Origin of the sequence: Pikeienuella sp. (assembly GCF_046290545.1) — a bacterium.
Classification (GTDB): domain Bacteria; phylum Pseudomonadota; class Alphaproteobacteria; order Rhodobacterales; family Rhodobacteraceae; genus Pikeienuella.
This window is the reverse complement of the sequence record NZ_JBKAGV010000004.1, coordinates 1-55,392: the sequence shown is the minus strand read 5'-3', so window position 1 is coordinate 55,392 and position 55,392 is coordinate 1. Positions and strand designations below refer to the sequence as shown.

The following is a 55,392-nucleotide window of genomic DNA, read 5'->3' as shown; positions in this document are numbered from 1 at the left end:
AGAGACGCACGAAGTCGAGGACGAGGAAATCGCGGAACTCCGGGCGGCCGTCGGCGCCGAAGAGCCGAAGGCCTGAGCCGATGTTCGATATCGGCACGATCTCCCTCGTCGTCCTGATCGGCATGTTCGTGCTGCTTGCCATCGGCATGCCGCTCGGCCTCGCTTCGGGCTTCCTCGCCGTCGTCGTCATGGTGATGAAGTTCCCGCCGGACCTCCTTTTCGGCAATTTCGGCACCGGCCCGCTCAACATCCTCTCGCAGCGGCTCTATTCGATCACGACAAACTACGTCCTGATCTCGATACCGCTCTTCATATTCATGGCCGTCCTTCTGGAGCGAAGCGGCATCGCGCGGGACATGTATTCCTCGCTCTCCATGTGGATGTCCCGCACCCGTGGCGGCGTCGCGATGGTGACGGCGATCATGGCGGTCGTCATGGCGGCGATGTCCGGCATCATCGGCGGGGAGGTCGTGCTTCTCGGTCTCATCGCGCTGCCGCAGATGCTGCGGCTCGGCTACAACCAGAATCTCGCCATCGGCACGATCTGCGCGAGCGGTTCGCTCGGCACGATGATCCCGCCCTCGATCGTGCTCATCTTCTACGGACTCATCACCGAGACCTCGATCTCCGCGCTCTTCACCGCCGCCTTCCTGCCCGGCTTCATGCTGGCGGGGCTCTACATGTTCTACATCTATGTCCGCACCCGGTTGCGGCCGGAGGAGGCGCCGCTGCCGCCGCCCTCCCCGGACGACATGACCGGGGCGGAGAAGGCGCGCTACGGGACGGTGTTGATCTCGATGATGGTCGGCGCGCTCGCCGCCGCCATACTTCTCCGCATGGCGGTCGTCACCGCGACGGGCGCTTTCGACGAGACGACGCGGATGCTCGATCTGCGTACGGGCGTAACATGGGGCGCCATCCTCGCCCTCTGCGTCGGCTACATCTTCTTCTATCAGGGGGCGTCGGTCGCGAAGGGCGCGTGGGACCGGGGCAAGGGTCTCGTGTCGCCGCTCCTGATCGTTTTCGTCGTCCTCGGCTCGATCTATGGCGGCGTGACGGGGATCACCGAGGCGGCGGCGATGGGCTCCGTCGCTGTGCTCGTCCTCATCGTGCTGCGCGGCGAGTTCTCCTTCCGGCTCCTCCGCGAAGCCTCGATGCGGACCTTCAAGTCCACCGGGACGATCATCTGGGTGACCTTCGGAGCCACGGCGCTCGCGGGCGCCTATACCATCGCCGGCGGGCCGACCTATGTCGCGAACCTGATCCTCGGCCTCGAGATGGGGACGCTGGGCGTTCTCCTCTTCATGATGCTGATCTTCCTCTTCCTCGGCGCCTTCATGGACTGGACGGGGATCGTGCTGCTCGTCATGCCGGTCTTCCTCCCCATTGTGCTCAAGTTGCCGAAGGAAGAACTGGGCCTCTTCGGCGGGCTCGATTCGGTGACGATGGTGAAGGTCTGGTTCGGGATCCTCTTCTGCGTGAACATGCAGGTGAGCTTCCTCTCCCCGCCCTTCGGGCCGGCGGCCTTCTACCTCAAGTCGGTCTGCCCGCCGCACATCACGCTGCCGGACATCTTCAGGAGCTTCCTGCCCTTCATCGCGATGCAGCTGATCATCCTCGCGGTGATCCTCTTCTTCCCGCAGATCACCACGGTCTTCCTCTAGGCCATGCGGGCGATCATCAAGCGCATCGATTCAGGTCTCTACGAGATACCCCTCGCGGAGACCCTCACCGACTCGATGCACGGCGAGATGCGAGCCTTCGAGATAGTGACGGCGCGCGTGACGGATTCTGACGGCGCCGAGGGCGTCGGCTACACATTCACCTGCGGGCGGAACGGCGGCGCGATCCATGACATCCTTTCGCGCGAGATCGCCGAGATCGTCGCAGGAGAGGAAGCCGACCGGATGGAACATCTCTGGCGAAAGGTCTGGTGGGCGACGCATTATGGCGGGCGGGGCGGGCCGACAGTGCTCGCCCTTTCAGCCTTTGACATCGCCCTCTGGGATCTTGCGGCGAAGAAGGCCGGCGCGCCGCTCTGGCGGCATCTCGGAGGGCATGACCCGCAGGTGAAGTGCTATGCGGGCGGCATAGACCTCATGCTGAGCGCCGAGCAGCTGATCGCACAGACCGAGCGGAACCTTGCCCGCGGTTTCCGCGCCATCAAGATGAAGGTTGGGCGCGAGCGGCTCTCAGAAGACATCGCGAAGGTTGCCGCGATGAGGGCCTTTCTCGGCCCGGAATTCCCGCTGATGCTGGACGCGAACATGAAATGGACGGCGGACCAGGCGGTGCGCGCCGCCCGGGCCTTCGCGCCGCATGATCCCTTCTGGCTTGAGGAGCCCTGCGAGCCGGAGAACGTCGCGGGCCATGCGCGCGTCGTGCGCGAAGGCGGCGTTCCGGTGGCGACGGGCGAAAACCTCCGCACGCTCGCAGAGTTTCGCGCCTTCATCGCCGAAGGCGCCGTCACCTTTCCCGAGCCGGACGTGACGAATTGCGGCGGCGTGACTGTCTTCATGAAGATCGCAAAGCTGGCCGAGGCGTTCGGCCTGCCGGTCACGAGCCATGGCGCGCATGATTTCACCGTGCATCTTCTCGCCGCCGCTCCAAACGCGTCGTATCTTGAGGCGCACGGATTTGGTCTCGACCGCTTCATCGAGCACCCGATGGAGATCAGGGACGGTTTCGCGACGGCGCCTGAACGCCCCGGCCACGGCGTCATCTTCGATTGGCGGGGCCTCGAACCCTTGAGGAGAGCATGATGGAGGCGCTGAACGCAGAGCAGAAGGCCTTCTACGAGGCGAACGGCTATCTGATGCTCGAAAGCCGCGTGCCCCTGCCGGTCATCGAGGAAATCCGGGCGGAGATCGCCCGGTTCGAGGCCGAGGCCGCGGGGATGACGGGGTCGAACGACCGGCTCGACCTCGAGGACACCCACAAGCCGGACGCGCCGCGAGTCCGCCGCATCAAGCTGCCGCACACGATCTCCGAGCCGGTCGCCCGGCTGATGCGGTCGGACCATATCCTCGCCCCGGCGCGGGACCTGATCGGGCCTGACCTCCGGCTGCATACGACGAAGCTCAACATGAAGTCCGCCGGCTACGGCGCCGCGGTCGAATGGCACCAGGATTTCGCGTTCTACCCGCACACCAACGCGGACGTGCTGGCCATCGGCGTGCTGATCGACGATCTCGCGCCGGAGAACGGGCCGCTCATGGTCTTCCCGGGCTCGCACAAGGGGCCGATCCTCGACCATTTCGAAGACGGGCTCTTCGTCGGCGCGGTGGATCTTGCCAGGGAAGGACTGGACGTGAAGGACGCCGCCGTGCTGACCGGCCCGGCGGGCTCGATCTCCATCCATCACGGCCATGCGCTGCACGGCTCCGCCCTCAACCGTTCCTCCAAGGACCGGCGGATGCTCTTCTACGAGATGATGGCGGCGGACGCCTTCCCGATCATGGGCTCGGGCACGCCCTTCGGCTCGTTCGAGGAGTTCAACGCCCGGATGCTCTGCGGCCGTCCGACGGACCGGCCCCGGCTCGAGCCCGTCTCGGCGCGCATCCCGCTGCCGAAGCCGGCGAAGGCCGGCTCGATCTACGAAATCCAGTCGGGCCTGAAGGCGCGCGCCTTCGAGCGCGCCTGATGCGCGTCGCAATCGTCGGGCGGGGGCTGATGGGCTCCGCCGCCGCGCGGCATCTCGCGAAGGCGGGGCATGAGGTCGTCCTCGTCGGGCCGGACGAGCCGGCGGAAAAGCGCACGCATCGCGGCGTCTTCGCCTCCCATTACGACGAGGGGCGGATCACGCGGAAGAACGCGACGGACCCCTACTGGGCCGAAGTCTCCATCGCCTCGATCGCTCGCTATGCGGAGATCGAGGCGGAGAGCGGAATCGGCTTCTTCGAGGAGCGCGGCGCGATGATCGCCGGCGCGGAAGGCGGCCCGCTCATGCAGGCGGCGCGCGCGACGCAAAGGGCGCTCTCCATCGAATGCGAGGCGCTGGACCGCGCGGCGCTCCGCGCCCGCTTCCCGTTCTTCGCCTTTCCGGACGACTGGGCGGCGCTCTACGAGCCGACGGGCGCCGGCTGCATATCCGCGCGCCGCCTCGTTGCGGCGCAGACGGAGGCGGCGCGGCGGCGCGGGGCGGAGATCGTTGCGGAACCCGCCGTGGGGATCGAGGAGACAAAGGGCGGCGTCGCGGTCCGAACCGCCGCAGGGGTAGTCCACGCGGAGCGAGCCCTCGTCGCCTCCGGCATGATGACGGACCATGTCCTCGGGCGCGCGCCGAAGCTTTCGCTCAACGCCCGGACAGTCGCGCTCTTCGAGGTGACGGAGGCGGAGGCGCGGCGCCTCGCCGCCATGCCCTCCCTCGTCTTCCGCTGGAGCCGAAAGGGCGACCCCTATCTCCTTCCCCCCGTCCGCTATCCTGACGGCGCCTGGCGCGTGAAGCTCGGCGGCGACCCGGAGGATGTGAAGCTCACAAGCCCGGAGATGATCGGGGAGTGGTTCCGCTCCGGCGGGAACCCGGAGGTGCGCGACTTCCTTGAGGAGGCCTATCGCGAGCTCATGCCCGACATTCGCATCGAGCGCGTGACAATGGACGCCTGCGTGACGACCTGGACAGGGGACGGCTACCCCGAAATCGGCCGCCTCTCCCCCCGCATCGCTGTGGCGACGGGCGGCAACGGCGCCGGCGCGAAATGCTCGGACGAGCTGGGTCGGCGCGGTGCGCTGGCGCTTTTAGAAGAACTGGAGGATGCGACATGACCAAACCCGCCATAGGATTCATCGGCCTCGGCCTCATGGGCGGCGCGATGTGCCAGCGGATGCTGGACCTCGGCTATCCGCTCACCGTGCTCGGCAACCGTACCCGGACGGAGCTGGAGAAGGCGACGGCGCGCGGCGCGACGGAGGCGAAGAACGCCCGGGAGGTCGCCGCCGCTTCCGACATCGTCATGCTCTGCATGGACACCTCCGCCAATGTCGAGGCGCGGATGCGTGGCGCAGACGGCGTGATCGCCGGGCTGAAGCCCGGAACCGTGGTGATCGACTTCGGCACCTCGCTCCCCGACAGCACGTCGGCGCTCGGCGAGGAGGTCGCGGCGGCGGGCGGCGTCTATCTCGACGCGCCGATCTCCCGCACCCCGGCGCAGGCGCGGGACGGGATGATCAACCTGATGATCGGCGGCGATCAGGGCGCCTTCGCCAAGGTGCAACCGGTGCTGAAGGACCTCTCCGAGAACGCCTTCCATGTCGGCCCGCTCGGCGCCGGGCACCGGATCAAGCTCATCAACAACTTCTTCGCGATGACGACGGCGATGGCGATGTCCGAGGCCTTCGCTATGGCGGACAAGGTGGGCGTGCCGCGCGACAAGCTCTATCAGATCATGTCCGCCGGCCCGCTCCGCTCCGGCATGATGGACTGGATCAAGGCCGCCGCCATAGACGGCGACCCGACGAAGCTCGCCTTTGCGGTGAAGAACGCGAAGAAGGATGTGGGCTATTACGGCCAGATGGCGGAGGGGGCGGGCGCCGTCTCCCTCATGTCGGGCGCCGCGAAGCAGGTGCTCTCGCTCGGCGTCGCGGAGGGCTACGGCGAGAAGATGGTGCCGGAAATGCTCGGCTTCTTCGAGGCGCTCTACGCGGGGAAGTAGGGCTCTACTCCGCCGCCTTCGGCAGGGCGGCCGGCGGTTCGTCGAACTCGAAGCTTTCGAGCTTCGCGGCGCGGCCGCCGGCCTTCGATGCGCTGATCTTGATCTTCTCGACGTCCTGCCGCGCCTGCTCGAAATGCCGGTCGAGCGCGCCCACGCGGTCAACAAGCCGGTCCACATCCGCGGTCAGGAGCGACAGTTCGCGCCGGATCGCCCCCGCCTGCTCCCTCATCCTTGCATCCTTCAGGATCGCCCTCATGGTGTTGAGCGTCGCCATGCAGGTGGTGGGGGAGACGATCCAGACCCGGCGCGCGAAGCCCTCCCGCACAACATCCCCGAAATTCGCGTGAAGCTCCGCATAGACGGCCTCGGAGGGCAGGAACATCAGCGCGCCGTCCGCCGTCTCCTCCGCGATGATGTAGCGCTCAGCGATGGCTTTCACATGGGCGCTCACCGCCCCGCGGAAGGCGCGCGCCGCCTCCACCTTCTCCCGCTCCGTCGCGGCCGCGCGCAGCGCCTCGTAGGACTCAAGCGGGAACTTCGCGTCGATGGCGATCGGCCCCGGCGGGTTCGGCAGATGGATCAGGCAATCCGCCCGCCTTCCGTTCGAAAGCGTCGCCTGGAAGGCGTAGGCGTCGGGCGGCAGCGCCTTCGAGACGATGTCGGCGAGCTGAATCTCACCGAAAGCGCCGCGCGCCTGCTTGTTTGAAAGGATGTCCTGGAGGGAGAGAACGTCCCCCGAGAGCTTCTCGATATTGGTCTGCGCCTTGTCGATGGCGGCGAGACGCTCCTGCAATTCGGCGAGGCTCCTCGTGGTGCGCTGCGCGGAGCCGTGCAGGCTCTCCCCCATCGCCTTCTGCACCTCTTCGAGCCGCCGCTCCATCGCCTCGGTGATGCGCGCCTGCCCCGCCGCCTGCGCCTCCGCGACCTGGACGAGCCCGCCCGCGAGCCGGTGCTGCCCCTGGTCAAGCGTCCGCACCGCGCCGCCGAGATCGGAAAGAGCCGCGGCCAGCGGCGCGGTCGCCTCCGCGCTCCGCCGCGCGGCGCGGAGCGCGAGGAGGAGGACGAGGAGGATCAGGAAGGTCGCCGCCCCGCCCGCGGCGAGCGCGAGGGTGAACGGGTCGGAAAGGTCGAAGGAAAGCGTCATCGCCGGCCGAAGAGCCGCTCGATCCCCGCAAGGTCGAGGCTGACGGAGGTGGGCCGGCCATGATTGCACTGGCCGGAATTCGGCGTCGCCTCCATCTCGCGGAGAAGGGCGTTCATCTCGTCCACATTGAGCCGCCGCCCGGCGCGCACCGAACCGTGGCAGGCGATGCGGGAGAGGACGGCGTTGAGCCGCGCCTCCAGCGAGCGCGCCGCCCCGCCCTCCGCCAGTTCGTCCGCGAGATCGCGCAGGAGCGCGCCGGCGTCGCAGTTGCCGAGCATGGCGGGCGTCTCCCGGACGCAGAGTGCGCCGGCCCCGAAACCCTCCACCGCGAGGCCGAGCCGCGCGAGATCGGGCGCGATCTCCAGCACCCGCTCGGCGTCCTCGCCCGGCAACTCGACGATCTCGGGGAGAAGCAGCGCCTGCCCCGCCGCTCCGCCCGTGGCGAGCGCGGCCTTGAGCTTTTCGTAGACGATCCGCTCATGCGCCGCATGCGCGTCCACGATCACCATGCCGGTCCCGGTCTGCGCGACGATATAGGTCTCATGGATCTGCGCCCGCGCCGCGCCGAGCGGGCGGGAGAGCGCCTCCGGAGCGGGCGGCTCCGGCTCGGCGCGCGCGGAGGGCGAGGAAAACTCCCCTGCGAGCTCCCCCGGCCCCTGGAAGCGCAGCGCCTCCTCCCGCAGCATCGGCGTGCCGCGATAGTCCTGCTGATAGGTGAAGGCCCCCGCCGGGCGCGGCGGCGGCGGCGCGAAGGCCCCGAAGCCCTCTGTCGGAACGGAAGCGGCGCTCCGATGCCCCGCCCCCGCCAGCGCATGGCGAAGCGCGGAGACGACGAGCCCGCGCGCCAGCGCCGGCTCGCGGAACCTCACTTCGGTCTTGGCGGGGTGGACGTTCACGTCCACCCGCTCCGGGTCGCAGTCGAAGAACAGCGCGGCGGCGGGCCGCCGGTCCCGGCTCATGAGGTCGGAATAGGCGGCGCCGAGCGCGCCGATCAGCAGCCTGTCCGCCACCGGGCGGCCGTTGACGAAGAGAAACTGCTGTCGCGTCGTCCCGCGTGAATAGGTCGGAAGCGCGGCCCATCCGGTCAGCCGCAATCCCTCCCGCTCCGCATCGATCTCGAGCGCGCTCTCGGCGAACTCGCGGCCGAGGAGCCGCCGCAGCCGAGAAAGCGGGCTTTCCGGCTCCGCGCGGAGGAGGAGGCGCGGCTCGCCTTCGGAGAGGTCGGAGAGGGTGAAGCCGACGCCGGGCGCCGCCATCGCGAGCCGTCGCACCGCCTCAGCCGCAGCCTGCAGCTCCGCCCGGTCGGACCGGAGGAACTTCAGCCGCGCGGGGGTGGCGAAGAAGAGATCGCGGAGCGAGACCTCCGTCCCCTCACCCCGCGCCGCCGGCCGCGGCCGCTCCACCGCCCCGGCGCGCGCCTCGATCGCCCATGCCTCCGCCGCCCCCCTGGCCCGGCTCGTCAGCGTCATCCGCCCGACCGCGGCCATCGAAGGCAGCGCCTCGCCGCGGAAGCCGAGCGTGCGGATGTCGAGAAGGTCCTCCCCGTCCGTCTTTGAGGTGGCGTGGCGCTGGAGCGCCAGCGGAAGCTCCTCCCGCGTCATCCCCTCGCCGTCGTCGCTGACGCGGATCAGCGTCTTGCCGCCGTCCGCAAGGGCGACGTCGATGCGCCGCGCCCCCGCGTCGAGCGCGTTCTCCACCAGTTCCTTCACCGCCGCGGCGGGCCGCTCGATCACCTCGCCCGCAGCGATCCGGTTCGCCGCGGCTTCGGTCAGGAGCCGGATGCGCGGCGGCGCATCGGCGCCGATATTGCGGTCGGGGGCGTTCATGGCGCCAGCCATAGCATGCGGCGGGCGGCGCCGCAAAGGCGCGAGCAAGGTCCGCTTGCCCCTTCGCCCCCTCTGTGGCCATCTCCACCGGGAGGAGGTCAGGGCATGGCCGAAATCGAGCTGAAGCTTCTCGTCGACGAGGCGGAGGCCGCTGCGTTCTGGCGCCGCGCCATCGCAGCCGGGCTCGCGGAGGCGGCGCCGAAGCCGCGGCTCCTCCGGTCCGTCTATTTCGACAGCGAGGATCATGCGCTGAAGCGGGCCGGAATCGCGCTCCGCCTGCGGCGGGACGGACGGCGATGGGTGCAGACCGCAAAAGCGAAGGCGGCGCTCAGCGGCGGACTTTCCCGCGTTGAGGAGTTCGAGGCTCCGGCTCCGGGCGGTCGGCTCGACCTTTCGATGATCGACTCGCCCGCGCTCCGGGAGGAGATCGCCGCCGCCGGCCCGCTCGTCCCGGTCTGCGAAACCTCCATCCGCCGCGCCGCGGGCTTGCTGACGCGGGGGGACGGGCTCAAGGCCGAGCTCGCCGTGGACAAGGGCGAGATCATCGCCGGCGACGCGCAGGCGCCCCTCTGCGAGGTCGAGTTGGAGCTTCTGGAGGGGCCTGTCGCCGGGCTCTACGACCTTGCGCTGGAGCTGGCGGGGGACGGCGTTCTGCGCTTCTCCCGCCTCTCGAAAGCGGCGCGGGGTTACCTGCTCGCCGCCGAGGGGCGGATCGAGAGGAAGCCCGCAGTCCGAAACGCCGAGACGCCGCCCCTTCACGGCGGGATGACTGCGGAGGAGGCGGCGCAGGCCGTGCTCCGTGAATGTCTCGCGCAGATCGCGGCCAACATGGAGTTCTCCGCCACGGCGCAGGATCCGGAAGGGCCGCACCAGCTCCGGGTCGGGCTTCGACGCTTACGCAGCACGCTCTCCGTATTCGGCTCGGCGCTGAAGGGGCCGGAGAGCGCCCGGCTCGGCGCTGAGACCCGATGGCTGGCCGGTGAGGCGGGGCGGCTCCGTGACCTCGAAGTCGCCCTCGACGACGTGGTGGGGCGGGAGGCGGCCGCGAATCCGGGCGAGACGGGTTTCGTGCGCCTCGCCGCCGACCTCCTGGCCGCCGTCGAGGCGGAGCGCGGCCGGCTCAGGGAGACGCTGCGGGGCGAGCGGGCGCGGGCCTTCGTCCTCCATCTCGCCCGATTCGCGGAATGCCGCGGCTGGCTCCTGCCCGAGGACATCGGGCAGACGGCGCGGCTGGCGGAACCCGCGCCCGCCCTCGCCTCCGCGGCGCTGGACAAGGCATGGCGGGCTGCGGCGAAGCGGGCGCGGGGGCTTGAGACGCTGGATGTCGAGGCGCGCCACGAGCTTCGAAAGGCGCTGAAGAAGCTCCGCTACGCAATCGAGTTCGCCGCGCCGCTCTACGGCCCGAAGAAGGTTTCGGCGTTCATCAAGCGCTTGAAAGCCTTGCAGGATATCTTCGGGGACCTGAACGACGCCGCGATGGCGGAGGCGCTCTTCTCCGCCCCCGGCGCGCCGGGCGAGGGCGACCCGGCGGCGCAGCGCGCGATCGGCCGCGTGCTCGGCGCCGCGAATGCGCGGGCGGATGAGAAATGGCGCATGGCGACCACGCTCTGGCGCGAACTGGAGGGCGTGAAGACCTTCTGGCGCTGAGCGCCTCGTCCCTCCGCGCCTCGCAGTTTCTGGGGAGACCGAAGCTGCGAATTTCCGAATGCGAATAAATCCGCGAATATGGAGAACGGGTAACCTTTCGTTAACCTTTCTCACCGGAGTATGACCATGCGGGACTGGATGATGACGACTCTGGCTTCCGTTCGGCGCGCCGCCTCCGCGGCCGGCATGACGGACCTCGCGGACGAGATGGACGTCGCGATCCTGGTGGCCGCCAACGAGTTCGCCGAACGCGGCTTACTGGGCGGGAACGAGCCTCATGTCGAAGGCGCTGGACGCGATCGTGGAGAAGTTGTCAGCCATCCCCGACTTGTCGGGGCTTGGGGACGTCATTGAGGCGATCCGCACGACATACGACGTAGACCATGTCTACTACTACGCCGTCTCGCTGGGCCTCGACACGCCGGTTTTCGAGGACACGCGGGGCGGCGGCCTGACGCGGGACCAGGGCATCTGGCGGCGGGACGGCCGCTCGATCGGCGCACTCTCCTATTCGGCGGACTGGATCCACCACTACTTCGAGGCGAAGTTCGACCTGATCGACCCGGTTCTGAACGGCTCGCTCGGCAGCTTCGCGCCGCTGGACTGGGGCCGGCTCGACTGGTCGGATCCCGGACGCCGACGCTTCTTCAACGAGGCGGGGGAGCACGGGATCGGCAATCAGGGCTACACCGTGCCGGTGCGCGGCCCGGGAGGGCAGTTCGCGATCTTCACCGTGAACAAGGCGTGCGCGCCCGCGCTCTGGGCCAAGTTGCTGGACGATTACCGCTCCGATTTCATGCTGCTGGCGCACTACACGCACCAGCAGGCGCTCCGCTTCGCAGGGACCGCGCGGCAGGACCTCGCGCGCCCGCTCTCCCCGCGGGAGCGGGACGCGCTGCGCCTCCTCGCCGAGGGCGTGAGCCGGGCGCGGGCGGCGGACCGGCTCGGAATTTCGGAGAACACGTTCCGCGTTTATGTAGACAGCGCCCGCCACAAGCTCGGCGCACTGAACGTGCCGCACGCCATTGCCCTCGCCGCCTATCGCGGGGTGATGACGCCGCAATAGCAGGCGCTCAGCGAAGCCCTTGTGAACGCGGGATGAATCCGCAACGCGCGAAAGCCGGCGTGAACCCCGCTCGTTTACCACGATCCTCGTCAAGAAAACGAGGAGCGTGCGATGCCCTTCACGATGATCCACGGCGAGGACCTCGCCGCCTTCCCGCAGCTTCGCGACGAGATGTTCCGCGAGCGCGGCTCGATCTTCAAGGACCGGCTCGGCTGGTCGCTCCGCACCGATGCGGCGGGGCGGGAGATGGACGAGTATGACGGGATGAACCCGCTCTACAACATCGTGACGGATGAGGCCGGCCGGCATCTCGGCTCCACCCGGCTCATGCCGACGACGGGCCGCACCATGATCGCGGATCATTTCGCGGAGCTGACGGACGGCGTACCCGTCTCCTCCGCCGCGATCTGGGAGGTGACGCGCTTCTTCGTCTCGCCGAAGGCCGGGCGGCGGGCCGCGCCGGCGCTGATGTGGGCGGGCTGCGACCTCGCGCTCCGCGCCGGCGTCGACTTCTATGTCGGCGTGACGGGTGCGCATATGGTCCGCGTCTTCTCCGCCTGCGGCTGGACGCCTGAAGTGATCGGGCGGGGGACAAGCGCGGAGGGGGAGATCGTCGCCTGCCTCTGGGAAGTCTCGAAGGCGCAGGTCGAGACGCTGCGCATCCGGGCGGCGCTGCCCGCAGATTGCAGCCCGGTCGAGATCTTCCGCCCCGCCGCGGCCTCCGCCGCGCTCGCCGCCTGACGAGACGCGGCGCCCTGCGCCGCAGCGCGAAATGCGACCGGGCCGCGCCGCTTTCCTCTGGCCGCGGCCCGGCCCGGCGCGCTATTCGGGCGCATGGCCTACTCCTTCCTCTCCATCCTCCGCGAAGGTCTCACGGGCAACCGCGGCTGGAAGCCGGTCTGGCGCGAGCCGGAGCCGAAGCCCCATTATGACGTCGTCATCGTCGGCGGCGGCGGGCATGGACTCGCGACCGCGTGGTATCTCGCCCGCAACCACGGAATCACCAACGTCGCGGTGCTGGAGAAAGGCTATCTCGGCTCCGGCAATATCGGCCGGAACACGACGATCATCCGCTCCAACTACCTCCTTCCCGGCAACGAGCCCTTCTACGAGCAGTCGCTGAAGCTCTGGGAGGGGCTGGAGCAGGACATCAACTACAACGCGATGGTGAGCCAGCGCGGCGTGCTCAACCTCTGCCATTCCGACGCGCAGCGGGACGCCTATGCGCGACGCGGCAACGCGATCCTCATGGCCGGCGCGGATGCTGAGCTTCTGGACCGGGAGGGGGTGCGTGCGCTCTGCCCGTTCCTGAATTTCGACGATGAGCGCTTCCCCATCACCGGCGGCCTTCTCCAGCGGCGCGGCGGCACCGTGCGGCATGACGCGGTGGCGTGGGGCTACGCCCGCGCGGCGGACGGGCGGGGCGTCGACCTGATCCAGAACTGCGAGGTCACCGGCTTCCGCATCGAGAACGGGCGCGTGAAGGGCGTGGAGACGACGCGGGGCTTCATCGGCGCCGGCAAGGTCGCCATGGCAGCGGCGGGGCGCGCGGGCCAAGTCGCGGCGATGGCGGGCCTCAGGCTCCCCATCGAAAGCCATGTGCTCCAGGCCTTCGTCTCGGAAGGCCTGAAGCCGGTCATCCCCGGCGTCATCACCTTCGGCGCCGGGCACTTCTATGTCAGCCAGTCGGACAAAGGCGGGCTCGTCTTCGGCGGCGACATCGACATGTACAATTCCTACGCACAGCGCGGGAACCTGCCCGTCGTGCAGGACGTCTGCGAGGGGGCGATGGCGATCCTGCCCATGCTCGGGCGCGCGAAGCTCCTTCGCTCCTGGGGCGGAATCATGGACATGTCGATGGACGGCTCCCCGATCATCGACAGGACGCCGGTGGACGGGCTCCTCATCAATTGCGGCTGGTGCTATGGCGGGTTCAAGGCGACGCCCGCCTCCGGCTGGTGCTTCGCCCATCTGATCGCGACCGGAGAGCCGCACCCCAACGCCGCCGAAATGCGGCTCGACCGGTTCGAACGCGGCTACGCCATCGACGAGCGCGGCGCCGGCCCGCAGCCGAATCTCCACTGAGGCCCCATGCGCATTCCCTGCCCCTTCTGCGGCCCCCGGATGCTGGAAGAATTCGTCTATATTGGCGACGCCGCGCTGCTGCGCCGCCCGGCCGAGGGCGCGACATGCGACTATGTCTTCCTCCGCGACAATCCTGCGGGGCGGCATCGGGAACTCTGGCGGCATGAAGGCGGCTGCGGCGCCTGGCTCGTCGTGGAGCGGGACGTGACGACGCACGAGATTTTCGGCGCTGCGCTGGCGGAGGCCCGCGATGCAGGTTGACCGGCTCTCGGGCGGCGGGCTGATCGACCGCGCGGCGCCGCTCCCCTTCTCCTTCGACGGCGAGGTCTTCGAGGGCTACGAGGGTGACACGCTCGCCTCCGCGCTGCTGGCCAACGGCGTGCGGCTGATGGGCCGGTCCTTCAAGTATCACCGCCCGCGCGGCCCGCTTTCCGCCGGGCCGGAGGAGCCGAACGCGCTCGTCACCGTCGGCGGCGGCGCGAAGGCCGATCCGAACGTTCGTGCGACCATCCAGGAGCTTTACGCCGGGCTCTCGGCGGCGAGCCAGAACCGCGTGGGCTCGCTCCGCTTCGATCTGATGGCGGTCAACGACCTTCTCCACCGCTTCCTTGGCGCCGGCTTCTACTACAAGACCTTCATGTGGCCGGCGGCGTTCTGGGAGAAACTCTACGAACCGCTCATCCGCCGCGCGGCGGGGCTCGGCGCGCTCTCCGGCATGGCTGATCCCGACGACTACGAGGTGGCGCACGCCCATTGCGACCTCCTCGTGATCGGCTCCGGCCCGGCCGGGCTGATGGCGGCGCTGACCGCGGGGCGGGCCGGAAGGCGGGTGATTCTCTCGGAGGAGGATTTCGCCTTCGGCGGGCGGCTCAATGCGGAGAGCTTCGAAGTCGGCGGCAAGCCCGCCGCGCTCTGGGCGGCGGAGGCGGCGGCCGAGCTTGCGGCGCTGCCGAACGTGCGCCTTATGCGGCGCACGGCTGTCTTCGGCGTTTATGACGGCGCGGTCTATGGCGCGCTGGAGCGGAATGCGGGCCATCTCGGCGCCCCTCCTCCCGGCTTGCCGCGGATGACGATGTGGAAGGTCCACGCCCCCCGCGCGATCCTCGCTTCGGGGGCGATCGAGCGGCCCATCGCATTCGGGAACAACGACCGGCCCGGGATCATGCTGGCAGGCGCGGTTCGCGCCTATGTCAACCGCTACGCCGTCCTCCCCGGCCGCCGCGCCGTGGTCTTCACCGCCTGCGACGACGGCTGGCGCACGGCGCGCGACCTTCGCGCCGCCGGGGCGGAGGTGACCGTGGTGGACGCGCGGCCCGGAACGGGCCGGGACGAAGGCTTCCGCACGATCCGCGGCGGCGCCGTGGTCGATACGGTAGGGCGGCTCGGCGTCTCCCATGTCACGCTCCGGCATCCGGGCGGGACGGAGGACGGAGCCTCGGCCGATCTCGTCGCCGTCTCGGGCGGCTGGTCCCCCGCCTTGCACCTGACCTGCCATCTCGGCGGCAAGCCGGTCTGGCGGGACGACATCGCCGCCTTCGTCCCCGGCCCTGCGCTTCCGCCGGGCATGCATGTCGCCGGCGCGGCGCGGGGGGATTTTACAACCCTCGCCTGCCTCCGCGGCGGCGCGGCGGAGGCGGCGGCGGCGCTCGGGCTCTCGCCCGCAGAGGCGCCGGAGGCGGAAGACGGCGCGGCGGGCGTCGCCCCCTTCTGGCATGTGAAGGGCGGAAGCCGAGCCTTCCTCGACCAGCAGAACGACGTGACGGTGAAGGATGTCGAGCTCGCCCATCGCGAGGGCTTCCGCGCCGCCGAGCACATGAAGCGCTACACGACGCTCGGCATGGCGACCGACCAGGGCAAGACGGCGAACATCCCCGCCCTCGGGATCATGGCGGAGCTGACGGGCCGCACGATCCCCGAGACCGGAACGACGACCTTCCGCCCGCCCTGGACGCCCGTTCCCATCGCCGCCTTCGCCGGGCGGCACAAGGGCAAGCACTTCCACCCGACGCGGCTGACGCCAAGCCATGACTGGGCGAAGGCGAACGGAGCGGATTTCGTGGAGACGGGGCTCTGGCTTCGCGCCCAATGGTTCCGCCGCGGAGCGGAAAAGGGCTGGCGCGACAGCGTGGACCGCGAAGTGGTCGAGACCCGCGGCGGCGCCGGTTTTTGCGATGTGACGACGCTCGGCAAGATCGACGTCAAGGGGCGGGACGCCGGCGTATTCCTAGACCGGCTCTACCGCAACACGCTCTCCACCCTCCCCGTCGGGCGCTGCCGCTATGGCCTGATGCTCAGGGAGGACGGAATCGTCTTCGACGACGGCACGGCGGCGCGGCTTGGAGAGCAGCATTTCCTCGTCACGACGACGACGGCGAAGGCGGTGCAGGTCTTCCGCCATATGGAATTCGCGCGCGCCTGCCTCTGGCCGGAGATGGAAGTCTCCCTCGTCTCCGTCACCGAGCAATGGGCGCAGTATTCCCTCGCCGGGCCGGAGGCGCGTGAGGTTCTGGCGCGGATCTTGGAGCCCGGAACCGACCTCTCCAACCAGAGCTTCCCCTACTTGGCCTGTGGCGCGGCGACGCTGCGCGGCGGGGTCCCGGCGCGGCTCTTCCGCCTCTCCTTTTCCGGAGAGCTGGCGTGGGAGATCGCGGTTCCCGCCCGCTACGGCCATGGCCTCGCGGAAGCGCTGTCGAAGGCGGGCGCCGTGCCCTACGGCGTCGAGGCGCTGGGAGTCATGCGGGTGGAGAAGGGGCATCCGGCCGGGAACGAGCTCGACGGGCGGACGACCGCCGCCGATCTCGGCCTCGCCGCGCTCGGCGCGAAAAAATCCACGGGCTTCATCGGGCGGGAGATGGAGCGGCGGGAGGGGCTCCAGGCGGAGGGCCGGCCCGCGCTGGTCGGCCTCCGCCCCGTCGATCCTTCAGCGAAACTCCTCGCCGGCGCGCACCTGCTCGAACCGAACGCCGCTCCGAAGACCGAGACGAGCCTCGGCTGGGTCTCTTCCGTCGCCTTCTCGCCCGCTCTCGGCGCCTCCATAGGCCTCGCCTTCCTGAAGGGCGGCATGGCGCGAAAGGGCGAGCGGCTGAGAATGTGGGACGGTCTCCGTGGCGCGGACGTCGCGGTGGAGGTCGTGAGCCCCGTCTTCATCGACCCGGAAGGAGCTAGGCTCCGTGGCTGACCGTCCGATCCTCCCCCGCCCCGTCTTTCCGGCCGATCTCTTCCCCGAGGGCGCAGGCCTCGCGCTGCCCGGCGTCCGCTTCGCGGAAGGGTCCGCGCGCGGGCTTGTCCATCTCGCCCGGCCCCGCGAGGCGGGCCTGCCCGGGCCGTGGCGCTGGGCGGAGCATGACGGGCTCGTCCTCATCGCCCTTGCCCCCGGCCAGTGGCTGGTCGAGGGGCCGGAGGCGGGGCTGGAAACCGAAGCCGCCTCCCGCTTCGGCGGCTTCGCAACCGATGTGACGGACGGCTACGTCCCCTTTCGCCTCTCCGGCCCTCTGGCGCCCGCAGTTCTCGCCCGGCTTTCGAGCCTCGACTATGGCGACGAAGTCTTTTCCGTCGGCGCCGCCGCCCGGACGCCGATGATGCAGATCGGCGTCGTCATACGCCGCCTCGCGGATGAGGATGGGCCGGCCTTCGCGATGGAGACGCCGCGCTCCACCGCGCGCGATTTCGCCCATGACGTGCGAGCGGCGACAATTTCCGCAGTATCACGGGAATAGCCGCCGTCGCCCGGCGTTTCCCACGCGGAAAGGAGAAACGCCATGCAATACTTCAAGCTCATCCGCGCGGGCATCAACCCTCAGCCCTTCCTCGCCGAAATCGCGTCGGTCGACGGGGCGTGGGACCTCTCGACAGGCCGGCAGGACAAGATCGCCGTGCAGCGGGAGGCCCTGGCCATCCCGCTGCGCGGCCTGAAGAAATCCGCCATCAACGGAAGGAAGCGCCGCGACGTTCACGAAAGCCGCTGGACCACGGCCTCCGCGCTCTATCCCCGCGCCTGCCGCTTCCTCGAAGAGACGGCGGAGGCGCTGGATTGCCTCCTCAGCCGCGCCAAGATCGTCAGCCTCCCTGCCGGCAAGCGCGTCTATCCGCATATCGACCGCGGCGAGTATTACCGCCTCCGCGGGCGCTATCACTTCGTCCTCCGCTCCACCGCCGGCTCCTGGCTCAAGGCGGCGGAGGAGGAGGTGCGGATGAAGGAGGGCGAGCTCTGGTGGTTCGACAACGACCAGATGCACGAGGCCTTCAACGACGGGGACGAGGACCGGATCCACATGATCTTCGACCTTCTGCCCCGCGCGAAGGCGCATCTCGCCTTCCCCGGCCTCGCCGAGCCCGCGCCCGCCGCCTGAGGCCTGCCGGGCGCAATCCCAGAAATCCCGTCGCGCAGCTCGCCATTGGCGCTTGCGCGGCGGAGCGTTATTGCGCTTACTTCATCTTGCGCTGCAAAATGTGAGGGCTGGGTGAGCGACCGGACCGCGCTCGTCGCGGAGAACATCTTCAAGAGCTTCGGCGAGCTCAAGGTTTTGCGCGGCGTCTCGGTGACGGCGTCCAAGGGGGACGTGATCTCCATCCTGGGCTCTTCGGGCTCGGGCAAGTCGACCTTTCTGCGCTGCATCAATTTCCTCGAAACGCCGGACAGCGGGCGCATCGTCCTCGAAGGGGAGGAGGTGCGCCTCAGGTCCGAGGGCCGGGGCCGCCCGGCGGGGGCGGACCGGAAGCAGATCGCGCGCCTCCGCTCCCGCCTCGGCATGGTGTTCCAGCAGTTCAACCTCTGGTCGCACATGACCGTTCTCCAGAACGTCATGGAAGGCCCCGTTCAGGTTCTGAAGCGGGACCGGGCGGAGGCGCGGGACGAGGCGATGGCCGTGCTGGAGAAGGTCGGCATCGCGGCGAAGGCGGACGCCTGGCCGGCGCAGCTTTCAGGCGGGCAGCAGCAGCGCGTCGCCATCGCGCGCGCCCTCGCCATGCGGCCGAGCGTGCTTCTCTTTGACGAGCCGACCTCCTCGCTCGATCCCGAGCTGGTGGGCGAGGTGCTGAAGGTGATGCGCAGACTCGCCGAGGAAGGTCGCACCATGCTCGTCGTGACGCATGAAATGGGATTCGCGCGTGAGGTGTCCTCCCGCGTCGTCTTCCTCCACCAGGGCGTGGTGGAGGAGGAGGGGCCGCCGGCCCAGGTCTTCGCCCAACCGAAATCCGAGCGCTGCCGGGCCTTCCTCGCCAGCGCGCTGTAACTTGTGAAAGGGAGCCTTCGCATGTGGAAGACGATCGAAGCCGCAGGTATCGCCGCCATCCTCGCGGCGACAGCCGGCGCCGCAGCCGCGCAGACGGTGCGGATGGGAACGGAGGGCGCCTACCCGCCGTACAACTTCATCAACGACAAGGGCGAGATAGACGGGTTCGAGCGCGAGATGGGCGACGAAGCCTGCAAGCGCGCCGGGCTCGACTGCGTCTGGGTGAAGAACGACTGGGATAGCATCATCCCCAATCTCGTCTCCGGCAACTACGACACGATCATCGCCGGCATGTCGATCACCGACGAGCGGGACGAGGTGATCGACTTCACCGATCCCTACATCCCGCCCTCGCCATCCGCCTATGTCGCGCTCGCGGGCGCGGATGTCGACTTCGCCGGCGGCGTGATCGCGGCGCAGACGAGCACGATCCAGGCCGGCCACATAGCGGAGACGGGCGCGACGCTCGTCGAATTCGCGACGCCGGACGAGACCATCGCGGCGGTGCGGAACGGCGAGGCGGACGCGGTGCTGGCCGACAAGGACTATCTCGAACCCATCGTCAACGAGAGCGGCGGCGAGCTTGTCTTCGTGGGCGAAGACGTGCCGCTCGGCGGCGGCATCGGCATGGGCCTGCGGGAGAGCGACGGGGAGCTTCGCGCAAAGTTCAACGCCGTCATCGCGGAGATGAAGGCGGACGGAACGCTGAACGCCATGCTCGCCAAGTGGTTCACCGAGAACACGCCGAAGTGGTGAGAGCGCGCCTGCGCCCCCGTTCGTTCAGGGGGCGCGCATGATCGGCGATTGCTCGGATCCCGCCGCGCTCGAGGGCGCGGCGTGGATGCTCTGCTATCTGACGACGCCGAAGCACATGAATTTCTACTGGAGCTTCCTGACCGTTCTGGGGCTCCTCGCCGTCACCGTGCCGTTCATCATGGCCTTCGGCCTCGCCGGCGCCTTCGCGAAGCGCGCGCGCATCGCGCCCGTCCGCTGGCTGGGCGGGCTCTACACCACAATGGTGCGCGGCGTGCCGGACATCGTGTTCTTCCTCTTCGTGCCCATCGCGCTCGACCAGGGCATCGAATATCTCCGCCACCGGGTACTCTGCCCGGAAATGTCGGGGCCGGTCTGGGTCGGCAACGACTTCGTCGTGTGCGCCGCCGCGAAGGCGCCGCTCTCCACCGCCTCGGCCTTCGTGCATGACGTCTACGGCTTCGCGCTCGCCGTCGTCGCCTACGCCATCGTCTTCGGAGCCTTCGCGGCGAACGTGATCGACGGCGCTCTCCGCGCCGTGCCGAAGGGGCAGGTCGAGGCGGCGGAGGCGGTCGGCATGTCCCCGGGCCAGATCCGCCGCCGCATCGTCCTGCCGCAGATGTGGGTCTACGCGCTGCCAGGCCTCTCCAACCTCTGGATGATCCTCGTGAAGGCGACGCCGCTCCTCTTCCTCCTCGGGATCGAGGACATCGTCTACTGGGCGCGGGAGCTCGGGGGCATGAAGACGCAGGCCTTCGACTACCCGCATCCCGACTGGCGGCTCTGGTATTTCGGCGCGCTGATGATCTTCTACCTGCTCCTGACCTGGGTGAGCCAGATCGGCTTCGGCCGGCTTACGGCGTGGGCCTCCCGCGGCATGGCGGGCGCGCGGTGAGCTGCGCCGAGGCGCTTCACGCCTACGGTCTCCGCGCGATCGGGATCGGGGAACGGCTGCTTCCCCGCTCGGAGATAACGCTCTGCGAGCAGATCGTTCTGATCGGCTCCGGCATGATCTGGAACCTCTATTTCGCCGGTCTGGCGCTCCTGCTCGGCTTCGGCTTCGCCGTCATTCTCGCCCTCGGCAAGGCGAGCGCCTCGCCGTTCGCCGCGCTTCCGGCGCAGGGCTTCGTCTATTTCTTCCGGGGAACGCCGCTCTTCATCCAGTTCTTCTTCGCCTATGAGAGCTTCGTGCTGCTGCCCAAGGTCGGCGTGACGCTCGATCTCGGCTTCGTCGTGATGAATGCGGAGACGGGCTGGCTGACGCGCGCCTGGCTCGGCGCGCTGATCGTGCTCTTCCTCAACACCTCGGCCTATACCGCCGAGATCTTCCACGGCGCGCTCCGCGCCGTGCCGCGGGGGGAGCTGGAGGCGGCGGATTCCGTCGGCATGACAGGATTCCGGAAGTTCCGCCGCATCGTCTTCCCGACCATGCTGCGCCTCGCCTGGCCGAGCTATACGAACGAGGCGATCTTCCTCTTCCACGCCACCGCGCTCGTCTTCTTCTCCAGCTTCCCGGCCTGGCGGCAGCAGGGGGACGCGCTCTACTATGCCGCCTATTTCGCGGAGGCGACATTCAACCCCTTCGTCGCCTATCCGATCGTCGCCGGATATTTCGTCGCCGGAACCGTGCTCCTGATCCTCGCCTTCGGCCTCGTCGGCGCGCGGCTGAACCGGCATCTGCCGCGGGAGGCGCGGGCGAAGTTCCGCTTCCGCCCGCAATTCATCCGCTGAACCTCAGTTGAACCGCGCGAGGCGGAAGGGCGCGAGGCGCGCGTCCTCCTCCCCGTCCACGATCTCCGCCGCGCCGATTTCCCCGAGTAGCGGCGCGAGCGTGACGCCGCTATGCGTCGTGGCGAGATAGAGCCCCTCCGCCCCCCGCGCCGGACCGAGGATCGGCAATCCGTCCGCCGGCGTCGGGCGAAGGCCGAGCATCACCGCCCCCTGTTCGACCCCCGCGACGCCGGGGAGCCGCCGCCGTAAAGTCTCCAGCATCAGCGCGGCGAGCGCCCGCGGCTCCCGGTCGATCATCCCCTCATGCGCGCCGCCGCCGGAATAGAGCTCGCCCGCGACGATCCGCCCGTCCGCCTCCTGCCGGAAATGGATCTCGGGCGTCAGCACGAGATGCCGCAGCACGGGCGGCAGGGGGCGCGTATGGAGGATGAGGCCGACCCGGTTCTCCATCGGCAGCCGCACCCCCGCCGACTCGAGCAGCGCCTCCGAGCCGACGCCAGCGGCGACAACCACGCGATCCGCCGGCAGCGGGCCGAAATCCGTCTCCACACCGGCGATCAGCCCGCCCTCCGTCAGGAAGCCCAACGCTCGGCAGCCGACCATCCGCTCCGCGCCGAGCGCGACGGCGGCGGCGAGCAGCGCCTCCGTAGCCGCCACCGGGTCCGCCGCGCCCTCGGTGGGGCAATGGAGGCAGAGTTCGGGCGGGTCCGCCACGTCGGGCTCCAGCCGGGCGAACTCCTCCCGCCCGATCAGCCGCGCCTCGTGCCCCGCCGCCGCGATCCCTTCCGCTTGCGCCTGCAGCTCGGCGCCGCCCGCCTCCCAGGCGAGCGAGCCGCCCCAGCGGAGCGCCGGGCCGATGACGGGCGCCGCCCGCCGCCAGGCTTCGAGCGCGTCGAGCCGGAGCCGGAGATAGGCGGGCGTCTGCACGTAGTTCGCGTTGATCCAGCCGAAGGATTTCGCCGTCGCCCCGCCCGCCGGCCGCGCCGCCTCGACTACCGTCACCGAGGCGCCCTTTCTCGCGAGCGCGTGGGCGAAGGCCGCGCCGATGATCCCCGCCCCGATCACGATGACCCGCATCGTCAGCCCCTTTCGTCCGAACCCATCCGCCGCTCCAGCCAGCGCACGAAGGCGGAGATGACGAGGACGAGCACCAGATATTCGAGAATGAGGAACGTGTAGAGTTCCAGCGGCCGGTATTCCGTCACCGAGAGCTCGTTCGCCCGCCGCGTCAGCTCCTGCACCCCGATCACGGAAGCGAAGGCGCTCATCTTCACGATGTAGATGAACTGGTTGGCGAGCGGCGGCAGGATGCGCCGGATCGCCTGCGGCAGGATCACGTAGCGCATCGTCTGCGCGCGGGAGAGCCCGACCGTCCGCGCCGCCTCCGCCTGCCCCTTCGCTATGGACTGGATGCCGCTGCGATAGATCTCCGCCGTGAAGGCGCTGTCGGAGACGGCGAGGGTGATGACCGCGCCCCAGAACGGATCGACCGTGATCGGGACGCCCATCGCCCGGAAGAGGAGCGGCAACCCGTAGAACACCCAGAAGAGCATGGGCAGCAGCGGGATCGAGCGGACGAACTCGACATAGACCCGGTTGACGATCCGCCATCCCCGCCGCTCCGAGAGCGCCGGCAGCGCGATCAGGAGGCCGAGCGAGGCCGAGATCAGGATCGCGAGGAGCGACATGGAGATCGTCATCCAGAACCCGCCGATCAGGAACCGGATGTTCGTTTGCCCCTGCGCCGTCGTCGGGTCGATCACATACCAGCCCCAGGCGGCGCCCGAGGCGCAACCCGAAAGCAGCAGCGCCGCGAGCGCGGCGAAGATCAGCCGCCCGCTCAATGCGCGAGGATCCGGGCGAGAAAGTCGCGGCAGCGGGCCGATTTCGGCGCGGCGAAGAATTCGTCCGGAGGCCCGCTCTCCACGATCTCGCCGCCGTCCATGAACACCATCTTGTCGGCGACCTTCCGGGCGAAGCCCATCTCGTGCGTGACGACGACCATCGTCATCCCTTCCTCCGCGAGGCTCACCATCACATCCAGCACCTCGGCGATCATCTCCGGGTCGAGCGCGGAGGTCGGCTCGTCGAAGAGCATGATCTTCGGCTCCATGCAGAGCGAGCGGGCGATGGCGACGCGCTGCTGCTGCCCGCCGGAAAGCTGGGCGGGCCGCTTCATCGCCTGCTCCGGAATGCGCACGCGCTCAAGATAGCGCATCGCCCGCGCCTCCGCCTCCGCGCGAGTGAGGCCGCGCGCCTTTATCGGGCCGAGCGTGAGGTTCTCCATCACCGTCAGGTGAGGAAAGAGGTTGAACTGCTGGAAGACCATGCCGACCTCGCCGCGCAGCGCCGATCCGTCCCCCGTCACCTCGGCGCCGTCGATGAGGATGCGCCCCTTCTCGTGCCGCTCCAGCCGGTTGATGCAACGGACGACGGTGGACTTGCCGGAGCCGGAGGGGCCGCAGATCACCACCCGCTCCCCGCGCTCCACGCGCAGGTCCACGCCCTTGAGGACGTGGAACTCGCCGAACCATTTCTCCACGCCCTGCATCAGGATCGCGGGCGCCGCGCCGTCTCTCGCCATGTCCCGCCCCGCCCGCTTCGCTCAAGAGCACGCTAGGCCGGAACTTCGCGATGGAACAGTCCCGAAGGACAGGTTTTAATCGACCTTGCGCCGCCGCGCCCTAGGTCGCGGTCAGTCAATCCGCGCCCGCCCGGGCGCATCAGGGAGTCCGTCACATGAAGCTTTTCCCGATCACGGCCATCGCGGTCGCGCTTTCGTTCATTTCGGCGCCCCCGGCGCTCGCCCAGTCCGCCCTCAACGAAATTCTCGACGGCGGCGTGCTCAAGGTCGGCACGACGGGGGACTGGAACCCGATGTCCGTCCGTGACCCGGCGACGAACAGCTACAAGGGCTACGACGTCGACGTGATGACGGAGCTCGCCAAGGACCTCGGCGTCACGCTCGAATTCGTGCCGACGGACTGGAAGACGCTGGTGAACGGCGTCACCGCGGGCGCCTATCACATCACCGGCTCCGCCTCGATCAGCCCGGCGCGGATGAAGGTCGCCGGCTTTTCCGAAAGCTATGTGCAGGTCGAGATCTATCCCTTCGCGATGCCGGAGAACGCCGGCAAGTTCGACGGGTGGGAGAGCATCAACCAGCCCGGCGTGAAGGTGGCGACCGAACTCGGCACGACCTTCGAGGCGCAGTCCAAGGCGTGGTTCCCGAATGCGGAGATCACCGTGGTCGAGGCGCCGGCCCGCGGCTTCCAGGAAGTGCTGGCCGGCCGCGCCGACGTCTTCATCACCTCGAACATCGAGGGCTCGACGCTCACGGAAAAGTTCGGCGTCGTCCGCATCGCCGGCGCGGAGGCGCGCGCGCCCTCCCCCATCGCGATGATCCTGCCGCAGGGCGATCAGGTCTGGATCAACTACGTCAACAACTGGGTCAAACTGAAGAAGCTCTCCGGCTTCTTTGACGAGACCGGGGCGAAATGGGGCCTCGTGAACTGAGGCCCCCTCACCAGAGCGGGTCGCCGACCGTGGAGACATGGGCGGCGACCACCTTCCAGCCGAGACCGGGGAAGCGCACCCAGGTCTGGCTCTGGCGGCCCACCAGCTCCCGCCCCCGCACCTTGAACTCGAGATTCACGGTCGCGAAATCCCGCCCGAGCGTGAGGATTTCGAGCCGGATGCGCCGCTCCTTGATCCCCGGCCCCGGCGGGCGGCGCACGCGATGCGCATGGATCTCGTCGAAGCCGTAGCCGTTCTCGTGCAGCGCATAGCGGATCGTGTGGGGGCTGCGCCAGAACGTGTCGTCCAGCACATCCACGTCCTTCGTATCCAGCGCCGTCTCGTAGCGCTCGAAGAGCGCGCGGACCTCGTCCACCACTTCGGGGATGTTCGGCGTGCGGTCGGGTTCGGTCATGCGGCATTCTCCAGCGCGGCGGCGAGGGCGACGAGGCTCATGTCCGCGCCCCGCGCTCCGATGAGGGAGAGGCCGACCGGCGCGCCCCCGACCTCCCCTAGCGGCAGGCTCACCTGCGGATGGCCGGCGAGGCCGCCATGGGCGCAGAGGCAATTGATCCGGTCCCGCGCCCGGTCCATCTCCGGCAGGGGCAGGTTCTTCAGCGGCGCCGGGCCCGGCGTCGTCGGCATGAGAAGCGCGGCGCCGTCCGCGGTCAGCTGCGCAAGCCGGGCGCGCGCCTCGTCCCGCATCAGCGCGGCCCAGGGCAGTTCCGTCGCTGGCATCGTCGCCCCCGCCATCAGCGATCGCGCGACAAGGTAGGAGAATGCTGGAACCTCCCGCTCCACCCAGTCGCGAAAGGTCGCCCAGGCCTCGGCCATCTGCAGCGTCCGCTGCGCCCGGCCCCAGACGGAAAGGCCCTGCGGCGCAAGCATCGCCCGCTCCGCCGGGCCGAGGAGCCGTTCGAGCCGCGCCACGGCGGGGGCGAGCGCCGCCTCGGTCTCCGAGCCGGCGAAGCCGAACGCGTCCGTCAGGATTACGAGCCGGGTCGGGAGCGGCCCCTCCCCCTCCCCGAATATCGCCGCCGAGACGCTTGCGAAGGTCGCCGCATCCCGCGCGAACCATCCGGTCGTGTCGGAGGAGGGGGCCTGCGGCGCCATGCCGTCGAGCGGGAGGCGCCCATGCGTCGGGCGTATCCCGTAGAGCCCGCAGAAGCTGGCGGGTACGCGGACCGAGCCGCCCGTATCCGTTCCGAGCCCGGCATCCGCCGCGCCCTGCGCCACGGCGGAGGCGGAGCCGGAGGAAGAGCCGCCGGGCACACGGCCGGGCGCGCGGGGGTTCAACGGCGTCCCGTAGAAGGCGTTCTCCCCGAGAAGGCCGAGCGAGATTTCATCGGTGATCGTCTTGCCGACGAGCGTCGCCCCCGCATCGAGGAGGCGGGAGACGGCGAAGGCGTGCCGCTCCGCCGGCGGATGCGTCCGCGCCCAGTCCGGATTGCCGCAACCCGTCACTGTTCCGGCGACGTCGAACAGGTCCTTCGCGACGAAGGTCAGCCCGGCAAGCGGCCCGCCCGCGCTCCCCTCGATCCGGAGCGCGCCGCCGGGGGCGAGAAAGTCCGTCGCATCTCTCATGTCGCCCCCCGCCGTCTCTCCGGGGAGCCTTTTCGGAAAGGCGGCGCCTGTCAATCGCTCCCTCAGCCGAACCGGCCGGCAAGCCACGCCTTCGCCTCGGGCGCTTCGGGCCGCGAGAAGAACTCCACGCTGTCTCGATCCTCCACCAGCCGGCCCATGTGGAAGAAGGCGATCTTCTGCGCCAGCCGCGCCGCCTGCTTCATGTTGTGGGTGATGATGACCACCGTCTCCCGCGCCCCGAAGCCGCGAATGATCTCCTCGATCTTCGCCGCGCCGATCGGGTCGATCGAGCTGCAAGGCTCGTCCATCAGCAGGATGTCGGGCGAGAGCGCGAGCGCGCGCGCGATGCAGAGCCGCTGCTGCTGGCCACCGGAAAGCGAGAGCGCGGAGGCGTTCAGCCGGTCCTTCACCTCGTCCCAGAGGCCGACATCTCGCAACACCCGCTCCGCCAGCGCGTCCTCCTCCTTCCGGCCGCAGGCGAGATTGTGAATGCGCGCGGCCCAGACGACATTATCCCGGATCGACATGGCGAAGGGATTGGGCCGCTGCGCCACCCAGCCGAAGCGGCTGCGGAGCCGGCAGGCCTCCTGCGCCGGATCGTTCACATCCTTCCCGCCGAGCATGATCCGTCCGGTCATCTCCGCCCCGCGCGTCTCGTCGTGCATCCGGTTGAAGCATTTGAGCAGCGTGGTCTTGCCGCAGCCCGAAGGGCCGACGAAGGCCGTCACCTCGCCCTTGTGGATGTCGAGCGACACGTCAAAAAGCACCTGCTTCTCCCCGAACCAAAAATCCACGTTGCGGCAGGAAAGGGCCACCGGCCGCGCCGGATCGTGCCGCGTCTCCGAAAAGGTCAGCCCCGTCTCGAGCCTGTCGAACATCGCCTCGCCTCCCTTGCATGAACAGGCGAAGCATCCGCCTTGCGCGGGTTTCCGCGGTTGATCGAGATCAGGCAGGCCGCGACGCTTTCGTGAACTTTCCGTAGCGGCGCCCGCCTTCACCGCCGCCCGCCCCTTGCCGCGCGGCCCCCGCTCCGCTTCACTCCGCGAAAATAGGGGGAGAGAGATGCGAAGTCCGTTCGAGACCGAGGAGCGTGCGGCATGGCGCCGGACGCTGGCCGATTTCGTCGCCGCCGAAATCACGCCGCATGCCGACGCTTGGGACGAGGCGGGGGAGGTCCCCTGGAGCCTCCATGAGCGGCTCGGCGCGCTCGGCGTCTGGGGTTTCGGGATCGAGGAGCGTTGGGGCGGCCTCGGCTTCGACGACGCCTTCATGCGCTGCGCGTATCAGGAGGAGATCGCGAGATGCGGCGCAGGCGGCGTCGGCGCCGCCGTCAACGGCCGCTCCATCTCCGTCGCCCCCGTCGCCCTTCTCGGGACGAACGATATCCGCGCCCGCGTTCTGCCCGCCGTCCTCTCCGGCCGGAAGGGCTCCAGCCTCGCCATCACCGAGCCCGGCGGCGGCTCCGACGTCGCCAACATGACGACCCGGGCGCGGCGGGACGGAAACCATTGGGTCATCGACGGGGAAAAGACCTTCATCACCGGCGGCATGAAATCCTCCTTCTACGTCGTCGGCGCGCGCACCGGCGGCGAGGGGATGAAGGGGATCAGCCTCTTCCTCGTCGAGGCGGGCGCGCCCGGCTTCTCCCGCACCGCGCTCTCCCGCAAGCAGGGCTGGTGGGCCTCCGACACGGCGACCCTGCATTTCGACGGCGTGCGCGTGCCGGCGGAGAACCTGCTGGGGGAGGAGGGGCGCGGCTTCCTCGCCATCATGCGCAACTTCAATTATGAGCGCATCGGGATGACGGCGGGCTGCCTCGGCGCGATGAAGGCCTGTTTCGAGGATGCGGTCGCCTGGGCGCGGGAGCGGAAGACCTTCGGCGCCCCCTTGATCGAAAGGCAGGCGATCCGCCACAAGCTCGCCGACATGTCGGCGCGGATCGACGCGACGGAGGCTCTGGTGAACCAGATATGCTGGCTGATGAACGAGGGCGAGACGCCGGTGGCCGAGATAGCGAAGGCGAAGGTCTTCGGCTCGAAGTCGCTCGAATTCGTCGCCTCCGAGGCGATGCAGATCATGGGCGGCGCCGGCTATCTCCGCGGCGGGCGGATCGAACGGACATGGCGGGAGGTGAAGGTCATGGCCATCGGCGGCGGCTCGGAGGAGGTGATGCGAGACCTCGCGGCCCGGCAGATGGGCCTGTGAGCCGCGCCCGCCTTCGGGAGCCCGGCCGGTGAGCGCCTGGGTATTTGTCGATCTGGACGGGACGCTGACGGACAGCGCGCCCGGCATCACCGCCGCCATCCGCCACGCGCTCCGCGGAGTCGGCGCGCCGGAGCCGGGCGAGGCCGCCCTCCGCGCCTGCATCGGCCCCTCCCTGCAGGAGAGCTTTCCCCGCCTCGGCGTGCCGGAGGCGGAGGCGTCGCGCGCCCTCGCCCTCTACCGCGAGCATTACAATGACGGCGGCATCTTCGACGCCCGCGTCTATGACGGCGCGCATGACATGCTCGCCGCATTCCGCGCGATGGGTTTCCGCCTCGCCCTCGCCACCGCGAAGCCCATCGCCTACGCGCCGAAGGTCACCCGCCATTTCGGCCTGGCGGACCTGCTCGACGCCGAATTCGGCTCGGAGCTCGATGGGCGGGGGACGGACAAGCGCGACCTTCTCGCCCATTGCCTCGCGGAGACGGGGGCGGACCCTGCCCGCAGCTTCATGCTGGGGGACAGGCTGCATGACGCGCGCGGCGCGCGGCACAACGGCGTCGCCGCCATCGGCGCGCTCTGGGGCTTCGGCGCGCGGGAGGAGCTGGAGGCGGCGGGCGTCGCCGCGCTCGCCCATGTGCCCGCGGAGGTTCCCGCCATCGTGGAGAGACTGAGATGACCGATCCGATAGATCCGGTGGAGCTGACGCAGGCGCTGGTCCGCCGCGCCTCCGTCACCCCCGCCGACGACGGCGCGATCCCGCTCCTTGCCGAACGGCTCGAAGCCGCCGGCTTCGTCGTGCATCGCTGCGACCGGAACGGGATCGCAAACCTCTTCGCCAAGGCGGGAACGGGCGGCCCCGTCTTCGGGTTCAACGGCCATACCGACGTCGTGCCGCCGGGCGAGCCGGCGGACTGGACGCATCCGCCCTTCGGCGCCGAGATCGCGGAGGGCCGAATCTGGGGCCGCGGCGCGGTGGACATGAAATCCGGCGTCGCCGCCTTCGCCGCCGCCGCCGCCGCCTACCGGGCCGAAGGCGGCGCGGGAACCGTCGCGCTCCTCATCACCGGCGACGAGGAGGGCGAGTCGGTCGACGGCACGCCGGCGATTCTCGACTGGATGCGCGCCAATGGCGAAAGCCTCGCCCATTGCCTCGTCGGCGAGCCGACCTGCCCCGAACGCCTCGGCGACATGATCAAGATCGGCCGGCGCGGCTCGATGACGGTGAAGTTCACCGCGACCGGCCGGCAAGGCCACACCGCCTATCCCCACCGCGCCGCCAACCCGCTCCACCCGCTCATGCGCCTCCTGGACCGGCTGGCGAGCCGGGACCTGGACCGGGGGACGGCGCATTTCGACCCCTCTACGCTCCAGATCACCACGGTGGACGTCGGCAACCCCGCCTCCAACGTCATCCCCGAGCGGGCGCGGGCGACCGTCAACATACGCTTCAATGACGCCCACACGTCGAAATCCCTCGCACTGATGCTGCTGCAGGAGGCCGCCGCCGCGAGCGCCGGAACCGGCGTGACGATCGAGACGGAGTTTCGCGTCTCCGGCGAGAGCTTCATCACCGAGCCCGGCCGCCTCTCCGACATCATCTCGGACGCGGCGGAGGCGGAGACGGGCCTTCGCCCCGCCCTCTCCACCACCGGCGGCACCTCGGACGCCCGCTATGTGAAGGCGATGTGCCCGGTGGCCGAGTTCGGCCTTGTCGGCCAGACCATGCACCAGGTGGACGAGAGCGCCCCGGTGGAGGAGATCCGCGCCCTCGCCCGCATCTATCGCGGCGTGCTGGACCGGTATTTCGCGGCATGAGATCGCCCCGCCTCGTCTGCGTCATGGGCGTCGCCGGCTGCGGCAAGTCCACCATCGGGCAAGGCGTCGCCGCCGGCCTTGGCGCCGCCTTTCTTGAGGCGGACGCGCTGCACCCCCCGTCCAACATCGCCAAGATGAGCGCCGGCACGCCCCTTACGGACGAAGACCGCTGGCCCTGGCTCGACGCCATCGCCGCCGCCGCGCCGAAGGCGGGCCGCGCCGTCATCGCCTGCTCCGCCCTCCGCCGCGCCTATCGGGAGCGGCTGGCGGCGGGCGCGGGCGAGCCGATCTTCTTCGTCCACCTCACGGGGAGCCGGGAGGAGATCGCGAAGCGCATGACGCTCCGCACCGGCCATTTCATGCCGACGGCCCTCATCGACAGCCAGTTCGCCACGCTCGAGCCGCCGGGGGCGGGCGAGCCGCATCTGGCGCTCGACGTGGCGCTGCCCGCCGACGCCCTGATCGAAAAAGCCCTGGAGGAACTCCGATGACCGACATCCTGATGATCGCCCCGATGCACCCAGTCTGCATGGAGGAGATCGCGCGCCTCGGAAACGTCCACCGGCTCTGGGAGGCGGAGGACAGGGCGGCCTTCCTCCGCGAGGTCGGCCCGAAGGTGGAGATCGTGGCGACGGACGGGCACTGGGGCTGCCCCCCCGCGCTGATGGCGGAGCTGCCCGCGCTGAAGCTCATCTCCTCCTACGGCGTCGGCTACGACAACATCAACGTGCCCGCGGCGAACGCCCGCGCGGTCCGCGTCACCAACACGCCGGACGTGCTGAACGACGCGATGGCGGAGATCACGGTCGGCCTGATGATCGCCCTCGCCCGCCGCATTCCGGAAGCAGAGGCCTACACGCGGCGCGGCGACTGGGCGGCGAAGGGCAACTTCCCCCTCACCGCCGAACTCACCGGCGCGACCGCGGGCATCGTCGGCCTCGGCCGGATCGGGAAGGAGATCGCCCGCCGCCTCGTCGCGATGAAGATGGAGGTCGTCTATCACGGCCGGAGCGAGCAGCCGGGCCAGCCCTTCCGCTATTTCGCCTCGCTGACGGAGATGGCGAAGGCGGCGGACTGGCTCGTCGTCATCACCCCCGGCGGGCCGGAGACGCGAAAGCTGGTGAACGCCGAGGTGCTGGCCGCGCTCGGGCCCGAGGGCCGGCTCGTCAACGTCTCCCGCGGCGCGGTGGTGGACGAGGCGGCGCTGGTGGAGGCGCTGAAGAGTGGCGCGCTCGGCGGCGCCGCGCTTGACGTCTTCGAGGACGAGCCCCGCCCCCATCCGGACCTCCTGTCCATGCCCAACACCGTCCTCTCCCCCCACCAGGGCAGCGCGACGGTGAGGACGCGCGCGGCGATGGGGCAACTGGTGGTGGACAACATCAAGGCGCATCTGGCGGGGACGCCGCTCCTGACGGAGGTGACGGGCTGAGGCGGCGCTCGCCTTCGCCGTGGCGAGATGGTCCCGGTGGAGGACAGCGAAAGCGGCTGTGCGGGGCGCCCGCGTTTTCTGCGCGGTTTTTCTGATTGCTCTTTTATATCATATATTTGACCCCCTTGCACAGCGTGTGCACACGCCTTGGCCCGGGCCCGAAGCGCGGCTTGACGACGGCGCCCGCCCGCCCGATCCTAGGGCGATGACCTACGCCCTCCTCTCCCATCCCGCCGCCCTCGGGCACGAGACGCCGCCGGGCCACCCGGAGCGCGTCGCGCGGTTCGAGGCCGTCTCCGCCGCCCTCGCCGCGCCGGATTTCGTCGACGCGCTGCGGGTCGAGGCGCCGGAGGCGGCGCGGGCGGCCCTGCTCCGCGCCCATCCCGAACGCTACCTCGCCGCCATCGAGGCCGCCGCGCCCGCCGCCGGCTCCCGCGCGCTCGACCCGGACACGCACATGTCCCCGGGCACGCTCGAAGCCGCGCGCCGCGCCGCCGGGGCCGCGGTGAAGGCGGTGGACATGGTGCTGGGCGGGGAGGCGCAGGCCGCCTTCTCCGCCATGCGCCCGCCCGGCCACCATGCGGAGCGGGAGCGGGCGATGGGCTTTTGCCTCTATTCGAACGCCGCCGTCGCAGCCCTCCACGCGCTGGAGGCGCACGGCCTCGCCCGCGTCGCGGTCGCGGATTTCGACGTCCATCACGGCAACGGCACGCAGGACGTGCTGGAGCGGGAGGCGCGGGCCGTCTTCTGCTCCTCCCACCAGTCCCCGCTCTATCCCGGCACGGGGATGGAGGATGAGACCGGCGTCGGCAACGTCTTCAACGCCACCCTTCCCGCCGGCGCCGGCCGCGCCGCCTTCGAGCGCGCATGGGAGGAACGGCTGCTGCCCGCCATCGACGCCCACGCGCCCGAACTCATCATCATCTCCGCCGGGTTCGACGCCCACCGGGCGGACCCGCTGGCGGAGCTTCGGCTGGAGGAGGCGGACTTCGCCTGGATCACCGGCCGGCTCTGCGACCTCGCCGCGAAGCATTGCGGGGGGCGGGTGGTCTCCCTCCTCGAAGGCGGCTATGACCTCGGGGCGCTGGCGGCTTCCGTCGCCGCGCATGTCCGGGTGCTGAAGGAGCGGGCGGGATGAGCGGGAAACCCATCGCGGAGATGAGCTTCGAGGAGGCGATGACGGAGCTCGAGGCCATCGTGGCGAAGCTCGAGAACGCCGCCGCCCCGCTCGACGAATCGCTCGATCTCTACGAACGCGGAGAGGCGCTCCGGAAGCGCTGCGACGAGAGGCTGAAGGACGCGGAGTTGCGCGTGCGGAAGATCGTCGCCGGGGCGGACGGCGCGGCGAAGGGCGCCGAACCTTTCGACGCCGAATGAGCCCCGAGGCCGAGCGCGCCTTCGCCGCGCGCCTCGCCGCCTCCGCGCGCCGGGCGGAAGCCGCGCTCGACGCCGCGCTGCCGCCTGAGGGGGCGGGCGCGGAAGGGCGGCTCGCCGCCGCGATGCGCCGCGGGGCGCTGGCCGGCGGCAAGCGGCTCCGCGCCTTCCTCGTGATCGAGACCGCTGCGCTCTTCGGCGCAGAGGAGGCGGGGGCGGACCGTGCGGCCGCCGCCCTCGAATGCCTCCATGCCTATTCCCTCGTCCATGACGATCTCCCCTGCATGGACGATGACGACCTTCGCCGCGGCCTCCCCACCGTCCATGTCGAATGGGACGAGGCGACGGCGGTGCTGGCGGGGGACGCGCTCCAGACCCTCGCCTTCGAACTCCTCGCCGACCCCGCCGCGCATCCCGACCCGGCGAGGCGGGCGGAAATGTGCCTGATCCTCGCCCGCGCCTCCGGCTTCGCCGGCATGGTCGGCGGACAGGCGCTCGACATCGCGGCGGAAACGGCGGAGCGGCCTCTCACGGTGGAGGAGATCGCGGCGCTGCAGGCGAAGAAGACAGGCGCCCTGATCCGCGTGGCGGCGGAGATCGGCGCCGTTCTCGGCGGCGCGGACGCGGAGGCGCGCGCCGCGCTCGTCGCCTATGGCGCCGCTCTCGGCGCCGCTTTCCAGATCGCCGACGACATCCTGGACGCGACGGGGGACGAGGCGGCGGCGGGCAAGCGGCTCGGCAAGGATGGAGAAGCGGGAAAGGCGACCTACGTCTCTCTCCTCGGGCTCGAAACCGCCCGCGCCCGCGCCGCCGCGCTGGCGGATGAGGCGGCGCTGCGCCTCGCGCCCTTCGGGCCGAGGGCGGCGGCGCTTGAAGCGGCGGCGCGCTTCGCGGTAAGCCGCACCGCCTGAGGAGGAGAGGGCCGCATGGCCGAAGGAAGCGACAACCGTCCGAAGACGCCGCTGCTCGACAGGGTCGAAGGCCCGGCCGACCTCCGGAAGCTCGACGACAGGTCGCTGCGCCGGCTGGCGGACGAACTCCGCGCCGAGACGATTTCCGCCGTCTCCGTCACCGGCGGGCATCTCGGCGCCGGGCTTGGCGTCGTTGAGCTGACCGTCGCCATCCACGCCGTGTTCGACACGCCGCGGGACAAGCTGATCTGGGATGTCGGGCACCAGTGCTATCCGCACAAGATCCTGACCGGGCGGCGCGACCGCATCCGCACGCTCCGCACGGGCGGCGGGCTTTCCGGCTTCACCAAGCGGTCCGAGAGCGAATACGACCCGTTCGGGGCCGCCCATTCCTCCACCTCGATCTCCGCCGCCCTCGGCTTCGCCGCGGCGCGGGATCTCGGCGGAGATCCGGGGGACGCCATCGCGGTGATCGGGGACGGCGCGCTCTCCGCCGGCATGGCCTACGAGGCGATGAACAATGCCGGGGGGCTCGGCAAGCGGCTCTTCGTCATCCTCAACGACAACGAGATGTCCATCGCCCCGCCCGTCGGCGCGATGTCGAAATACCTGACGCGCCTCTACGCCGGCGCCCCCTTCCAGGACCTCAAGGCCGCGGCCAAGACCGCCGCCTCCCTCCTCCCCGAGCCGTTCCGGGAGGGCGCGCGCCGCGCGCGGGACGCGATGAAGGCGATGACGGTCGGCGGCACGCTCTTCGAATCTCTCGGATTCTCCTATGTCGGGCCGATCGACGGCCATGATCTCGACCAGCTCCTTCCCGTCCTGCGCACCGTGAAGTCGCGCGCCGACGGGCCGGTTCTGATCCATGTCCTCACCAAGAAGGGCAAGGGCTACGCCCCGGCGGAGCGCGCGCGGGACAAGGGGCACGCCACGGGCCGCTTCGACGTCCTGACCGGGGAGCAGAAGAAGGCGCCCTCCAACGCGCCCGCCTACACCAAGGTTTTCGCGACTTCGCTAATCTCCGAGGCCGAACGCGACGCGAAGATCGTCGCGATCACCGCCGCGATGCCGGACGGGACGGGACTCAACCTCTTCGCGGAGCGCTTCCCCGCACGCTGCTTCGATGTCGGCATCGCGGAGCAGCATGCCGTGACCTTTGCAGCCGGCATGGCGGCGGGCGGCATGAAACCCTTCTGCGCGCTCTATTCCACCTTCCTTCAGCGCGGCTACGATCAGGTCGTGCACGACGTGGCGATCCAGAAGCTTCCCGTCCGCTTCGCAATCGACCGCGCGGGGCTGGTTGGGGCCGACGGGGCGACCCATGCCGGCAGCTTCGACATCGCATTTCTCGCCAACCTGCCCGGCTTCGTCGTCATGGCGGCGTCAGACGAGGCGGAGCTTCGCCACATGGTCGCCACGGCCCGCGCGATCGATGACCGGCCTTCCGCCTTCCGCTTTCCGCGGGGCGAAGGTGTGGGCTGCGAGATGCCGGAATTCGGTGCGCCGCTGGAGATCGGCCGCGGCCGGATCGTTAAGGAAGGGGCGCGCATCGCCCTCCTCTCCTTCGGCGCGCGGCTTCAGGAATGCCTCAGTGCGGCGGAGATGCTGGAGGCGGAAGGCTTGCCTGCGACTGTCGCTGACGCGCGCTTCGCCAAGCCGCTGGACCGTGACCTCATTCTCCGCCTCGCGCGGGAGCATGAGGCGCTGGTGACGGTTGAGGAAGGGGCGATGGGCGGCTTCGGCGCCCATGTCATGCACCTGCTCGCCGAGGAGGGGATGCTGGACGGCGGCCTTCGCATGCGCGTGATGGTCTTTCCCGACGAGTTCCTTGATCAGGACAGCCCCGACGCGATGTATCGCAAGGCCGGGCTCGACGCCGCGGAGATCGCAGCCAAGGCCAGCGCCCTCATCCCGGCCGCGGCGCGGCGGAGCCGGGCTTGAGCGACGAAGAGGACTGGTGCGCGGCTGGCTTCGGGATCTATATCCACTGGCCCTTCTGCCTCGCGAAGTGCCCCTATTGCGACTTCAACTCCCATGTCGCCCGCACGGTGGACCATGACGCCTTCCGCGCCCGCCTGATCGGCGAGATGGAGGCGGCGCGCGCGCTCACAGGCGCGCGCCGCGCGGACACGATCTTTTTCGGCGGCGGCACGCCCTCCCTCATGGAGCCCGCCACAGTCGGCGCGCTGATCGAAGCGACGGACCGTCTCTGGGGCCTGGCTCCCGACGCCGAGATCACGCTGGAGGCGAACCCGACATCGGTGGAGGCGGGCAAGCTACGCGCTTTCGCCGCCGGCGGGGTCAACCGCGTCTCGATGGGCGCGCAGGCGCTGAACGACCGGGACCTTCGCCTCCTCGGCCGCACGCATTCCGCCGACGAGGCGCGAGCGGCATTCGCTGTCGCGCGCGATGCCTTCGCCCGTGTGAGCTTCGATCTCATCTATGCAAGGCAGGACCAGACCCCGGAGGCATGGGCGGCGGAGCTCTACGAAGCCGTATCAATGGCGGTCGATCACCTATCGCTCTACCAGCTCACCATCGAACCGGGCACCCGTTTCGGGGAACTCCATGAGCGCGGCCGCCTCCGCGGCCTGCCGCCGGACGATCGCGCCGCAGATCTCTATTTCGCGACGCAGGAGACGCTGTTGGCGGCCGGGATGCCCGCCTACGAGATATCCAATCACGCGCGGCCCGGCTCGGAGAGCCGTCACAACCTCATCTACTGGCGCTATGGAGACTATGCCGGGATCGGCCCCGGCGCGCATGGGCGCCTCACGCTCGGCGGGCGGCGTCACGCGACCGAGACGGAGCGGGACCCGGGCCGCTGGCTCGCCGCGCCGCCCCCCGAGCCGGAGCTGCTGCCCGAAGGGGCGGAGAGCGACGAATACGCGCTCATGGCCCTCAGGCTGACCGAGGGGATGGACCTCGTTCGCCACGCCCGCCTCGCCGGCGCGCCAATCCCGGAGGCGCGCATCGCGCCGCTCGCCGAAGAAGGCCTCCTCAGGCGCGAGGGAGGCCGGCTAGCCGCCACGGCCGCGGGAAGGCCCGTCCTCAACGCGATCCTCGCGGCGCTGCTGGGCTGAACGGCCTCAGCATGACGCGGCGCGGCGAATTGAGGTTGCGGCGCGGCATGAGGGGGGCATAAGGTCGCGATCATGGGCAAGGGAGCGCGGCATGGCGGCGACGGCTGAGACTGCGACGACGGGCGGCGGAACCGAGCCGGTCATCATCAAGAAATATGCGAACCGTCGACTCTACAACACAGCTCGCTCGAGCTACGTGACACTCGATCATCTCGCCGGCATGGTCCGCGACGGGCAGGATTTCGTGGTTCGCGACGCGAAGACGGGAGAGGACATCACCCGCGCGGTTCTGACCCAGATCATCTTCGAGGAGGAGACCAAGGGCGCCTCCATGCTCCCGACCAACTTCCTCCGGAAGATCATCAGCCTCTACGGCGATTCGCTGCAGAGCGTCGTTCCAGGTTACCTCGAAGCGTCCATGGACGCCTTCGCCCGCAATCAGGAACAGATGCGGGAGAGCGTCACGCGGCTCTTCGGCGCCGCCCCCGGCATGGAGAATTTCGAGGCGCTAACGCGGCGGAACATGGAGATGTTCAATCAGGCGATGCGCATGTTCACGCCCTTCGGCGGCGCCGATCACGAGCGGCGGAGCGCCAAGGGGCAGCCGGCGCAAGACGAACTCTCCGAGCTGAAGACCCAGCTCAAGCAGATGCAGACCCAGCTCGACCGGATTTCCGGCAAGAACTGAGGCGGCGCGGGCTCAGCCGGCTGCGCCCCGCTCCGCCGAGTCCGGCCCGGACCACACGAGAGCGGGCCGGCCAAAGAAGAAGCCCTGGAAACCGTCTATGCCGATGCCGCGCAGAGTGCGCGCTTCCGCAGCCGTCTCCACGAATTCGGCGACCACCATCATGTCGAATTGCCGCGCAATGGCGACGAGCGCGGAGACCAGCATCTGATTGTCCGCCGAGGAATCGATGCCGCGGATGAACCCGCCATCGATCTTCACGAGGTCGAAGCGAAAGTCCCGCAGGTGGCGGAAGGACGTGCGGCCAGCCCCGAAATCGTCCAGCGCGAGCGCGGCTCCATGCTTGCGGATCAGCGCAAAGAGAGACGATGCGGCCCCGGCGCGGGCGATCGCAGCCTCCTCCGTCACCTCGACGATCAGCCGCGCGGCGCAGTCTGGCGCGGCGGCGGCGAACGCGGCGAAAGCCTCGGGCCATTTCCGCCGCGTCATGGCCGCTCCGGAAAGATTGACCGATACGCGGGTCGAGGGGTCGCGCGCCAGCGCATCGAAGGCGAGGGAGAGCGCGGCGACGTCCACTTCCTCGGTCATTCCCAGTCGTTCGAGCTCCGGCATGAAGTCCTGCGCCGGCATCGCCGCGCCCGAAGAGCCGGAGACGCGGATCAAGGCCTCACGGAAAAGGATTCGCTTCGAGGCGTCGGCGGCCACGACCGGCTGCAGCGCGATACTGGCTCCGCCCGTACGGATCGCGTCGAGCGCGCGACGGGCGCGACCGAGCGCATCCCGCTCCGCCTCGTCGTCGAGAAGGGAGATCTCGATCTCCGCCCCGTCCGCCTTGGCCCTGTCGAGCGCGCCGAGCGCGGCGGCGATCAGCGCCTCCTCCTGCCCGGGCTGAAGCGATGGGGTCCAGGCAAGGCCGAGGCGAGGGTCCACCGATGGGCCGGAAAGGGCGGCGGCCATCGCGTCAGCCAGGTCGCGCGCAAGGTCATGCGCCGCCTCGGGCGAGGCGGCGGGGACAAGAACGGCGTACTTCGCTCCTGAAAGCTTGGCGAGGCAGCCGCGCGGCGGCAGCGCATGGGCTAGTCGCGCCGCGGCGTCGGCGATCAGGCGGTCCCCCGCCTCATGCCCGTAGATTCGGTTCACGCCGCCGAGCGCGCCGGCCGTCGCCACAATCAGCGCCGCAGGCCCTGCAATCCGGCCGAAGCCGACCTTCAGACCGTCCCGCCCCGGAACCACGGCTCCCACCCTGCGCGCGCCCTTCGCTCCTCCGACGCCGCCGAGGGCCGCGTTCAACACCATGACACCGCTCATGCACGCCCCCCCCGCCCTGAGAGACCGAAGCGCCAAACTTTCGAATCATGTCCGCCGCTTTCCGGTAACTGCGTAGCAGAGACCTTAGGGCGAGACGTTAACCGCCACGCTCGCCTTGCGTCGCCCTTGCGGATAGCTCTTGGCCGTCAGAGGGCGGGAGGACGCGATGAGAGATGAAGGTTTCGAAGGGCGGTGCCCCTGGTGCGGGTCGGACCCTTTCTACGTCGCGTATCATGACGAGGAATGGGGCCGGCCCGAACGAGACGGCCGGGCGCTCTTCGAGAAACTGATCCTCGACGGCTTTCAGGCCGGGCTCGCCTGGATCACGATCCTGAGGAAGCGGGAGGGGTTCCGCGCCGCCTTCGACAGCTTCGAGCCGGAGCGGATCGCGCACTATGGGGAGGCGGACGTCGCGCGGCTGCTGGCCGATCCCGGCATCGTGCGGCACCGCGGCAAGATCGAGGCGACGATCGCCGGCGCCCGCGCATGGACGAAGATGGGCGGGGCCGAGCCCTTCTCCCGCTTCCTTTGGGATTTCACCGGCGGCGCGCCCATCGTCAACAGCTTCGAGCGAATGAGCGATGTCCCGGCGGAGACCCCGCTAAGCCGCGAGTTGTCGAAGGCGCTGAAGTCGCGGGGCTTCAAATTCTGCGGGCCGACCATCGTCTACGCCTTCATGCAGGCGACCGGGATGGTGAACGACCATTTGATCGGCTGCCCGGCTCGCCGGGTCTGACAGGGTTCAGCGCCGCTCCCCGAACCGGTCCTCGAGCAACGCGGCCAGAGCGGCGAGCAGCGCCTCCGCTTCCGGCCCTTCCGCCTCTATTTCGAGCGTCGCGCCCTGTGCGGCGCCAAGCATGAGGAGCCCCATGATCGAGTCGCCGGAGACGGAGAGCCCATCCCGCATCACTTCCACGCGCGCGTCGAACCGCTCGACAGTCTCGACGAAGCGCGCGGAAGCGCGCGCATGAAGCCCCTTCTCGTTCCGGATCAGGAGGCGACGGCGCGGCAAGGCCGGTCAGACCGCCTTGGCCTGCAGCATGCGGCTCGCGCCGTCGACATATTTGCGCCCGGCCTCGATCGCGGCGTCCGCCGCCTCGCCAAGCGGGCGGGTGCGCGACTTGGCGAGCTTCACGAGCATCGGCAGGTTCGCGCCGTAGATCACCTCCACGCCCTCGCCCATGCACCCGATGGCGAGGTTGCAGGGCGTGCCGCCAAACATATCCGTCACAAGGACCACCCCCGATCCGTCGGATACGGAAGCGACGGCCGCATCGATCTCGGCCTGTTTGGATGAGAGGTCGTCATCGGGGCTCGTGGAAATGGCGACGGCGCCGGGCTGCGGGCCGACCACATGCTCCGTCGCCGCGAGAAGCTCACGTGCGAGGCCTCCATGGGCCACGATAACCAGACCGATCATTCGTTTTCCCGCCTGAAGCCGAGTCGCGGCGCACCGCAACATGAATTGGTTAACAGCTTGGTCAAGCGCGCCGCTCAGCGCAAGGGCGGCAGCGCTTCCGGATCCTCCGGCCCGCCCGAAGCAAGGGCGAGGAAAAGCGCCGCCGCCAGGAGCCGCGCCGGCCGGAGGAGGAGAGGAACGGAGACGCCCGCATGCGACCAGTAGCGACGCGGCGGAAGGCGCGCCTCCTCCTCGCGGTCCAGATCGAGCACGAGGCGAAGCGGCGCGGGCGGCGCGGCCGGTAGCCGCAGAAGGCCAAGCCCGCGCGCCTCGACGAGCACAGTCGCGCCAGGGCGGAGCGGCGCAGCGATGAGGCAGCCATTTGCGGGCGAGAGGAGGACGAGATCATCCGCCACGATCCCCGCGCCGAGCCCGGCCATCTCCAGCGCGAGCGTGGACTTGCCTGTCCCGGACCTGCCGAGGATCAGGAGGCAGCCCCCCGCATGGGAGACGGCCGCGCCATGCAGCGGGCTTGCGCTCAAAGCGGCAGCTCGAAGGTGAAACGGGCGCCGGCGGGCGGCGCCTTGGCGGCGCCGATGGGCCGGATGTTCTCCGCCCAGATCGTCCCGCCATGCGCCTCCACGATCTGCTTCGAGATCGACAGGCCCAGACCAGAATGGTCGCCGAAAGCCTCCTCGTCCGGGCGCTGGGAATAGAAGCGCTCGAAGATCGTCGTCAGATTCTCGTCCGGCACGCCGGGCCCCTCGTCCTCCACCGTGACGCGCACGCCGTTGGCGCGACGTTCCGCCGCGATCTTCACGGCGGCGCCCTTGGGCGAGAAGGTCAGCGCATTGCCGACGAGGTTCTGCAGCACCTGTCCGATTCGGCCCTGGAGCCCCCGGACTTCGAGCGGAAACGGCCCCGGCGCGACTTCGATCCGCGCCCCGCGCGCGGCGGCGGGCGCCTCGTTCATCGCCGCTATCGCTTCCATCAGATCGACAATGTCGAAGCTCTCCATCTCTTCCCGGGTCAGCTCCGCGTCGAGCCGGGAGGCGTTGGAGATGTCCGTCACCAGCCGGTCGAGCCTGCCGACGTCCTTCTGGATCACCTCCAGGAGCCGCGCCTGCATCTCCGGCGTCTTCGCGATCCTCAGTGTCTCGACTGCGGAGCGGAGCGAGGTGAGCGGGTTCTTGATCTCGTGCGCGACGTCGGCGGCGAAGCTCTCGATCGCATCGATCCGCTCGTATAGCGCCTCCGTCATCCGGCGGAGGGCGGAAGAGAGATAGCCGATCTCGTCCGTCCGCGCCGTTAGGTCGGGGAACCGGATTCGCTGGGGGTTGATCGGTCGCGCTTCCTGCGCCCCGCCCGCCTCCGCCGCCTCGGCAAGTCGTCGGATCGGCTTGGCGATGGTGTTGGCGAGAAGGACCGACAACGCGATGGAGATAGAGAGCGCAAAGAAGAAGACGGCGATGATGCTCCGCCGCTCCGCACGTACAATCTCGTCGATGTCCCCCCCCTCGGTCGAAAGCATGAGCACGCCGAGCACCGCCTTGAACCGCTGGATCGGCACTGTAACGGAGACGATCAGTTCCCCCTCGGAATTGATCCGCTCCCAGCGCGCCACGCCGCCGCGGAGCGCGGCGAAGACCTCCCGTTCCTCGGCCAGCCCGCCCTCGGGCGTTTCACGATAGAGCGGCGGCTCCCCCATGAAGAACCGCAGCGCGCGGCGATACGACCGCTCTATCACCGCCAGCGGCGAGCCAGAAGGCGCCGCCCCGGGGGGAGGCAACGGCAGCACCTCGATCCGGCCCGAGCCGGGCAGTAGCGCGCGGGTATCGCCCGTAAGTCTTCCGGCGCGGTCGAAAATCTGGGCGCGGAGGCCGGTTGGCTCCACCAGCCGCTTCAGCACCTCGTTCGCCCGCACCGGATCGAACCTGGTCCCGGAAGGCCCGGTCCCGGCCGCCTCAGCCACAGCCACAGCGATGATCTCTCCCTGGGTCTGAAGGCTCTCGCCCCGCTGCTCGATCAGCCCGTCGCGAAAGGAATTGAGGATCAGGACGCCGGTGACTAGCAGGCCGAGCCCGATAAGGTTGAATGCGACGATGCGCCGGGCGAGCGAGTTGGCCGGAGAGATCGCGCCGCGCCGCAGCCTGTTGCGGATGCGCCGATGGCGGGCGCGGACGGTGCGGCGGTTGCGGAGGCTCTCCTCGGCGACAAGGCCCAGCCACGCGGCCGCGGGGAGGATGACGCTCTCCCAGCCGAGATCGGGGGGGCGGCTCCGCCGTTTCGGCCCGCGGCCCGCCCTCCGGTCCCCCGCCTTATGGTCCATCGGCCCCCGCTCAGACCTCCTTGTAGCGGTAACCGACGCCGTACAGCGTCTCGATCGAGGAGAATTCGTCGTCCACCGCGCGGAACTTCTTCCTCACGCGCTTGATGTGGCTGTCTATGGTCCGGTCGTCGACATAGACTTGGTCGTCGTAGGCGGCGTCCATCAGCTGGTCCCGGCTCTTCACGAAACCGGGACGCTGCGCGAGCGCCTGGAGGATCAGGAACTCCGTCACAGTCAGGACGACGGGCTTGCCGCCCCAGGAGCAGGCATGGCGGAGCGGGTCCATCACGAGCCGCCCGCGGATGAGCACCTTGTCCGCCTCGGCGCGTTCGGCGCCGTCATCCTGCGCCTCGCGGCGGCGGAGCACCGCGCGGATACGCTCGATGAGCAGACGTTGCGAGAAGGGTTTGCGAACGTAGTCGTCAGCACCCATGCGCAGGCCGAGCACCTCGTCGATCTCCTCGTCCTTCGAGGTGAGGAAGATCACCGGCAGGTCGGAATTCTGACGCAGGCGGCGGAGCAGCTCCATCCCGTCCATCCGCGGCATCTTGATGTCGAGCACGGCCATGTCCGGCGCGCTTTGTGTCATCGCGGCCAGCGCCGAGGCTCCATCCGTGTAGGTGCGGACCTCGTAACCCTCGTTCTCGAGCGCCATCTGAACGGAGGTCAGGATGTTCCGATCATCGTCCACCAGCGCTATCACCGGCATGCCATCCCTCCCCGCGTGATCAACTTAACATCGTCAATACAAGCGCAGGGGCGCCGCCGCAATGCGTCGGGCTCCTGCGCCAATCCTTCGCACATCGCGGGCTTCGCTCCTGTCATCGTTCTGATATAGGACGCTCAAGCAAGAATGTTGCGCGAATCACCGGCGGAGCCTCCCGGCCCGCACCGTCGGCGGCGCGGTTCTTTTAAGCCGGGGCATCAGGGCGGGGCGGCGTGGGCCTCCCGTCGAAGAAGAGGGAACGCGCCGTCATGGACACGGGTCCGAAACCGACCATCGTCACAGGCGTCCACAATCCGGACGCCCCGCTTGAAGCCCTTGGCGCAGGCGGCTTCTCCGCCGTCCACTACAACCTGCTCGAACCGGCGCTGATGCAGCATGCCGTCGCGCGCGGCGAGGGGGAGATCGGCCAGGGCGGAGCCCTTCTGACGACGACCGGAAAGCACACGGGCCGCTCCCCGAAGGACAAGTTCGTCGTCGACGAGCCCTCGGTGAAGGACGCGATCTGGTGGGAGAACAACCCACCTATGGCGAGGGAGGCTTTCGCCAGACTAAAGGCGGACATGTTCAGCCACATGGCGGGCCGCGACTATTTCGTTCAGGACCTCTTCGCCGGGGCTGACCCGGCCCACCGGCTCAACGTCCGCATGGTGACGGAGCTGGCGTGGCACGCGCTCTTCATCCGCCACCTCCTCCGCCGGCCGGAACAGGCGGAGCTCGCCGGCTTCCTGCCCGGCTTCACCGTGGTGAACTGCCCCTCCTTCCTTGCGGACCCGTCAAAGCATGGCTGCCGCTCAGAGACGGTGATCGCGATCTCCTTCGAGGAGAAACTCGTCTTGATCGGCGGGACGTCCTATGCCGGCGAGAACAAGAAGTCGGTCTTCACACTCCTCAACTTCCTCCTGCCGGCGAAGGGCGTGATGCCGATGCACTGCTCGGCCAACCACGCGCCGGGCAAGCCGGAGGAGACGGCCGTGTTCTTCGGCCTCTCCGGCACCGGCAAGACGACGCTTTCCGCCGACCCGTCCCGCACGCTGATCGGGGATGACGAGCATGGCTGGTCGGACGAAGGGACGTTCAACTTCGAAGGCGGCTGCTACGCCAAGACGATCTCGCTAAGCCCCGAGGCGGAGCCCGAGATCTACGCCACGACCTCGCGCTTCGCGACGGTGATCGAGAACATGGTCTACGATCCCTACACCAAGGCGCTGGATTTCGAGGACTCGAGCCTGACGCAGAACATGCGCTGCGCCTATCCGCTCCCCTATATCTCCAATGCCTCCACGACAGGCCGCGGCGGCGCGCCAAAGAACGTGGTGATGCTGACCTGCGACGCATTCGGCGTGCTTCCGCCCATCGCGCGCCTGACGCCGGCGCAGGCGATGTATCACTTCCTATCGGGCTTCACGTCCAAGGTGGCGGGCACCGAAAAGGGCGTGACTGAACCGCAGCCGACCTTCTCCACCTGCTTCGGCGCGCCCTTCATGCCGCGCCGGCCCGAAGTCTATGGCGCATTGCTGCGCGACCGGATCGCGAGCGAGGGCTCGCGTTGCTGGCTCGTGAACACCGGCTGGACCGGGGGCGCCCACGGCGAGGGCTCTCGTATGCCGATCAGGGCCACGCGCGCGCTCCTGTCAGCCGCGCTCGACGGCTCGCTCAACAAGGTCGAGTTCCGGACGGACCCGAATTTCGGTTTCGAGGTGCCGATCTCCGTGCCCGGCGTCGCCGACGTCATCCTCGACCCGCGGCGCACCTGGGCGGACAAGGCCGCTTATGACGCTCAGGCGAAGAAGCTGGTCGAGATGTTCGTCGCCAACTTCACACAGTACGAACCGCATGTCGGCGGCGACGTGAAAGCCGCGGCGCCCAAAGCGGCCTGAAACCGGTGAAGGCCGTCGGCGCGGATGGATGCCGCGCCGGCTGGCTGGCTGTTGAGGCTGGCGGCGGCGCGGCGATTTTCCCGCGCCTCGCCGAACTCCTCTGTGCTTTCCCCCTTGCAATGATCATCGTCGACACGCCCATCGGCCTGCCCGGCGGCTGGACCGAGCGGCGAGAGACGGACGCCGCCGCGCGGGCCATGCTCTCTTCGCGCAACCGGGCCGGATGGCGCGGCGTAGGCTCCCGCGTCTTTCCGGCCCCGCCGCGCCCGGCGCTCGCGCTCTGGAGGGCGGGCGCGGACCATGGGACAGTGAACCGGGCGTCGGAAGGGCCTCGCTTATCCGTCCAGAGCTTCAACATCCTCGACAAGATCGACGATGCGGACAGGACGGCGACCCCGGAGATCCAGGATCGTCTCTGCGAGGGACACCCCGAGATCGCCTTCGCCCTTGCCGCGGGGGAGACGCTGGCGCCGAAAAAGCGCCCGGAGGGGCGCGCGGCGCGGCGCGAGCTTCTTTCCCGCCTCGGCTACGATCCTTCCTCGCTCGGCCTCACGCTCGGCCCTCGAACAGGCCGCTGGGGAGAAGACGACCTCCTTGACGCCTGCATCCTCGCCCATGTCGCCCGCCGCCGGATAGCGGGAGACGCGATCCGTCTGCCTGAAGAGCCGGGGCGAGACGCGCGGGACCTTCGGATGGAGATCTGGGCCTAGGACTTCGCTGAATTGTCGTCATGTCGCGCTAGCCTCGCTGGATGCGTCGCGCCGCCGCTTTCGCCGCCCTTCTCTTCGCCGCGCCCGCCGCCGCGGAACCGATCTCGTTCATCGCCATCGGCGACATGCCGAACGGCGATCCGGAGATCGTCCTGCCGGCCTATGAAGCGCTGATCGACGTGATCAACGCCCGCGATCCGGCGCTCGTCATCCATGTCGGCGACGTGAAGGCCGTCGCCGCGCCATGCTCCGACGAGGCGTTGCGGGAACAAGCGGCCTTGCTCGGCAGAATCGCCGCGCCTGTGCTCTTCACGCCGGGAGACAACGACTGGACGGATTGCCATCTGGAGGCGGCAGGAGCGCATGACCCGCGGGAGCGGCTGGCTTTCCTGCGCGCCGCCTTCTTCGGAGAAGGGAGGTGGAGCCGCCGGGCGGAGCCCGAACCGCTCGAACGCCAGGCGAAGGCCGGTTTTCCGGAGAATACACGGCTGCGCCCCGGCCCGATCCTGTTCGTGACGCTGCATGTCGTCGGCTCGAACAACGGGTTCGAGAGCCGGAATCCCGAAGCGGTCGCCGAATTCTTCGCGCGGGAGGCGGCGGCGCTCGCCTGGCTGGAGGAGAGCTTCGCCGTCGCGGGCGATGCGGCGGCGGTTGTCGTCGCGCTTCACGCAGACATGTTCGCGGAGGGGTTCGAACCCTTTCCGCGCGAGCGATGGCAAGGCGGCTCTGGCTTTGCAAGGATCGGCCCCGCGCTCCGAGACGCCGCGCTCGCCTACGGCAAGCCGGTCTTGCTGATCCACGGGGACGGGCACGTCTTCGGACTGGATAGACCGCTCCGGCGGACCGCGCCGAACCTCTTCGCGCTCGAGGTATTCGGGGCCCCGGACATGCATGGGGTTGAAATCACGGCGGACCCGGCGCGGCGCGAAGTCTTCTCCTTCGCGCCGATCCTCAACCCGGCGCAGCCGCGCTGACTTGACGGAGGGGCCGCCGGGGCCTACCCGCCGCGCATGACAGGTCGTCCCCGCTTCGCCGTCGCCGCAGGCGCGCGCCCCGTCGCGGAGGCGGCGGCGGAAATCCTTCGCGCGGGCGGCAACGCGGCGGACGCTGCGATCTGCGGCGCCCTCGTCGCCTGCGTGGCCGAGCCGGCATTAGCCTCGCTCTATGGCGGCGGCTTCCTGATGGTGCGGGAGCCTTCAGGGAAGGTCGGCCTCCTCGACTTCTTCGTGGAGACGCCGCGGCGCAAGGCGGCTTTCGGAGAGGTCGATCTGCGCGAGGTCGCGGCCGATTTCGGCGCGGCGCGGCAAGTCTTCCATATCGGAGCCGGCGCCGTGGCGACCCCGGGCGTTCCGCGGGGATTGGCGGAGGCGCATCGCCGGCTTGGCCGCGCGCCCTTCCGTGATCTGGCGGAGCCCGCGATCCGTATGGCGAAGGAGGGCGCCGCGCTCTCCGCCTTTCAGGCCGAAGTCCTGGCGATCATCGCGCCCATCGTCGCGGCGAGCCCCGCCGCCCTCGGAACCTTCGGAGACGGGACAGCGCCGCTGAAAGCCGGCGCTCCCTATCGAAACGAAAAGCTCGCCGACGTGCTGGAGGCATTCGCGCTGGAGGGGGACCGCTTCCTTCATGAGGGCGAGCCGGCGCAGGCGCTCGTCGGCATGGCGGGAACACACCTGACCGCGCTCGACCTCAGGCGCTACGAGGCGCGCTGGCGCGAACCGATGGAGGAGACGCGCAGGCGCTGGCGGCTTCGCCTCAACCCGCCGCCCGCGCTCGGCGGCGCGCTCGTCGCTTTCGCGCTCCGGCTGATGCGAGCGGAAGACGGGCCGGCGGAGACTGCGATGGCGCTGGAGGCGACGGCGCGGGCGCGGATCGAGGCGGCGCTCGACGGAGATGCGGCAGCGGGCGCTGCGCGGCTCCTCGCGCCCGATCTCGTCCGTCGCTACGAAGCGGAGCTGAGAGGCCGCCGCGCGGCGGTGGCGGGGACGACGCATGTTTCCGTCATCGACGGGGCGGGGATGGCGGCGGCGCTCACGCTCTCGAACGGGTCGGGTTCGGGCCTGATCGTTCCGGGGTCCGGGATCATGCCGAACAACATGCTGGGAGAGGAAGATCTCGTCAGCGCGGCGCTTGAAGACTGGGAGCCGGGCGTGCGTCTCGCCTCCATGATGGCGCCGACGATCGCCACGCATTCGAGCGGCGCCGTAGTCGTCCTCGGCTCCGGCGGGTCGGCGCGCATCCGCAGCGCGCTGGCGCAAACGCTCTCGCACCTGATCGACCGGGAGATGCTCCTGGAGGACGCGGTCGCCGCGCCACGCCTCCATGCCGAACGGTGGCCGGAGGCCGATTTCGAGGACCGGATTGGGGAAGAGCCGCGCGCCCGGCTGCTCCGCGCCTTCCCGGAGGCGCGAGGCTGGGCGGCGGACTCGATGTTCTTCGGCGGAGTCCACGCAGCCCGGCGCGAGGCGAAGGGCGCCCTGGAGGCGGCTGCGGATCACCGGCGGGACGGCTGGGCAATCACCGGCTGAGGCGCTGCGCAACTATCTTGCCGCACCTGCGGCGAAACGGGTCATTTCCTTGCGCGCGCGTTGACGGCGCGCAGGTCGCGCTATACTCACCACGCAACCGCAAGAGATCGATTCCGCGCCGCAACAGGCGGCAAGAGGAGAGACAGATGAACCAGTCCGCGCTGAGCCGCCCCGAGGCGGCACCTTTCGACGCAGCCGTCCTGCTGTCGGAGGCGCTGCCCTCCGTCGAGGCGGCGCTGGAGGAAGGGCGCGCTGCGCTGCGCGCGAAGGTTTCCGCGGGCGCGCGCCTCTCCAACGCCGCGCTGGAGTCCGAGCAGCACGCCGCGCATTGCCTCGCCTGGATCGCGACCTATGCCGAGAGCCTCAGGCAGCTTTCCGGCTGGGCCGAACGTCTCGCGGCGGAAGGCGCATTCGGGGAAATGGAAGCGCTCCTCCTCGCGATCGGCGCCGGCGAATATCTCGCGCAGCTTCGTGGCGGCCTTCCGATGAGCCAGGGCGAGCTGGCGCGGCTTTCCGACATCGGCGCGAGCGCGGCGCGGCTCGCTACACCCGCCATCGACCGGCTCGTCGCCGAAGGCAACACGGATGCCAACCGTCGCCGCCTTGTCGATCTGATGATCGAGCGGAAGGGGGCCGCGACCTACGGCGCAACCGGGCTCGATGACGAGTTCGAGATGGTGCGGGAGCAGTTCCGCCGTTTCGCGGACGACAAGGTGCTGCCTCACGCCCATGAATGGCACCTGAAAGACGAGCTGATCCCGCTCGAGATCATCGCGGAGATGGCGGAGCTCGGCGTCTTCGGGCTCACGATCCCCGAGGAATATGGCGGCTTCGGCATGGGCAAGATGGCGATGTGCGTTGTCTCCGAGGAGCTTTCGCGCGGCTATATCGGCGTCGGCTCGCTCGGCACCCGCTCCGAGATTGCGGCGGAGCTGATCCTTTGCGGCGGAACGGAGGAGCAGAAGCGCGCATGGTTGCCGAAGATCGCTGCGGCGGAGATCCTCCCCACGGCCGTCTTCACCGAGCCGAACACCGGTTCCGACCTCGGCGCGCTCCGCACGCGTGCGGTCAAGGACGGCGACGAATACGTCGTGACCGGTAACAAGACCTGGATCACGCATGCCGCGCGGGCGGACGTGATGACCCTCCTCGCCCGCACCGATCCGGATACGAGCGACTATCGCGGCCTCTCCATGTTCCTGGCCGAGAAGCCGCGCGGGACGGACGAAGCGCCATTCCCCGCCGAAGGGATGACCGGCGGCGAGATCGAGGTGCTCGGATATCGCGGGATGAAGGAATACGAGATCGGCTTTGACGGCTTCCGCGTGAAGGCCGCCAACCTCCTCGGCGGGGAGGAGGGGCAGGGCTTCAAGCAGCTGATGAAAACCTTCGAGAGCGCCCGCATCCAGACCGCGGCGCGGGCTGTGGGGGTCGCGCAATCCGCGATGGAGATCGCGCTCGGCTATGCGCTGGAGCGCAAGCAGTTCGGCAAGCCGCTTGCGGCCTTTCCGCGCGTCTACGGCAAGCTTGCGATGATGGCCGCCGAGATCAACATCGCGAGGCAGATCACCTACTTCTCCGCGCGCGAGAAGGACGAGGAGCGGCGCTGCGACCTCGAGGCGGGCATGGCGAAGCTTCTTGCCGCGCGCATCGCCTGGGCGAACGCCGACAACGGCCTCCAGATCCATGGCGGGAACGGCTTCGCGCTTGAATATCCGATCTCCCGCATCCTCTGCGACGCGCGCATCCTTAACATCTTCGAGGGCGCGGCGGAGATTCAGGCGCAGGTGATCGCGCGCCGGCTGCTCGAAGGCAACTGAGCCTCCGGGCTCCGCCGGTCCGGTGATGTGATGGACGGCGCGCGCGCGCGCCGTTAATCATTGCGTCATGAGCGGGGAAGTCAGAGAGGCGGAGCGGCCGGAGGATTGGCCGGCGCGGCCCCTGCGCGAGGACGCAGCGGCCTTTCTCGATCTTTGGGAGCTTCAGGTCTCGGAACGCGCGCGGAACGGCCCGCCCCCGGGCGACGGCGCGGGGTGACCGCCGCGCGGCCCGACCGGCGGGGGCAGCCGGCCCCGTTGATGCTTCATCTTCTCTCCGCCGCCGAAATCTTCGAGAGCGGCGCGCGCCTTGCGCCGCTGGCCGACCATCCGCGCTTTCCTTGGGCCTTCGCGCCGGACGACGCGGCGCGGGGGCTGGCCGCTCGGGTCGCCGCGGCTCCGGAGGTGGAGATGGCGCTTGCGCTACGGCTTGAGGGTGCGGCGCGGCTCGAGGCGCTGCTGAAGGGCCTCCGCCTCTATCAGGAAAGCCCGGTGTTCCGCGATCTGGCCGACCCTCCTGCGATTTGGCGCGCGGGCGCCTCGCGGCTGCTCGATTTCGGCCCGCCTTCTGGCCGGCCTGTCCTCGTCGCGCCCTCGCTCATCAACCGCTGGCATATCCTCGATCTCGACCACGACGTCTCGCTGATGCGACATCTTGCGGCGGGCGGACTTCGGCCCCTGTTGCTGGACTGGGGCGAGCCCGGGCCGGAAGAGCATGGCTTCGACCTTTCAGCCTATGTCTCCGCCCGCCTCCTGCCGGCCCTCGAACAGGCGGCGGCGCTCGGCGGCGGGCGGGCCGCGATGCTCGGCTATTGCATGGGCGGCGCCCTCTCCATAGCCGCCGCGGGAATGCGACCGGGCTCCGTCTCCCGCCTCGCGCTGATCGGCGCGCCGTGGGATTTCAGCCACATGACGCCAATGCGCGGCGCGCTCGCCTCCCTCGGCGTCAGCGGGGAGCGGGCGCGGCTGGCGCAGATGATCAACGCGGTGGCGGCAGCCTTCGGAGCCGTGCCGGTGACGGCGCTCCAGGCCGTTTTCGCGCAGCTTGATCCCGGCCTCGCGGCGCGAAAGTTCCGCCGCTTCGCCGCAATGGAGCAGTCAGGCGAGGCGGCCCGTCGCTTCGTGCTGATCGAGGACTGGTTGAACGCCGGCCCGCCGCTTTCGGGGCCCGCGGCCAAGGCGGCGCTGATCGACTGGCATCTCGAAAATCTCACCATGCGCGGGCTCTGGCGCGTCGGCGATCATCTGGCGGACCCCGCCCGCCTTTCGCTCCCCGTGCTCGTCGCCGCGGCGACGGAAGACCGAATCACGCCCCCCGGCGCGACCGAGGCGGTCGCCCGCCTTGCGCCGGGCGCCGTGATGTTGCGCCCCCGGTCCGGCCATGTCGGCATGATCGTCGGTCAAATGGCCGAGAGCGGGCTCTGGCGACCGCTGGCGGACTTTCTTTCCGGTTGAACGTCCTGTATATGCTGCAACGCAGCATGATCGCAGACGCAGGGCGGAACCTGCGCCGACGCGGAAACGCAAGACAAGGGATCGCCTCATGACCAACGTCGTCATCGCCGCCGCCGCACGCACGCCCGTCGGCTCCTTCAACGGCTCCTTCGCCGACGTCCCCGCGCACGAGCTCGGCGTCGTGGCGATCAAGGCCGCGCTCGCCCGCGCCGGCGTCGAGGCGGCGGAGGTCTCCGAGACCATCCTCGGCCAGGTGCTGACCGCCGGCCAGGGACAGAACCCGGCGCGGCAGGCGCATATCAACGCCGGCCTACCCATTGAGGCGGCGGCGTGGTCGATCAACCAGGTTTGCGGCTCCGGCCTCCGCGCGGTCGCCATCGGCGCGCAGCACGTCCAGCTCGGCGACGCCGACATCGTGATCGCCGGGGGGCAGGAAAGCATGAGCCTTTCCCCCCATGTCGCGCATATGCGCGCGGGCACGAAGATGGGCGACGTGAAGTTCGTCGACTCGATGATAAAGGACGGGCTCTGGGACGCATTCCACGGCTATCACATGGGCCAGACGGCGGAGAACGTGGCCGAGAAATGGCAGATCGCCCGCGACGCGCAGGACGCGTTCGCCGTCGCCTCCCAGAACAAGGCAGAGGCTGCGCAGAAGGCCGGCAAGTTCGCGGACGAGATCGCCGCCGTCACGGTCAAGACACGCAAGGGCGAGACGGTTGTGGACGCCGACGAATACATCCGCCACGGCGCGACCATCGAAGCGATGCAGAAGCTCCGCCCCGCGTTCACGAAGGACGGTACGGTTACCGCGGCCAACGCCTCCGGCCTGAATGACGGCGCGGCGGCGACCGTGCTGATGACCGCCGCGGCGGCGGAAAGGCGCGGGATCGAGCCGCTCGCCCGCATCGTCTCCTACGCCACGGTCGGCCTCGACCCCACGATCATGGGCGCCGGGCCGATTTTCGCCTCGCGCAAGGCGCTGGAGAAGGCCGGCTGGAAGGCCGAGGATCTCGACCTCGTGGAGGCGAACGAGGCCTTCGCCGCGCAGGCCTGCGCCGTCAACAAGGACATGGGCTGGGACCCGGCCATCGTGAACGTGAACGGCGGCGCCATCGCCATCGGCCACCCGATCGGCGCCTCGGGCGCGCGTATCCTCAACACGCTCCTCTTCGAGATGAAGCGTCGCGGCGCGAAGAAGGGCCTCGCCACGCTCTGCATCGGCGGCGGCATGGGCGTCGCCATGTGCGTCGAGCGCTGAGCGAAGAGAGGCGCCGCCAGGCGGCGCCCCTCCCTTGCCAAGGCAAGATTCTTTCGCGACAACGTCGCGAAGCCTAACGAAATAACCCCAAGGAGGAACGATATGGGACGTGTGGCTCTGGTCACGGGTGGAACGCGCGGCATTGGCGCCGCAATCTCGACGCATCTGAAAGCGGAGGGCTATGCCGTCGCCGCCAACTACGCCGGCAATGACGAGGCCGCGGCGGCCTTCACGAAGGAAACAGGCATCCCGACCTTCAAGTGGTCCGTCGCCGACTACGAAGCCTGCAAGGCCGGCGTCGCCAAGGTAGAGGCCGCGCTCGGGCCGGTCGAGGTTCTGGTGAACAATGCCGGCATCACGCGGGACACGATGTTCCACCGGATGACGCCCGAACAGTGGAACGAGGTGATCGGGACCAACCTCAACGGCGTCTTCAACATGACGCACCAGGTCTGGAACGGGATGCGGGACCGGGGCTTCGGCCGCGTGATCCAGATCTCCTCGATCAACGGGCAGAAGGGCCAGATGGGCCAGGCGAACTATTCCGCCGCCAAGGCCGGCGACATCGGCTTCACCAAGGCCCTGGCGCAGGAAGGCGCAGCAAAGGGCATCACCGTCAACGTGATCTGCCCCGGCTATATCGGCACGGACATGGTGATGGCGGTGCCGGAGAAGGTGCGCGAGAGCATCATTGCCGGCATCCCTGTGGGCCGGCTCGGCGAGCCTGAGGAAATCGCGCGGTGCGTCGCCTTCCTCGCTTCCGACGCCGCCGGATTCGTCACAGGCTCGACGCTCACGGCGAATGGCGGACAATATCTGACATAAGCCCGACTATTGCGGGCTAGAAACCGGGGGCGGCGCCGAGGGCGCCGCCCCTTTCGCTTTCGCAGCGGGGAGAAGGCGCTGCAGAAGCGATCATTCGCCGGGGACGACGCGGCCTCGCGGGGCCTTTCCCGAAGGGCGGGCGGCGGAGACGAGGCGCCGCACCGCGCTTGCGATCATCCGCCCGGCTTCCCGGAACGCCTCGGCGCGCGCGCGGCGGCCTGCTGCGAGATGCAGGGCGAGGTCATAGTCATAAGCCTTGTTTCGGCGTTCGATCGTTTCCATGGTCCGCTCCTTCGATCCCGACCGGGATCATCCTTGATGAAGAGGGATGTAGGACCTACGTTGCATCGCAACAAACGAGTTCCATGCCGGGTTCGATTAAAATGGCCTTGTCTGACCGCATGCCGCCCCTCACCGCGCTCCGGGCCTTCGAGGCAGCCGCGCGGCATCTCTCCTTCGCCAAGGCGGCGGAGGAGCTCTACGTCACTCCCGCCGCGCTTTCCTACCAGATCAAGAGCCTCGAAACAGATCTGGGCGTGCCGCTCTTCCGCCGGCTGAACCGCGCGGTGGAGCTGACGGAGGCGGGGCGTCTGCTCGCGCCGGGGGTCTCCGACGGATTCAACGCGCTCAAGGCTGCGGTGCGGAACGTGAACCGCCTGCGCGAGGGGCGTGGACTCGTTCTCACGGCAGGCCCGGCCTTCACCGCGAAATGGCTCGCGCCGCGCATCTACCGGTTCGTGGAGCGTCGGCCCGACATCGAGCTCAGGCTCGTCGCTTCGCTGAAGAAGATGGACTTCGCGCGGGACGAGGTGGACGCCGCGATCCGCTTCACCCGGCAGGACGAAGAGCCCGGCTGCTATGTGGAGACGCTGGTGCACGAGCTTCTCACGCCGGTCTGCGCGCCGGCCCTCGCCGAGCGGCTGAAGAGCCCGGCCGACCTTGCCGAGACGCCGCTGATCCATGACGGCAGCTTCTCCCTCATGCAGAATCCGCCGGATTGGGGGGACTGGCTCCAGGCCGCCGGCGTTGAGATGGACTGGTCGCGCGGCGTTCGCTTCCCCAATGCGGATCAGACGCTTGAGGCGGCGGCCGGCGGCGGCGGCGTTGCGCTGGGGCGTCTCTCCCTCGCGAGCGGAGACCTCCGCTCCGGCCGGCTCGTAGCGCCCTTCGACCTCGCCATCGACACCGGCGCCCATTTCAACTTCGTCTGCCCTGCCGGCATGGAGCGGCGGCCCGACTACGCGGCGCTCCTGGCCTGGCTGCGGGACGAACTCGCGGAAGAAAGCGCGCGCGCGGAAGGGATGCGCGTGGTCCGGGACCTGACCCTGTATCTGGTCCAGTCCTCATGCGACCTTCCGGGCTAGTTTCAGTTGGTCGGCGAACTCGGTCGGCGTCAAGCCGCCGAGCGCTGAGTGGGGTCGGT

At 69.4% G+C, this 55,392-nt stretch carries 56 protein-coding genes (1 of these 56 only partly in view); 41 read left to right on the top strand and 15 right to left on the bottom strand.

Annotated features, from left to right (window positions below; translation table 11 throughout):
* The 6 genes in view from ACE37J_RS01140 to ACE37J_RS01115 are tightly spaced (at most 4 nt apart) and all read left to right on the top strand, a layout consistent with a single transcriptional unit that may run on beyond the window.
* Positions 1-76 carry the 3' portion of a TRAP transporter small permease subunit gene (locus tag ACE37J_RS01140; RefSeq protein ID WP_409705723.1) on the top strand. It extends 488 nt beyond the left edge of the window, so the window shows 76 of its 564 coding nt (coding positions 489-564); its start codon lies beyond the left edge, outside the window; it ends in the stop codon at positions 74-76.
* Positions 77-80: 4 nt separating this feature from the next.
* Positions 81-1,664, top strand: coding sequence for a TRAP transporter large permease subunit (locus tag ACE37J_RS01135; protein WP_409705720.1), 1,584 nt, complete (start codon positions 81-83; stop codon positions 1,662-1,664).
* A gap of 3 nt (positions 1,665-1,667) precedes the next feature.
* Positions 1,668-2,762, top strand: coding sequence for a mandelate racemase/muconate lactonizing enzyme family protein (locus tag ACE37J_RS01130; protein WP_409705717.1), 1,095 nt, complete (start codon positions 1,668-1,670; stop codon positions 2,760-2,762).
* The gene (locus ACE37J_RS01125) at positions 2,762-3,643 is read left to right on the top strand and encodes a phytanoyl-CoA dioxygenase family protein (RefSeq protein WP_409705714.1); all 882 of its coding nucleotides are present in this window, start codon (positions 2,762-2,764) and stop codon (positions 3,641-3,643) included. Before ACE37J_RS01130 ends, ACE37J_RS01125 begins: the two co-directional genes overlap by 1 nt.
* On the top strand, positions 3,643-4,764 hold the full coding sequence (locus tag ACE37J_RS01120) for an NAD(P)/FAD-dependent oxidoreductase (RefSeq protein WP_409705711.1): 1,122 nt from the start codon (positions 3,643-3,645) through the stop codon (positions 4,762-4,764). Before ACE37J_RS01125 ends, ACE37J_RS01120 begins: the two co-directional genes overlap by 1 nt.
* Positions 4,761-5,651, top strand: a complete 891-nt coding sequence (locus ACE37J_RS01115; RefSeq protein WP_409705708.1) for an NAD(P)-dependent oxidoreductase — start codon at positions 4,761-4,763, stop codon at positions 5,649-5,651. The genes ACE37J_RS01120 and ACE37J_RS01115 overlap by 4 nt, the downstream gene beginning before the upstream one ends.
* 4 nt (positions 5,652-5,655) lie before the next feature.
* Here ACE37J_RS01115 and ACE37J_RS01110 read toward each other — a convergent pair whose 3' ends face one another.
* Positions 5,656-6,795: a DNA recombination protein RmuC gene (locus ACE37J_RS01110; protein ID WP_409705705.1), complete on the bottom strand. Its 1,140-nt coding sequence runs from the start codon at positions 6,793-6,795 to the stop codon at positions 5,656-5,658.
* Positions 6,792-8,621 carry a DNA mismatch repair endonuclease MutL gene (gene mutL / locus ACE37J_RS01105; protein WP_409705703.1) on the bottom strand — a complete coding sequence of 610 codons (1,830 nt, stop codon included), beginning with the start codon at positions 8,619-8,621 and terminating at the stop codon, positions 6,792-6,794. Before mutL ends, ACE37J_RS01110 begins: the two co-directional genes overlap by 4 nt.
* Positions 8,622-8,726: 105 nt before the next feature.
* Between mutL and ACE37J_RS01100 the strand changes: the two genes are divergently transcribed.
* From ACE37J_RS01100 to ACE37J_RS01045, 12 genes are all read left to right on the top strand, one after another.
* Complete coding sequence (locus tag ACE37J_RS01100; RefSeq protein ID WP_409705700.1) at positions 8,727-10,268, top strand: CHAD domain-containing protein; 1,542 nt, start codon at positions 8,727-8,729, stop codon at positions 10,266-10,268.
* A gap of 277 nt (positions 10,269-10,545) precedes the next feature.
* Positions 10,546-11,334 (top strand): LuxR family transcriptional regulator, encoded by a 789-nt coding sequence (locus ACE37J_RS01095; protein WP_409705697.1) that lies wholly within the window; start codon positions 10,546-10,548, stop codon positions 11,332-11,334.
* A gap of 111 nt (positions 11,335-11,445) precedes the next feature.
* On the top strand, positions 11,446-12,075 hold the full coding sequence (locus tag ACE37J_RS01090) for an acyl-homoserine-lactone synthase (RefSeq protein WP_409705694.1): 630 nt from the start codon (positions 11,446-11,448) through the stop codon (positions 12,073-12,075).
* Positions 12,076-12,168: 93 nt separating this feature from the next.
* Positions 12,169-13,419, top strand: a complete 1,251-nt coding sequence (locus tag ACE37J_RS01085; protein ID WP_409705691.1) for a sarcosine oxidase subunit beta family protein — start codon at positions 12,169-12,171, stop codon at positions 13,417-13,419.
* A gap of 6 nt (positions 13,420-13,425) precedes the next feature.
* Complete coding sequence (locus ACE37J_RS01080) at positions 13,426-13,680, top strand: sarcosine oxidase subunit delta (RefSeq protein WP_409705688.1); 255 nt, start codon at positions 13,426-13,428, stop codon at positions 13,678-13,680.
* Complete coding sequence (locus ACE37J_RS01075) at positions 13,670-16,597, top strand: sarcosine oxidase subunit alpha family protein (protein ID WP_409705685.1); 2,928 nt, start codon at positions 13,670-13,672, stop codon at positions 16,595-16,597. Before ACE37J_RS01080 ends, ACE37J_RS01075 begins: the two co-directional genes overlap by 11 nt.
* Positions 16,590-17,135, top strand: a complete 546-nt coding sequence (locus ACE37J_RS01070; protein WP_409705682.1) for a sarcosine oxidase subunit gamma — start codon at positions 16,590-16,592, stop codon at positions 17,133-17,135. The genes ACE37J_RS01075 and ACE37J_RS01070 overlap by 8 nt, the downstream gene beginning before the upstream one ends.
* 42 nt (positions 17,136-17,177) lie before the next feature.
* Positions 17,178-17,768: an aspartyl/asparaginyl beta-hydroxylase domain-containing protein gene (locus tag ACE37J_RS01065; protein ID WP_409705679.1), complete on the top strand. Its 591-nt coding sequence runs from the start codon at positions 17,178-17,180 to the stop codon at positions 17,766-17,768.
* Between the two features lie 111 nt (positions 17,769-17,879).
* Positions 17,880-18,650 (top strand): ABC transporter ATP-binding protein, encoded by a 771-nt coding sequence (locus ACE37J_RS01060; protein ID WP_409705676.1) that lies wholly within the window; start codon positions 17,880-17,882, stop codon positions 18,648-18,650.
* 21 nt (positions 18,651-18,671) lie between these two features.
* Positions 18,672-19,406: a transporter substrate-binding domain-containing protein gene (locus ACE37J_RS01055; protein WP_409705673.1), complete on the top strand. Its 735-nt coding sequence runs from the start codon at positions 18,672-18,674 to the stop codon at positions 19,404-19,406.
* A gap of 37 nt (positions 19,407-19,443) precedes the next feature.
* Positions 19,444-20,298, top strand: a complete 855-nt coding sequence (locus ACE37J_RS01050) for an ABC transporter permease (RefSeq protein ID WP_409705670.1) — start codon at positions 19,444-19,446, stop codon at positions 20,296-20,298.
* A complete protein-coding gene (locus ACE37J_RS01045) occupies positions 20,295-21,134 on the top strand; it encodes an ABC transporter permease (protein WP_409705667.1) in 840 nt (279 codons plus the stop codon). The genes ACE37J_RS01050 and ACE37J_RS01045 overlap by 4 nt, the downstream gene beginning before the upstream one ends.
* Positions 21,135-21,137: 3 nt before the next feature.
* Here the strand turns inward: ACE37J_RS01045 and ACE37J_RS01040 are convergent, their stop codons facing one another.
* The 3 genes from ACE37J_RS01040 to ACE37J_RS01030 are packed head-to-tail and all read right to left on the bottom strand — an operon-like array spanning position 21,138 to position 23,718.
* On the bottom strand, positions 21,138-22,211 hold the full coding sequence (locus tag ACE37J_RS01040; protein WP_409705664.1) for an NAD(P)/FAD-dependent oxidoreductase: 1,074 nt from the start codon (positions 22,209-22,211) through the stop codon (positions 21,138-21,140).
* A 2-nt stretch (positions 22,212-22,213) separates the two neighbouring features.
* The gene (locus ACE37J_RS01035) at positions 22,214-22,978 is read right to left on the bottom strand and encodes an amino acid ABC transporter permease (protein ID WP_409705661.1); all 765 of its coding nucleotides are present in this window, start codon (positions 22,976-22,978) and stop codon (positions 22,214-22,216) included.
* Positions 22,975-23,718 (bottom strand): amino acid ABC transporter ATP-binding protein, encoded by a 744-nt coding sequence (locus tag ACE37J_RS01030; protein WP_409705658.1) that lies wholly within the window; start codon positions 23,716-23,718, stop codon positions 22,975-22,977. Before ACE37J_RS01030 ends, ACE37J_RS01035 begins: the two co-directional genes overlap by 4 nt.
* 155 nt (positions 23,719-23,873) lie before the next feature.
* On the opposite strand from ACE37J_RS01030, the gene ACE37J_RS01025 reads away from it, so the two are divergent.
* A complete protein-coding gene (locus ACE37J_RS01025; protein WP_409705654.1) occupies positions 23,874-24,650 on the top strand; it encodes a transporter substrate-binding domain-containing protein in 777 nt (258 codons plus the stop codon).
* A 7-nt stretch (positions 24,651-24,657) separates the two neighbouring features.
* On the opposite strand, the gene hpxZ is transcribed toward ACE37J_RS01025, so the two are convergent.
* The 3 genes from hpxZ to ACE37J_RS01010 all read right to left on the bottom strand — a co-directional run bounded on the left by hpxZ (position 24,658) and on the right by ACE37J_RS01010 (position 27,112).
* Positions 24,658-25,065, bottom strand: a complete 408-nt coding sequence (hpxZ, locus tag ACE37J_RS01020) for an oxalurate catabolism protein HpxZ (protein ID WP_409705651.1) — start codon at positions 25,063-25,065, stop codon at positions 24,658-24,660.
* Positions 25,062-26,234, bottom strand: coding sequence for an amidase (locus ACE37J_RS01015; RefSeq protein WP_409705648.1), 1,173 nt, complete (start codon positions 26,232-26,234; stop codon positions 25,062-25,064). Before ACE37J_RS01015 ends, hpxZ begins: the two co-directional genes overlap by 4 nt.
* A gap of 62 nt (positions 26,235-26,296) precedes the next feature.
* A complete protein-coding gene (locus ACE37J_RS01010) occupies positions 26,297-27,112 on the bottom strand; it encodes a phosphate ABC transporter ATP-binding protein (RefSeq protein WP_409705645.1) in 816 nt (271 codons plus the stop codon).
* A 184-nt stretch (positions 27,113-27,296) separates the two neighbouring features.
* Here ACE37J_RS01010 and ACE37J_RS01005 point away from each other — a divergent pair, with 184 nt between their 5' ends.
* The 11 genes from ACE37J_RS01005 (at position 27,297) to phaR (ending at position 37,739) form a co-directional block, all read left to right on the top strand.
* Positions 27,297-28,439 carry an acyl-CoA dehydrogenase family protein gene (locus tag ACE37J_RS01005; RefSeq protein ID WP_409705642.1) on the top strand — a complete coding sequence of 381 codons (1,143 nt, stop codon included), beginning with the start codon at positions 27,297-27,299 and terminating at the stop codon, positions 28,437-28,439.
* Positions 28,440-28,467: 28 nt separating this feature from the next.
* Positions 28,468-29,115, top strand: a complete 648-nt coding sequence (locus ACE37J_RS01000; protein WP_409705639.1) for an HAD hydrolase-like protein — start codon at positions 28,468-28,470, stop codon at positions 29,113-29,115.
* Positions 29,112-30,254: a succinyl-diaminopimelate desuccinylase gene (gene dapE, locus ACE37J_RS00995; RefSeq protein ID WP_409705636.1), complete on the top strand. Its 1,143-nt coding sequence runs from the start codon at positions 29,112-29,114 to the stop codon at positions 30,252-30,254. The genes ACE37J_RS01000 and dapE overlap by 4 nt, the downstream gene beginning before the upstream one ends.
* A complete protein-coding gene (locus ACE37J_RS00990; RefSeq protein WP_409705633.1) occupies positions 30,251-30,745 on the top strand; it encodes a gluconokinase in 495 nt (164 codons plus the stop codon). Before dapE ends, ACE37J_RS00990 begins: the two co-directional genes overlap by 4 nt.
* A complete protein-coding gene (locus ACE37J_RS00985) occupies positions 30,742-31,683 on the top strand; it encodes a 2-hydroxyacid dehydrogenase (RefSeq protein WP_409705630.1) in 942 nt (313 codons plus the stop codon). The genes ACE37J_RS00990 and ACE37J_RS00985 overlap by 4 nt, the downstream gene beginning before the upstream one ends.
* Before the next feature lie 205 nt (positions 31,684-31,888).
* Positions 31,889-32,821, top strand: a complete 933-nt coding sequence (locus tag ACE37J_RS00980; RefSeq protein WP_409705627.1) for a histone deacetylase family protein — start codon at positions 31,889-31,891, stop codon at positions 32,819-32,821.
* The gene (locus ACE37J_RS00975) at positions 32,818-33,060 is read left to right on the top strand and encodes an exodeoxyribonuclease VII small subunit (RefSeq protein WP_409705624.1); all 243 of its coding nucleotides are present in this window, start codon (positions 32,818-32,820) and stop codon (positions 33,058-33,060) included. Before ACE37J_RS00980 ends, ACE37J_RS00975 begins: the two co-directional genes overlap by 4 nt.
* Positions 33,057-33,968: a polyprenyl synthetase family protein gene (locus ACE37J_RS00970; RefSeq protein WP_409705619.1), complete on the top strand. Its 912-nt coding sequence runs from the start codon at positions 33,057-33,059 to the stop codon at positions 33,966-33,968. The genes ACE37J_RS00975 and ACE37J_RS00970 overlap by 4 nt, the downstream gene beginning before the upstream one ends.
* A 15-nt stretch (positions 33,969-33,983) precedes the next feature.
* The gene (dxs, locus tag ACE37J_RS00965) at positions 33,984-35,909 is read left to right on the top strand and encodes a 1-deoxy-D-xylulose-5-phosphate synthase (RefSeq protein ID WP_409705616.1); all 1,926 of its coding nucleotides are present in this window, start codon (positions 33,984-33,986) and stop codon (positions 35,907-35,909) included.
* Complete coding sequence (gene hemW / locus ACE37J_RS00960; RefSeq protein ID WP_409705613.1) at positions 35,906-37,051, top strand: radical SAM family heme chaperone HemW; 1,146 nt, start codon at positions 35,906-35,908, stop codon at positions 37,049-37,051. The genes dxs and hemW overlap by 4 nt, the downstream gene beginning before the upstream one ends.
* Before the next feature lie 91 nt (positions 37,052-37,142).
* On the top strand, positions 37,143-37,739 hold the full coding sequence (gene phaR / locus ACE37J_RS00955) for a polyhydroxyalkanoate synthesis repressor PhaR (RefSeq protein WP_409705610.1): 597 nt from the start codon (positions 37,143-37,145) through the stop codon (positions 37,737-37,739).
* Between the two features lie 12 nt (positions 37,740-37,751).
* Here phaR and ACE37J_RS00950 read toward each other — a convergent pair whose 3' ends face one another.
* Positions 37,752-39,032 (bottom strand): EAL domain-containing protein, encoded by a 1,281-nt coding sequence (locus ACE37J_RS00950; protein ID WP_409705607.1) that lies wholly within the window; start codon positions 39,030-39,032, stop codon positions 37,752-37,754.
* Positions 39,033-39,210: 178 nt separating this feature from the next.
* Here ACE37J_RS00950 and ACE37J_RS00945 point away from each other — a divergent pair, with 178 nt between their 5' ends.
* Positions 39,211-39,780 (top strand): DNA-3-methyladenine glycosylase I, encoded by a 570-nt coding sequence (locus ACE37J_RS00945; RefSeq protein ID WP_409705604.1) that lies wholly within the window; start codon positions 39,211-39,213, stop codon positions 39,778-39,780.
* Positions 39,781-39,786: 6 nt separating this feature from the next.
* On the opposite strand, the gene ACE37J_RS00940 is transcribed toward ACE37J_RS00945, so the two are convergent.
* The 5 genes from ACE37J_RS00940 to ACE37J_RS00920 all read right to left on the bottom strand — a co-directional run bounded on the left by ACE37J_RS00940 (position 39,787) and on the right by ACE37J_RS00920 (position 43,481).
* On the bottom strand, positions 39,787-40,056 hold the full coding sequence (locus tag ACE37J_RS00940; RefSeq protein WP_409705601.1) for an HPr family phosphocarrier protein: 270 nt from the start codon (positions 40,054-40,056) through the stop codon (positions 39,787-39,789).
* 6 nt (positions 40,057-40,062) lie between these two features.
* A complete protein-coding gene (locus tag ACE37J_RS00935; protein WP_409705598.1) occupies positions 40,063-40,464 on the bottom strand; it encodes a PTS sugar transporter subunit IIA in 402 nt (133 codons plus the stop codon).
* A 74-nt stretch (positions 40,465-40,538) separates the two neighbouring features.
* The gene (locus tag ACE37J_RS00930; RefSeq protein WP_409705595.1) at positions 40,539-40,985 is read right to left on the bottom strand and encodes an HPr kinase/phosphorylase; all 447 of its coding nucleotides are present in this window, start codon (positions 40,983-40,985) and stop codon (positions 40,539-40,541) included.
* On the bottom strand, positions 40,982-42,772 hold the full coding sequence (locus ACE37J_RS00925) for a stimulus-sensing domain-containing protein (protein WP_409705592.1): 1,791 nt from the start codon (positions 42,770-42,772) through the stop codon (positions 40,982-40,984). Before ACE37J_RS00925 ends, ACE37J_RS00930 begins: the two co-directional genes overlap by 4 nt.
* Positions 42,773-42,782: 10 nt before the next feature.
* Positions 42,783-43,481: a response regulator transcription factor gene (locus tag ACE37J_RS00920; protein WP_409705589.1), complete on the bottom strand. Its 699-nt coding sequence runs from the start codon at positions 43,479-43,481 to the stop codon at positions 42,783-42,785.
* Positions 43,482-43,747: 266 nt separating this feature from the next.
* Between ACE37J_RS00920 and ACE37J_RS00915 the strand changes: the two genes are divergently transcribed.
* From ACE37J_RS00915 to ACE37J_RS00875, 9 genes are all read left to right on the top strand, one after another.
* Complete coding sequence (locus ACE37J_RS00915; protein ID WP_409705586.1) at positions 43,748-45,376, top strand: phosphoenolpyruvate carboxykinase; 1,629 nt, start codon at positions 43,748-43,750, stop codon at positions 45,374-45,376.
* A gap of 5 nt (positions 45,377-45,381) precedes the next feature.
* Entirely contained in the window at positions 45,382-46,086 is a 705-nt protein-coding gene (locus tag ACE37J_RS00910; protein ID WP_409705583.1) for a DUF429 domain-containing protein, read from the top strand.
* A 41-nt stretch (positions 46,087-46,127) separates the two neighbouring features.
* Entirely contained in the window at positions 46,128-47,060 is a 933-nt protein-coding gene (locus tag ACE37J_RS00905; RefSeq protein ID WP_409705580.1) for a hypothetical protein, read from the top strand.
* A 36-nt stretch (positions 47,061-47,096) separates the two neighbouring features.
* On the top strand, positions 47,097-48,611 hold the full coding sequence (locus tag ACE37J_RS00900) for a gamma-glutamyltransferase (protein WP_409705577.1): 1,515 nt from the start codon (positions 47,097-47,099) through the stop codon (positions 48,609-48,611).
* Between the two features lie 146 nt (positions 48,612-48,757).
* Positions 48,758-50,431 carry an acyl-CoA dehydrogenase family protein gene (locus tag ACE37J_RS00895; RefSeq protein ID WP_409705574.1) on the top strand — a complete coding sequence of 558 codons (1,674 nt, stop codon included), beginning with the start codon at positions 48,758-48,760 and terminating at the stop codon, positions 50,429-50,431.
* Positions 50,432-50,498: 67 nt separating this feature from the next.
* The gene (locus ACE37J_RS00890; RefSeq protein WP_409705571.1) at positions 50,499-50,648 is read left to right on the top strand and encodes a hypothetical protein; all 150 of its coding nucleotides are present in this window, start codon (positions 50,499-50,501) and stop codon (positions 50,646-50,648) included.
* A 41-nt stretch (positions 50,649-50,689) separates the two neighbouring features.
* A complete protein-coding gene (locus ACE37J_RS00885) occupies positions 50,690-51,883 on the top strand; it encodes an alpha/beta fold hydrolase (protein ID WP_409705568.1) in 1,194 nt (397 codons plus the stop codon).
* An 88-nt stretch (positions 51,884-51,971) separates the two neighbouring features.
* Positions 51,972-53,144, top strand: coding sequence for an acetyl-CoA C-acetyltransferase (locus ACE37J_RS00880; RefSeq protein WP_409705565.1), 1,173 nt, complete (start codon positions 51,972-51,974; stop codon positions 53,142-53,144).
* 102 nt (positions 53,145-53,246) lie between these two features.
* Positions 53,247-53,969, top strand: coding sequence for a beta-ketoacyl-ACP reductase (locus tag ACE37J_RS00875; protein WP_409705562.1), 723 nt, complete (start codon positions 53,247-53,249; stop codon positions 53,967-53,969).
* 90 nt (positions 53,970-54,059) lie between these two features.
* Here the strand turns inward: ACE37J_RS00875 and ACE37J_RS00870 are convergent, their stop codons facing one another.
* Positions 54,060-54,251, bottom strand: coding sequence for a hypothetical protein (locus tag ACE37J_RS00870; RefSeq protein WP_409705559.1), 192 nt, complete (start codon positions 54,249-54,251; stop codon positions 54,060-54,062).
* A 119-nt stretch (positions 54,252-54,370) separates the two neighbouring features.
* On the opposite strand from ACE37J_RS00870, the gene gcvA reads away from it, so the two are divergent.
* On the top strand, positions 54,371-55,333 hold the full coding sequence (gene gcvA / locus ACE37J_RS00865) for a transcriptional regulator GcvA (RefSeq protein ID WP_409705556.1): 963 nt from the start codon (positions 54,371-54,373) through the stop codon (positions 55,331-55,333).
* Positions 55,334-55,392 lie beyond the last annotated feature (59 nt).

Coding starts and splice junctions, on each gene's coding strand:
- ACE37J_RS00975 (WP_409705624.1), top strand. CDS start 32,818: ATGAGCGGGAAACCCATCGCGGAGATGAGCTTCGAGGAGGCGATGACG.
- ACE37J_RS01115 (WP_409705708.1), top strand. CDS start 4,761: ATGACCAAACCCGCCATAGGATTCATCGGCCTCGGCCTCATGGGCGGC.
- ACE37J_RS00990 (WP_409705633.1), top strand. CDS start 30,251: ATGAGATCGCCCCGCCTCGTCTGCGTCATGGGCGTCGCCGGCTGCGGC.
- ACE37J_RS01135 (WP_409705720.1), top strand. CDS start 81: ATGTTCGATATCGGCACGATCTCCCTCGTCGTCCTGATCGGCATGTTC.
- ACE37J_RS01090 (WP_409705694.1), top strand. CDS start 11,446: ATGCCCTTCACGATGATCCACGGCGAGGACCTCGCCGCCTTCCCGCAG.
- ACE37J_RS00945 (WP_409705604.1), top strand. CDS start 39,211: ATGAGAGATGAAGGTTTCGAAGGGCGGTGCCCCTGGTGCGGGTCGGAC.
- ACE37J_RS00890 (WP_409705571.1), top strand. CDS start 50,499: ATGAGCGGGGAAGTCAGAGAGGCGGAGCGGCCGGAGGATTGGCCGGCG.
- ACE37J_RS01120 (WP_409705711.1), top strand. CDS start 3,643: ATGCGCGTCGCAATCGTCGGGCGGGGGCTGATGGGCTCCGCCGCCGCG.
- ACE37J_RS00915 (WP_409705586.1), top strand. CDS start 43,748: ATGGACACGGGTCCGAAACCGACCATCGTCACAGGCGTCCACAATCCG.
- ACE37J_RS01080 (WP_409705688.1), top strand. CDS start 13,426: ATGCGCATTCCCTGCCCCTTCTGCGGCCCCCGGATGCTGGAAGAATTC.
- mutL (WP_409705703.1), bottom strand. CDS start 8,621: ATGAACGCCCCCGACCGCAATATCGGCGCCGATGCGCCGCCGCGCATC.
- ACE37J_RS00885 (WP_409705568.1), top strand. CDS start 50,690: ATGCTTCATCTTCTCTCCGCCGCCGAAATCTTCGAGAGCGGCGCGCGC.
- ACE37J_RS01125 (WP_409705714.1), top strand. CDS start 2,762: ATGGAGGCGCTGAACGCAGAGCAGAAGGCCTTCTACGAGGCGAACGGC.
- ACE37J_RS01065 (WP_409705679.1), top strand. CDS start 17,178: ATGCAATACTTCAAGCTCATCCGCGCGGGCATCAACCCTCAGCCCTTC.
- hpxZ (WP_409705651.1), bottom strand. CDS start 25,065: ATGACCGAACCCGACCGCACGCCGAACATCCCCGAAGTGGTGGACGAG.
- ACE37J_RS01010 (WP_409705645.1), bottom strand. CDS start 27,112: ATGTTCGACAGGCTCGAGACGGGGCTGACCTTTTCGGAGACGCGGCAC.
- gcvA (WP_409705556.1), top strand. CDS start 54,371: ATGCCGCCCCTCACCGCGCTCCGGGCCTTCGAGGCAGCCGCGCGGCAT.
- ACE37J_RS00985 (WP_409705630.1), top strand. CDS start 30,742: ATGACCGACATCCTGATGATCGCCCCGATGCACCCAGTCTGCATGGAG.
- ACE37J_RS00950 (WP_409705607.1), bottom strand. CDS start 39,032: ATGGTGTTGAACGCGGCCCTCGGCGGCGTCGGAGGAGCGAAGGGCGCG.
- ACE37J_RS00880 (WP_409705565.1), top strand. CDS start 51,972: ATGACCAACGTCGTCATCGCCGCCGCCGCACGCACGCCCGTCGGCTCC.
- ACE37J_RS01050 (WP_409705670.1), top strand. CDS start 19,444: ATGATCGGCGATTGCTCGGATCCCGCCGCGCTCGAGGGCGCGGCGTGG.
- dxs (WP_409705616.1), top strand. CDS start 33,984: ATGGCCGAAGGAAGCGACAACCGTCCGAAGACGCCGCTGCTCGACAGG.
- ACE37J_RS01025 (WP_409705654.1), top strand. CDS start 23,874: ATGAAGCTTTTCCCGATCACGGCCATCGCGGTCGCGCTTTCGTTCATT.
- ACE37J_RS01030 (WP_409705658.1), bottom strand. CDS start 23,718: ATGGCGAGAGACGGCGCGGCGCCCGCGATCCTGATGCAGGGCGTGGAG.
- ACE37J_RS00925 (WP_409705592.1), bottom strand. CDS start 42,772: ATGGACCATAAGGCGGGGGACCGGAGGGCGGGCCGCGGGCCGAAACGG.
- ACE37J_RS01100 (WP_409705700.1), top strand. CDS start 8,727: ATGGCCGAAATCGAGCTGAAGCTTCTCGTCGACGAGGCGGAGGCCGCT.
- ACE37J_RS01095 (WP_409705697.1), top strand. CDS start 10,546: ATGTCGAAGGCGCTGGACGCGATCGTGGAGAAGTTGTCAGCCATCCCC.
- ACE37J_RS01130 (WP_409705717.1), top strand. CDS start 1,668: ATGCGGGCGATCATCAAGCGCATCGATTCAGGTCTCTACGAGATACCC.
- ACE37J_RS00900 (WP_409705577.1), top strand. CDS start 47,097: ATGACAGGTCGTCCCCGCTTCGCCGTCGCCGCAGGCGCGCGCCCCGTC.
- ACE37J_RS00905 (WP_409705580.1), top strand. CDS start 46,128: ATGCGTCGCGCCGCCGCTTTCGCCGCCCTTCTCTTCGCCGCGCCCGCC.
- dapE (WP_409705636.1), top strand. CDS start 29,112: ATGACCGATCCGATAGATCCGGTGGAGCTGACGCAGGCGCTGGTCCGC.
- ACE37J_RS01110 (WP_409705705.1), bottom strand. CDS start 6,795: ATGACGCTTTCCTTCGACCTTTCCGACCCGTTCACCCTCGCGCTCGCC.
- ACE37J_RS01005 (WP_409705642.1), top strand. CDS start 27,297: ATGCGAAGTCCGTTCGAGACCGAGGAGCGTGCGGCATGGCGCCGGACG.
- ACE37J_RS01055 (WP_409705673.1), top strand. CDS start 18,672: ATGTGGAAGACGATCGAAGCCGCAGGTATCGCCGCCATCCTCGCGGCG.
- ACE37J_RS00935 (WP_409705598.1), bottom strand. CDS start 40,464: ATGATCGGTCTGGTTATCGTGGCCCATGGAGGCCTCGCACGTGAGCTT.
- ACE37J_RS01040 (WP_409705664.1), bottom strand. CDS start 22,211: ATGCGGGTCATCGTGATCGGGGCGGGGATCATCGGCGCGGCCTTCGCC.
- ACE37J_RS00895 (WP_409705574.1), top strand. CDS start 48,758: ATGAACCAGTCCGCGCTGAGCCGCCCCGAGGCGGCACCTTTCGACGCA.
- ACE37J_RS01015 (WP_409705648.1), bottom strand. CDS start 26,234: ATGAGAGATGCGACGGACTTTCTCGCCCCCGGCGGCGCGCTCCGGATC.
- phaR (WP_409705610.1), top strand. CDS start 37,143: ATGGCGGCGACGGCTGAGACTGCGACGACGGGCGGCGGAACCGAGCCG.
- ACE37J_RS00980 (WP_409705627.1), top strand. CDS start 31,889: ATGACCTACGCCCTCCTCTCCCATCCCGCCGCCCTCGGGCACGAGACG.
- ACE37J_RS01075 (WP_409705685.1), top strand. CDS start 13,670: ATGCAGGTTGACCGGCTCTCGGGCGGCGGGCTGATCGACCGCGCGGCG.
- ACE37J_RS00970 (WP_409705619.1), top strand. CDS start 33,057: ATGAGCCCCGAGGCCGAGCGCGCCTTCGCCGCGCGCCTCGCCGCCTCC.
- ACE37J_RS00870 (WP_409705559.1), bottom strand. CDS start 54,251: ATGGAAACGATCGAACGCCGAAACAAGGCTTATGACTATGACCTCGCC.
- ACE37J_RS01085 (WP_409705691.1), top strand. CDS start 12,169: ATGGCCTACTCCTTCCTCTCCATCCTCCGCGAAGGTCTCACGGGCAAC.
- ACE37J_RS00920 (WP_409705589.1), bottom strand. CDS start 43,481: ATGCCGGTGATAGCGCTGGTGGACGATGATCGGAACATCCTGACCTCC.
- ACE37J_RS00875 (WP_409705562.1), top strand. CDS start 53,247: ATGGGACGTGTGGCTCTGGTCACGGGTGGAACGCGCGGCATTGGCGCC.